General features: G+C 68.7%; 52 protein-coding genes and 2 tRNA genes (2 of these 54 only partly in view). 21 read left to right on the forward strand and 33 right to left on the reverse strand.

The features are described 5' to 3' along the window. A protein-coding gene (gene pknB / locus ACIBK5_RS23545) for a Stk1 family PASTA domain-containing Ser/Thr kinase (RefSeq protein ID WP_399022101.1) crosses the window boundary here: on the forward strand, positions 1 to 553 show its 3' end. It extends 1460 nt beyond the left edge of the window; 553 of the gene's 2013 nt are visible here — the last part of the coding sequence; its start codon lies off the left edge, out of view; it ends in the stop codon at positions 551 to 553. A 71-nt stretch (positions 554 to 624) separates the two neighbouring features. Here pknB and ACIBK5_RS23550 read toward each other — a convergent pair whose 3' ends face one another. Continuing rightward, positions 625 to 1695, reverse strand: coding sequence for an FAD-dependent monooxygenase (locus tag ACIBK5_RS23550; RefSeq protein WP_399022102.1), 1071 nt, complete (start codon positions 1693 to 1695; stop codon positions 625 to 627). Positions 1696 to 1781: 86 nt separating this feature from the next. On the opposite strand from ACIBK5_RS23550, the gene ACIBK5_RS23555 reads away from it, so the two are divergent. Both ACIBK5_RS23555 and ACIBK5_RS23560 read left to right on the forward strand, forming a co-directional pair. Continuing rightward, positions 1782 to 2339 carry a TetR/AcrR family transcriptional regulator gene (locus tag ACIBK5_RS23555; protein ID WP_399022104.1) on the forward strand — a complete coding sequence of 186 codons (558 nt, stop codon included), beginning with the start codon at positions 1782 to 1784 and terminating at the stop codon, positions 2337 to 2339. 126 nt (positions 2340 to 2465) lie between these two features. Next, positions 2466 to 3497 (forward strand): restriction endonuclease, encoded by a 1032-nt coding sequence (locus ACIBK5_RS23560; RefSeq protein WP_399022106.1) that lies wholly within the window; start codon positions 2466 to 2468, stop codon positions 3495 to 3497. Positions 3498 to 3597: 100 nt separating this feature from the next. Here ACIBK5_RS23560 and ACIBK5_RS23565 read toward each other — a convergent pair whose 3' ends face one another. The 6 genes from ACIBK5_RS23565 to ACIBK5_RS23590 are packed head-to-tail and all read right to left on the reverse strand — an operon-like array spanning position 3598 to position 7884. Continuing rightward, entirely contained in the window at positions 3598 to 4350 is a 753-nt protein-coding gene (locus ACIBK5_RS23565) for a class E sortase (RefSeq protein ID WP_399022108.1), read from the reverse strand. 13 nt (positions 4351 to 4363) lie between these two features. Further along, positions 4364 to 5560 (reverse strand): class E sortase, encoded by a 1197-nt coding sequence (locus tag ACIBK5_RS23570; protein ID WP_399022109.1) that lies wholly within the window; start codon positions 5558 to 5560, stop codon positions 4364 to 4366. Beyond that, positions 5557 to 6195, reverse strand: coding sequence for an aminodeoxychorismate/anthranilate synthase component II (locus ACIBK5_RS23575; RefSeq protein WP_399022111.1), 639 nt, complete (start codon positions 6193 to 6195; stop codon positions 5557 to 5559). Before ACIBK5_RS23575 ends, ACIBK5_RS23570 begins: the two co-directional genes overlap by 4 nt. Then, on the reverse strand, positions 6192 to 6389 hold the full coding sequence (locus tag ACIBK5_RS23580; protein WP_189727378.1) for a hypothetical protein: 198 nt from the start codon (positions 6387 to 6389) through the stop codon (positions 6192 to 6194). The genes ACIBK5_RS23575 and ACIBK5_RS23580 overlap by 4 nt, the downstream gene beginning before the upstream one ends. 17 nt (positions 6390 to 6406) lie before the next feature. Continuing rightward, on the reverse strand, positions 6407 to 7081 hold the full coding sequence (locus tag ACIBK5_RS23585) for a class E sortase (RefSeq protein ID WP_399022113.1): 675 nt from the start codon (positions 7079 to 7081) through the stop codon (positions 6407 to 6409). A gap of 20 nt (positions 7082 to 7101) precedes the next feature. Then, a complete protein-coding gene (locus ACIBK5_RS23590; RefSeq protein WP_399022115.1) occupies positions 7102 to 7884 on the reverse strand; it encodes a DUF881 domain-containing protein in 783 nt (260 codons plus the stop codon). A 139-nt stretch (positions 7885 to 8023) separates the two neighbouring features. On the opposite strand from ACIBK5_RS23590, the gene crgA reads away from it, so the two are divergent. Beyond that, a complete protein-coding gene (crgA, locus tag ACIBK5_RS23595) occupies positions 8024 to 8278 on the forward strand; it encodes a cell division protein CrgA (RefSeq protein WP_399022117.1) in 255 nt (84 codons plus the stop codon). 267 nt (positions 8279 to 8545) lie between these two features. On the opposite strand, the gene ACIBK5_RS23600 is transcribed toward crgA, so the two are convergent. Both ACIBK5_RS23600 and ACIBK5_RS23605 read right to left on the reverse strand, forming a co-directional pair. After that, the gene (locus ACIBK5_RS23600; RefSeq protein ID WP_399022119.1) at positions 8546 to 9436 is read right to left on the reverse strand and encodes a rhomboid family intramembrane serine protease; all 891 of its coding nucleotides are present in this window, start codon (positions 9434 to 9436) and stop codon (positions 8546 to 8548) included. A 163-nt stretch (positions 9437 to 9599) separates the two neighbouring features. After that, a complete protein-coding gene (locus ACIBK5_RS23605) occupies positions 9600 to 10127 on the reverse strand; it encodes a peptidylprolyl isomerase (protein WP_215120285.1) in 528 nt (175 codons plus the stop codon). Between the two features lie 352 nt (positions 10128 to 10479). On the opposite strand from ACIBK5_RS23605, the gene ACIBK5_RS23610 reads away from it, so the two are divergent. Continuing rightward, entirely contained in the window at positions 10480 to 11181 is a 702-nt protein-coding gene (locus tag ACIBK5_RS23610) for a DUF5324 family protein (protein WP_399022121.1), read from the forward strand. 112 nt (positions 11182 to 11293) lie between these two features. Here the strand turns inward: ACIBK5_RS23610 and ACIBK5_RS23615 are convergent, their stop codons facing one another. The 3 genes from ACIBK5_RS23615 to ACIBK5_RS23625 all read right to left on the reverse strand — a co-directional run bounded on the left by ACIBK5_RS23615 (position 11294) and on the right by ACIBK5_RS23625 (position 14489). Then, positions 11294 to 12040, reverse strand: a complete 747-nt coding sequence (locus tag ACIBK5_RS23615) for a class I SAM-dependent methyltransferase (protein WP_399022123.1) — start codon at positions 12038 to 12040, stop codon at positions 11294 to 11296. Between the two features lie 9 nt (positions 12041 to 12049). After that, complete coding sequence (locus ACIBK5_RS23620; protein ID WP_399022125.1) at positions 12050 to 13378, reverse strand: ABC transporter substrate-binding protein; 1329 nt, start codon at positions 13376 to 13378, stop codon at positions 12050 to 12052. Positions 13379 to 13487: 109 nt separating this feature from the next. Next, a complete protein-coding gene (locus ACIBK5_RS23625; protein ID WP_399022127.1) occupies positions 13488 to 14489 on the reverse strand; it encodes a HesA/MoeB/ThiF family protein in 1002 nt (333 codons plus the stop codon). A gap of 587 nt (positions 14490 to 15076) precedes the next feature. Between ACIBK5_RS23625 and ACIBK5_RS23630 the strand changes: the two genes are divergently transcribed. From ACIBK5_RS23630 to ACIBK5_RS23640, 3 genes are all read left to right on the forward strand, one after another. Further along, positions 15077 to 16696: an ABC-F family ATP-binding cassette domain-containing protein gene (locus ACIBK5_RS23630; protein ID WP_399022129.1), complete on the forward strand. Its 1620-nt coding sequence runs from the start codon at positions 15077 to 15079 to the stop codon at positions 16694 to 16696. 40 nt (positions 16697 to 16736) lie between these two features. After that, the gene (locus tag ACIBK5_RS23635) at positions 16737 to 17468 is read left to right on the forward strand and encodes a 2OG-Fe(II) oxygenase (protein ID WP_399022131.1); all 732 of its coding nucleotides are present in this window, start codon (positions 16737 to 16739) and stop codon (positions 17466 to 17468) included. Between the two features lie 148 nt (positions 17469 to 17616). Continuing rightward, positions 17617 to 18909 (forward strand): MFS transporter, encoded by a 1293-nt coding sequence (locus ACIBK5_RS23640; protein WP_399022133.1) that lies wholly within the window; start codon positions 17617 to 17619, stop codon positions 18907 to 18909. A gap of 71 nt (positions 18910 to 18980) precedes the next feature. Here ACIBK5_RS23640 and ACIBK5_RS23645 read toward each other — a convergent pair. Next, positions 18981 to 19053 (reverse strand) — tRNA-Ala (locus ACIBK5_RS23645). A gap of 181 nt (positions 19054 to 19234) precedes the next feature. Between ACIBK5_RS23645 and ACIBK5_RS23650 the strand changes: the two genes are divergently transcribed. After that, the gene (locus ACIBK5_RS23650) at positions 19235 to 19783 is read left to right on the forward strand and encodes a DNA-binding protein (protein ID WP_189727172.1); all 549 of its coding nucleotides are present in this window, start codon (positions 19235 to 19237) and stop codon (positions 19781 to 19783) included. A 352-nt stretch (positions 19784 to 20135) separates the two neighbouring features. Beyond that, complete coding sequence (locus ACIBK5_RS23655; RefSeq protein WP_399022135.1) at positions 20136 to 21770, forward strand: protein kinase; 1635 nt, start codon at positions 20136 to 20138, stop codon at positions 21768 to 21770. Positions 21771 to 21813: 43 nt separating this feature from the next. Here the strand turns inward: ACIBK5_RS23655 and ACIBK5_RS23660 are convergent, their stop codons facing one another. Both ACIBK5_RS23660 and ACIBK5_RS23665 read right to left on the reverse strand, forming a co-directional pair. Further along, entirely contained in the window at positions 21814 to 23109 is a 1296-nt protein-coding gene (locus ACIBK5_RS23660) for a hypothetical protein (RefSeq protein WP_399022137.1), read from the reverse strand. A gap of 183 nt (positions 23110 to 23292) precedes the next feature. Continuing rightward, positions 23293 to 23421 (reverse strand): DLW-39 family protein, encoded by a 129-nt coding sequence (locus tag ACIBK5_RS23665; RefSeq protein WP_003999697.1) that lies wholly within the window; start codon positions 23419 to 23421, stop codon positions 23293 to 23295. Between the two features lie 337 nt (positions 23422 to 23758). On the opposite strand from ACIBK5_RS23665, the gene ACIBK5_RS23670 reads away from it, so the two are divergent. Next, positions 23759 to 24085 (forward strand): DUF6344 domain-containing protein, encoded by a 327-nt coding sequence (locus ACIBK5_RS23670; RefSeq protein WP_399022139.1) that lies wholly within the window; start codon positions 23759 to 23761, stop codon positions 24083 to 24085. A gap of 159 nt (positions 24086 to 24244) precedes the next feature. Here the strand turns inward: ACIBK5_RS23670 and ACIBK5_RS23675 are convergent. The 9 genes from ACIBK5_RS23675 to dnaA all read right to left on the reverse strand — a co-directional run bounded on the left by ACIBK5_RS23675 (position 24245) and on the right by dnaA (position 37248). Continuing rightward, positions 24245 to 24321, reverse strand: a tRNA-Ile gene (locus ACIBK5_RS23675). A gap of 124 nt (positions 24322 to 24445) precedes the next feature. After that, entirely contained in the window at positions 24446 to 25279 is an 834-nt protein-coding gene (locus ACIBK5_RS23680; RefSeq protein WP_399022141.1) for a DUF3566 domain-containing protein, read from the reverse strand. An 18-nt stretch (positions 25280 to 25297) separates the two neighbouring features. Further along, positions 25298 to 27892 carry a DNA gyrase subunit A gene (gyrA, locus tag ACIBK5_RS23685; RefSeq protein WP_399022143.1) on the reverse strand — a complete coding sequence of 865 codons (2595 nt, stop codon included), beginning with the start codon at positions 27890 to 27892 and terminating at the stop codon, positions 25298 to 25300. A 42-nt stretch (positions 27893 to 27934) separates the two neighbouring features. Beyond that, complete coding sequence (gene gyrB, locus ACIBK5_RS23690; RefSeq protein ID WP_399022145.1) at positions 27935 to 29995, reverse strand: DNA topoisomerase (ATP-hydrolyzing) subunit B; 2061 nt, start codon at positions 29993 to 29995, stop codon at positions 27935 to 27937. Positions 29996 to 30394: 399 nt separating this feature from the next. Continuing rightward, positions 30395 to 30922 (reverse strand): DUF721 domain-containing protein, encoded by a 528-nt coding sequence (locus tag ACIBK5_RS23695; RefSeq protein ID WP_399022147.1) that lies wholly within the window; start codon positions 30920 to 30922, stop codon positions 30395 to 30397. Further along, positions 30919 to 32040: a DNA replication/repair protein RecF gene (gene recF / locus ACIBK5_RS23700; protein WP_399022149.1), complete on the reverse strand. Its 1122-nt coding sequence runs from the start codon at positions 32038 to 32040 to the stop codon at positions 30919 to 30921. The genes ACIBK5_RS23695 and recF overlap by 4 nt, the downstream gene beginning before the upstream one ends. 54 nt (positions 32041 to 32094) lie before the next feature. Further along, positions 32095 to 32970, reverse strand: a complete 876-nt coding sequence (gene gnd / locus ACIBK5_RS23705) for a phosphogluconate dehydrogenase (NAD(+)-dependent, decarboxylating) (RefSeq protein WP_399022151.1) — start codon at positions 32968 to 32970, stop codon at positions 32095 to 32097. A gap of 176 nt (positions 32971 to 33146) precedes the next feature. Continuing rightward, positions 33147 to 34277: a DNA polymerase III subunit beta gene (dnaN, locus tag ACIBK5_RS23710; protein ID WP_382492188.1), complete on the reverse strand. Its 1131-nt coding sequence runs from the start codon at positions 34275 to 34277 to the stop codon at positions 33147 to 33149. Between the two features lie 883 nt (positions 34278 to 35160). Then, the gene (dnaA, locus tag ACIBK5_RS23715) at positions 35161 to 37248 is read right to left on the reverse strand and encodes a chromosomal replication initiator protein DnaA (protein WP_399022153.1); all 2088 of its coding nucleotides are present in this window, start codon (positions 37246 to 37248) and stop codon (positions 35161 to 35163) included. Between the two features lie 397 nt (positions 37249 to 37645). Here dnaA and rpmH point away from each other — a divergent pair, with 397 nt between their 5' ends. From rpmH to ACIBK5_RS23760, 9 genes are all read left to right on the forward strand, one after another. Next, positions 37646 to 37783, forward strand: coding sequence for a 50S ribosomal protein L34 (rpmH, locus tag ACIBK5_RS23720; protein WP_005482975.1), 138 nt, complete (start codon positions 37646 to 37648; stop codon positions 37781 to 37783). A 21-nt stretch (positions 37784 to 37804) separates the two neighbouring features. Beyond that, positions 37805 to 38176 (forward strand): ribonuclease P protein component, encoded by a 372-nt coding sequence (gene rnpA, locus ACIBK5_RS23725; RefSeq protein ID WP_376645736.1) that lies wholly within the window; start codon positions 37805 to 37807, stop codon positions 38174 to 38176. Further along, positions 38173 to 38547: a membrane protein insertion efficiency factor YidD gene (yidD, locus tag ACIBK5_RS23730; RefSeq protein WP_399022155.1), complete on the forward strand. Its 375-nt coding sequence runs from the start codon at positions 38173 to 38175 to the stop codon at positions 38545 to 38547. Before rnpA ends, yidD begins: the two co-directional genes overlap by 4 nt. 3 nt (positions 38548 to 38550) lie before the next feature. Then, a complete protein-coding gene (gene yidC, locus ACIBK5_RS23735; RefSeq protein WP_399022157.1) occupies positions 38551 to 39825 on the forward strand; it encodes a membrane protein insertase YidC in 1275 nt (424 codons plus the stop codon). Between the two features lie 15 nt (positions 39826 to 39840). Continuing rightward, on the forward strand, positions 39841 to 40350 hold the full coding sequence (locus tag ACIBK5_RS23740; protein ID WP_399022159.1) for a protein jag: 510 nt from the start codon (positions 39841 to 39843) through the stop codon (positions 40348 to 40350). A 125-nt stretch (positions 40351 to 40475) separates the two neighbouring features. Then, positions 40476 to 41192 carry a 16S rRNA (guanine(527)-N(7))-methyltransferase RsmG gene (gene rsmG / locus ACIBK5_RS23745; RefSeq protein ID WP_184593881.1) on the forward strand — a complete coding sequence of 239 codons (717 nt, stop codon included), beginning with the start codon at positions 40476 to 40478 and terminating at the stop codon, positions 41190 to 41192. Positions 41193 to 41482: 290 nt separating this feature from the next. Then, complete coding sequence (locus tag ACIBK5_RS23750; protein ID WP_399022456.1) at positions 41483 to 42559, forward strand: ParA family protein; 1077 nt, start codon at positions 41483 to 41485, stop codon at positions 42557 to 42559. After that, the gene (locus ACIBK5_RS23755) at positions 42556 to 43656 is read left to right on the forward strand and encodes a ParB/RepB/Spo0J family partition protein (protein ID WP_399022162.1); all 1101 of its coding nucleotides are present in this window, start codon (positions 42556 to 42558) and stop codon (positions 43654 to 43656) included. The genes ACIBK5_RS23750 and ACIBK5_RS23755 overlap by 4 nt, the downstream gene beginning before the upstream one ends. A gap of 320 nt (positions 43657 to 43976) precedes the next feature. Further along, a complete protein-coding gene (locus ACIBK5_RS23760) occupies positions 43977 to 44594 on the forward strand; it encodes a GNAT family N-acetyltransferase (RefSeq protein WP_399022164.1) in 618 nt (205 codons plus the stop codon). Positions 44595 to 44691: 97 nt separating this feature from the next. Here ACIBK5_RS23760 and trxA read toward each other — a convergent pair whose 3' ends face one another. The 7 genes from trxA to ACIBK5_RS23795 form a co-directional block, all read right to left on the reverse strand. Continuing rightward, complete coding sequence (gene trxA, locus ACIBK5_RS23765) at positions 44692 to 45024, reverse strand: thioredoxin (RefSeq protein WP_399022166.1); 333 nt, start codon at positions 45022 to 45024, stop codon at positions 44692 to 44694. 44 nt (positions 45025 to 45068) lie between these two features. Continuing rightward, entirely contained in the window at positions 45069 to 46037 is a 969-nt protein-coding gene (trxB, locus tag ACIBK5_RS23770; RefSeq protein WP_399022168.1) for a thioredoxin-disulfide reductase, read from the reverse strand. 167 nt (positions 46038 to 46204) lie between these two features. Further along, a complete protein-coding gene (locus ACIBK5_RS23775) occupies positions 46205 to 47131 on the reverse strand; it encodes an anti-sigma factor family protein (RefSeq protein WP_399022170.1) in 927 nt (308 codons plus the stop codon). Continuing rightward, positions 47128 to 47853 carry an RNA polymerase sigma factor SigM gene (gene sigM / locus ACIBK5_RS23780; protein WP_399022172.1) on the reverse strand — a complete coding sequence of 242 codons (726 nt, stop codon included), beginning with the start codon at positions 47851 to 47853 and terminating at the stop codon, positions 47128 to 47130. The genes ACIBK5_RS23775 and sigM overlap by 4 nt, the downstream gene beginning before the upstream one ends. A 27-nt stretch (positions 47854 to 47880) precedes the next feature. After that, positions 47881 to 49575 carry a protein kinase family protein gene (locus tag ACIBK5_RS23785; RefSeq protein ID WP_399022174.1) on the reverse strand — a complete coding sequence of 565 codons (1695 nt, stop codon included), beginning with the start codon at positions 49573 to 49575 and terminating at the stop codon, positions 47881 to 47883. A 141-nt stretch (positions 49576 to 49716) separates the two neighbouring features. Continuing rightward, on the reverse strand, positions 49717 to 52026 hold the full coding sequence (murJ, locus tag ACIBK5_RS23790) for a murein biosynthesis integral membrane protein MurJ (protein WP_399022176.1): 2310 nt from the start codon (positions 52024 to 52026) through the stop codon (positions 49717 to 49719). A 42-nt stretch (positions 52027 to 52068) separates the two neighbouring features. Beyond that, entirely contained in the window at positions 52069 to 54474 is a 2406-nt protein-coding gene (locus ACIBK5_RS23795; protein ID WP_399022178.1) for a DUF6049 family protein, read from the reverse strand. 258 nt (positions 54475 to 54732) lie between these two features. Here ACIBK5_RS23795 and ACIBK5_RS23800 point away from each other — a divergent pair, with 258 nt between their 5' ends. Continuing rightward, on the forward strand, positions 54733 to 56178 hold the full coding sequence (locus ACIBK5_RS23800; protein ID WP_399022181.1) for a CCA tRNA nucleotidyltransferase: 1446 nt from the start codon (positions 54733 to 54735) through the stop codon (positions 56176 to 56178). Between the two features lie 100 nt (positions 56179 to 56278). Here ACIBK5_RS23800 and ACIBK5_RS23805 read toward each other — a convergent pair whose 3' ends face one another. Then, complete coding sequence (locus tag ACIBK5_RS23805; RefSeq protein WP_399022183.1) at positions 56279 to 56785, reverse strand: hypothetical protein; 507 nt, start codon at positions 56783 to 56785, stop codon at positions 56279 to 56281. A 123-nt stretch (positions 56786 to 56908) separates the two neighbouring features. Further along, a protein-coding gene (locus tag ACIBK5_RS23810) for an MFS transporter (RefSeq protein ID WP_399022185.1) crosses the window boundary here: on the reverse strand, positions 56909 to 57671 show its 3' portion. It continues 500 nt past the right edge of the window; only the last 763 of its 1263 coding nucleotides appear in the window; its start codon lies beyond the right edge, outside the window — the gene reads right to left on this strand; its stop codon occupies positions 56909 to 56911.

Consider the following 57671-nt stretch of genomic DNA (forward strand, 5'->3'; position numbering starts at 1 on the left):
GCAGGACCCGGAACTGGGCCAGGAGGTGGAGAAGGGATCCAAGATCACCCTCACCATCGCCAAGGCCGAGGCGAAGTCCACCGTCCCGGATGTCCTCGGCCAGAGCTGTGACCAGGCCAAGGCGCAGATGACGGCCAACAACCTGGTCGGCAACTGCACCGAGGTGGACACCCAGGACGACAACCAGGTCGGCAAGGTCATCCAGACCACGCCACAGGCCGGCTCCTCGGTCGACAAGAACTCGTCGGTCAACATCCAGATCGGCAAGAAGGCACAGCAGAAGGCGCGCGTGCCGCAGGTCGTCGGCCAGACGGTCGGCCAGGCCAAGCAGACGCTCGCCCAGGCCGGTTTCACGAACATCCAGTTCGCGAACGGCAGCGACCAGAGCGACACCGCCCTCGTCGCCGGCCAGGACCCCCAGGGCAACCAGGAGGTCGACGACCCGGCGGCCACGACGATCACCCTCCAGACCGTCGGCGTCGGAGGCGGCAACAACGGCGGCAACGGCAACGGCGGCATCTTCGGCGGCCTCAACGGCCGCGAGGAGGACTGACCTCCGGGACGTACGCACATACGTCAGGGCCCCGGCCCCCTCTTCGAGGGGCACCGGGGCCCTGTCGCATATCAGGCCGGTGGCCGGCCCACCGTGAGGAAGACCCGCATCGCGGCGTTCCGCACGGCTCCGACCGGAAGGTGGGTGTGGACCGCGCGGTTCATCAGCCGGGCGGCGCGGGCCAGCCGCTGGGTGGGGCGGCGGCGGGCCGCGTCGTAAGCGGCGAGGGCGTCCTCTACGCGGTCCCGGGCCGTGAGTTCACGGGCCACGGTGACACCGTCGAGCAGCGCCTCGCAGGCGCCGCGGCCGAGGTCGGGCGTCATCGCGTGGGCCGCGTCGCCGATCAGCGCGATGCGCCCGCTGACGTAACCGGGGAGCGGCTCGGCCAGGTCGTACAGGTCGTTCCGGGAGATGTCCCCGTCCCTCAGACGGTCCAGGACCCGTCGCACACCGGGGTGCCAGGACCCGAAGTGCGTTCGCAGGGCCGCGAGGTCACCGCCCGGCACGGGGACGCGCTCCGGCACGGGGGCGCAGGCGAACCAGTTGGTGTGGCCGCCCGCGCGCGGGGTGACGCCGAAGCGGGCGCGTGGGCCCCATGTCTCGCTGATGCCCTCGGTGTCGAGGTCCACGGTGCCGTGCCACGCGGTGACTCCCGAGTAGCGGGGTCCGTACGCTGCGCCGAAGAGGGTCGTGCGGGCCCTGCTGCGCAGACCGTCCGCCGCGATGACGACGTCGCAGCAGCCGGTGAGGGCACGCACATCGGTCACCTCCTCCCCGTAGCCCACGACGCCGTCGTCGAGCGCGGCGGTGAGGGTCGTGAAAAGCGCCGGCCGTGCGATCACGTGCACGGTGTCGCCGGTGCGACGGCGCAGGCCGGCGAAGTCCACGTTCCCGATGAGGCGGCCGTCGGCCCGCAGGAAGGTGCCCCGGGACGCCGGCCGGGCCTGCCGACGGGCGGCCTGCCCGACTCCCAGCTCGTCGAGCGCCCCCAACGCGGCGGGCCACAGGCCGACGGAGGTGCCGGTGTCCGGCGGCCCGGGAGCACGCTCGCGCACCTCGACGTCCCAGCCGCTTGCCTGGAGGTGAACGGCGGCGGCGAGACCGCCTATGCCGCCGCCGACGATGATCGCTTTCTTGGGCATGACGCCACGCTACTATGTTTGTAGTGGTAGCACTATATTCATAGTGATAGACCACGGGAGAGATCGTGAGAGAGGGAGACGGACGCATGCCGGGCAGGCGGGACGAAGTACTGGACGCGGCCATCGCGGTGCTGGCCGAAGGCGGCCTGCGGCGCCTCACCTACCAGGCGGTCGACACCGCCGCAGGCGTGCCGGCGGGCACGACGTCCAACCACTTCCGCAGCCGGGACAGCCTGGTCAGCGGCGTCGTCACCCACCTCGAGTCACTGGACCGCCAGGACTGGGAACGCACCGCGGGCGAACCGGCCGCAGAGGACCCCGAGGCCTTCGTCGAGGCCCTGACCCACATGGTCCGCCACACCCTCGGCCCGGGCCGCCACCGCACCGCCGCGCGTTACGCACTCATCCTCGAGGGCCTCGCCCGCCCCGACGTCCGCGAGCCACTGAGCCGCGCACAGGATTCCTTGATCAACTGGGTGTCCCAGTGGCTCGCGGCCCTGGGCTCCCCCGCCCCGCGAGAACACTGCCGCGTCCTGTTCGACTACCTCGACGGCATGATCTTCCATCAGGTGGCCCTGCCCCAGGACCACTTCGATCCGGAGCCGGGCATCCGCCTGGTACTGAGCGCGCTGCTTCACCGCTAGGACTCCACCAAGGCGCACTCGCAAGGCCGTGCGCCCATCGATCGTGTCTTCATATGTCCCGACTCGTTCAAGCTGCGGGGGAGAGGCTCAGGACTCTGCCCAGCCATACGAGACAAAGGGCAGAACATGATCAACGAAACGGCTCTGCTGGAATCGCAGACCCTGCGCGGCAGCGTGCTGGACCACACGGACGTACTCGACCGGGTCAGGGCACTGTCGCTACTGCCGGACGGGATGCATGTGACGACGGCGATGGTGGCGGCGTACTTCGACGTCGGCCTCGAAGCCATCAAGTCACTCGTCAAGGACCATCGAGCCGAGCTGGAAGCCAACGGCTACCGCCTGCTGACCGGCGAAGAACTGAGGTCCTTCAAGAACCTCAGTGGAATCCAGTCCCGCACCCGCTCCCTCGCCCTCTTCTCCCGCCGAGCCGTCCTCAACATCGCCATGCTGCTCCGGGACAGCGAAGTCGCACGTCAGGTGCGTGTGTATCTCCTCGACACGGAGTACCTGGCACGTACACAGCCTGTGGAAAACTCTGCCCCGGCCGACACCGCCTCCCTCGACGACCGCATCGACCAGCGCATCACCCACATCCTGGGCACAACCGTCGTCCCCATGTTCAACGCCCTCATCGAAACCTCAGGCGAACACCGGCGAGAGCTCATCGCCCTCCGGGCAGGCGTACAGCGCATCGAGAAGCGGCTCCGACAGCACAACGCCCGGCTGCAGCGGCTGGAAGGCCCACGAGAAGACCGCCCCCTCGCCGGAGTCATGGCCGCAATGGACGCCATGAACGGGCGCGAGTTCGAGGAACACGTCGCCGGGCTGCTACGCCGCGACGGCTGCACCAACGTTGTGGTTCAAGGCGGCGGAAGGGACCGGGGCATCGACATCACCGCGCTCACGGCCGACGGGCGGCGCATCGTCGTCCAGTGCAAGAGGTTCGCGCCCCACCTCTCCATCACCAGCCCCGACGTCCAGAAGTTCATCGGAGCTGCCAAGGTCCTGCACGACTCCGATGTGGCCCTGTTCGTGGCGACCTGCCCCTTCACCCGCGACGCCCTCAACATCGCGGCCGAGAGCGGTATCACCGCCGTACATCGCGGGCTGCTGGAGGAGTGGAGCGCCGGGGCGACACCAAGCGTCCTGGAGTAGTCACCGGACGGCGGACAGGAGGCCCGAAGCCGCAAAACAAGGTTGCGGCTTCGGGCCTCCGTCATGCCAACGACCGACCGCCCACAAAGGGACCGGTCAGTCAGCCCAGTTCCTTCGGCGGAGTCCGGTCCGCGTCCACCTTCTCGACCCGTTCCAGCTCACCCCACACGACGAAGCGGTACGTGCTCGTGTACACCGGCGTGCAGGTCGTCAGGGTGATGTAGTGGCCCGGCTTGGTCTTCCCCGATTCCTTCGGGACCTTGGACAGGACCTTGACGTTGTACTTCGAGGTCTCGGGAAGGATGTCGTAGACCTTGTAGACGTACCACTTGTCCTTCGTCTCGAAGACGATCGGGTCACCCTTCCTGATCTTGTCGATGTTGTGGAACCGGGCGCCGTGGCCGTCGCGATGGGCCGCGAGGGAGAAGTTGCCGTTCTTGCCCGACATCGGCAGGGCCGACTTGACGGGGTCGGTGTAGTAGCCGGCGACACCGTCGTTGAGGATCTTGTTCGACGTGCCCTTCTCGACCAGGACCTCGCCGTTCTTCATCGCGGGCACGTGCAGGAAGCCGATGCCGTTCTTGGTGTCCAGCACGCCCGGGCCGCCCCGGCCGTGGGCCCAGTCGTCACGGACCTTGTCGGCCTGCTTGCCGGCCGCGCGGTCGGCGACGACGTTCGTCCACCACAACGAGTAGGCGACGAAAAGACCGAGGACCAGGCCCGCGGTGATGAGGAGTTCCCCGAAGACACTGACCGCTATGGCGATCGGGCCGGGCCGGCGGCGTGCCGCTGCCGGCCGTGACGCGGGCGCGCCGATGTGCTCTTCGTGGTCCGTGTCGGTGGTCGCTGCCACTGGTCATCTGCCCTTAACTGACGAGCGCATCCGGCTTGCCCTTGCTGCGCGGCCGTTCCTCGACCATCTTGCCCCAGACGATCATCCGGTACTTGCTGGTGAACTCCGGCGTGCACGTGGTCAGCGTGATGTAACGGCCGGGCCCGGTGAAGCCCGACCCGGTGGGGACGGGCTTCAGGACGCTCGTGTTGCTCGGCGGGGTCACCGGCAGGATCGACGCCATCTTGTAGACGAAGTACTCGTCCTGCGTCTCCACGACGATCGGATCACCCGGCGTGAGCTTGTTGATGTACCGGAACGGTTCTCCATGGGTGTTGCGGTGACCCGCGAGCCCGAAGTTGCCGCTCTTGTCGCCCGGCATCGCGGTCTTCAGCGCACCGTCCGCGTAGTGCCCGACCATGCCCCGGTCCAGGACGCCCTTGTTGCTGGTGCCCTCGGCGATCGGCACGACCACGTCCAGTTTCGGGATGTGCAGGATGGCGAAGCCCTGCCCCGGCTCGAAGGCCCCCGGCTTGCGCTTGCCGCTCGCCCAGTCGTCCTGGAGGCTGCTGGCCTCGCTGCCGGCCTGCGCATGCGCCCGCACGTTCGTCCACCACAGCTGATAGGTGACGAACAGCAGCATCAGCACGCCGGTCGTGATGAACACCTCACCGATCGCCCGGCTGGCGACGACCGCCGCACCCGGCTTGCGCGCCTTCGCCTGCCGCCGCGCCTCGACCCGTGACAGCGGCGCCCGCCGCCCCTCGCGAGCCGGGCCCTCCTGAGCCTGGTCCTCCTGAGCCGAGCGGGTGTCCGGAGCGCCGCCATGGCGCCCGTGACGGCGCTTGGCGGCCTTTCTGCGGGCCGCCCGGCCGCCGTGGGCCGGTCCGGCCTGCCGCGGGGCGGAGGAGCCCGGAGAGCCCGCTGTGGAGCCACCGGCCGCCGCCGGCGGCGGATCCGGTATCCGCAGCGCCACCGTCTCCTCGTCGACCGGAGGCAGATACGGCTCCTCGGGGAGCGGCTCGTACGCCGCCGCGTACGGATCCGGCTCGGGCTCCGGCACATACGGCTCTGACATGTACGGCTGTGGCTGCGGGTTCTGCTGCGGCTCCGGCTGCGGGGAGGCGCCGTACGCCCCCGAGCCCGACCAGTCCTCGAACGCGCCCTGCGCCCCGTACGACTGCTGCCCGTACGAGGTGTCGGACTCGCGCTCGGGGCGCAGCGCCGTCACGCCGTGGCCCTGCCCACCACCGGGGCGAGCCCGGCCGACCTCGCCACCGCGCCCTGGTCGCCGCACTCCACCAGCCAGTTGGCCAGCATCCGGTGCCCGTGCTCGGTCAGCACCGACTCGGGGTGGAACTGCACGCCCTCAACCGGCAGTTCGCGGTGCCTCAGGCCCATGACTATGCCGTCGTGGGTCCGGGCCGTGACCTCCAGCTCGGCGGGGACCGTGGCGGGCTCGGCGGCCAGCGAGTGGTAGCGCGTCGCCGTGAAGGGCGAGGGCAGACCCGCGAAGACGCCCTTGCCCGCGTGCTCCACCGGCGAGGTCTTGCCGTGCAGCAGCTCGGGCGCGCGGTCCACGACACCGCCGTACGCCACCTGCATCGACTGCATGCCAAGGCAGACCCCGAAGACCGGGACGCCCGTGGCGGCGCAGTGCCGGACCATGTCGACGCAGACGCCCGCATGCTCCGGAGTGCCGGGGCCCGGGGAGAGCAGGACACCGTCGAAGCCGTCCTGGGCGTGGGCCGTCGACACCTCGTCGTTGCGCAGGACCTCACACTCGGCGCCCAGCTGGTACAGGTACTGGACCAGGTTGAAGACGAAGCTGTCGTAGTTGTCGACTACGAGGATGCGCGCGCTCACTGGTTGTCCACCGTCACATCGTTGAAGGGCAGCAGCGGTTCCGCCCACGGGAAGACGAACTGGAAGAGGACGTAGACCACGGCCACGACCAGGGCGAGTGAGATCAGCGCCTTCACCCACGTGTTCCCCGGCAGATGCCGCCAGACCCAGCCGTACATGCCGTCCCTTCCGTCGTACCACGGCACCAGACCCACGCCGTACAGCCACCAGACTAACGGCGCAACGCCTCGGGTTTCCCGGCCTCCACAGGCTGGGTGGAGTCCAGGTGCGCCCAGACGATCAGACGATGACTGTGCCCCCATTCCGGTTCGCACGTCGTCAGCGTCAGATACCGGCCCGGACGCGTGTACCCGGAAGTACGTGGAACAGGGTCGATCACCTCGATGTCCGAGGGCACTGTTTTGTACGGGCCTTTGTCGATCCGATACGTGAACCATGTCGTGCCGTCGGTCAGCACCACCGCATCGCCGCGCCGCAGCCTGGGAAAGTCCTTGAAGGGATCACCGTAGGTGCGGCGATGGCCGGCGACCGCGAAGTTCCCCTTCTGCCCCAGCTGGGCGGTGTCCGCGTAGTGCCCGAGCCCCTTCTTCAGGGTGCCGGTCGCGGTGCCCTCGAGCACCGGCTTGTTCCACGTGAAACCAAGACGCGGGATGTGCATGATCGCGAAGGGCTTGCCCGCGGCGTAGGGGCCGGGCCTGGAAGGCCCTGTGGCGGAGCCGGTCGCCGGACGGGGATTCGACCACTCCTTCTGGAGCAGGTCGATCTGGTCGTCCATGACATGGTCGGCCTTCACGCCGGTCCAGAACAGCACATAGACGACGAACAGCACGATCACGGTGCCGACGGTGACGCACAGTTCGCTGACGGTCCTGACGATCACGCGCACCGGCAGCTCCCCCGGCCTGGCTACTCCTCCACGGGCTTCGCGTAGTGCAGATCCACTGTGCCCGAGTAGCCGGGAAGAGTCACCGGCCCGCTCTCCTCGACTTTCCAGCCGAGCCCGTAGACATTGACGTAGACCATGTAGTTCTGGATCGCCGGGGACGCCGCGAGCGCCCTCTGCAGCTTGCCCGGGTCGCCCACCGCGGTGATCTTGTACGGCGGTGAGTAGACGCGGCCCTGGAGGATCAGGGTGTTGCCCACACAGCGCACCGCGCTGGTGGAGATCAGCCGCTGGTCCATGACCTTGATGCCCTTGGCCCCGCCCTGCCACAGCGCGTTCACCACGGCCTGGAGGTCCTGCTGGTGGATGACCAGGAAGTCGGGCTGCGGCTCGGGATAGCCGGGGAGCTTGGCGGTGGCGTCCGGCGGGGCGTCATTGAGGGTGACCGTCAGCGAGTCGCCCTTGAGCCTCTGGGTGCCCGCGCGCTGCTCCAGAGCGGAGAGCTTGAGGTCCTCCGCCCTGGAACTGCCGTCGTCCCGCTCGGCGAGCGCCTCTATGTCGTTGCGCAGGGCCCCGTTGGTCTCGTCCAGCTCGCCGTTCTCACGGCTGCGTTCATGGATGAGGTCGGACAGCTTCAGCAGGGAGCTGTCCGTACGGATGTTGGTGCCCTTGGCGGTGTTGAAGCTGGTGAAGAAGATGAGCCCCGCGAGCGCGAAGACGGCCGCCGTGAGAATACGCACGGGCCGGAAGCGGCGCGCGCGCTCAGGGGTGGATCCCGTCCCGGGGGAGTCGGCAGAATTGCTCAACGTACCCTTATCTCCTTCGGCGCCACGGAAGCACTACGCTAACGGACGACCGGGGGAGCACTCAGAGTCCCCTTACGCTGCCCCGAGCCAGACCCAGATCCCTGCGCGGCCACGCAGCGCATCGACAGGAGAGACCCTCGTGCCGAAGTCACGTATCCGCAAGAAGGCCGACTACACGCCGCCGCCGGCGAAGCAGGCAACGGCCATCAAGCTGACCAACCGTTCCTGGGTCGCGCCCGTCATGCTGGCCATGTTCCTCGTGGGCCTGGCCTGGATCGTCGTCTTCTACGTCACCGACGGCTCGCTGCCCATCGACTCGCTGGGCAACTGGAACATCGTGGTGGGCTTCGGCTTCATCGCCGCCGGATTCGGTGTCTCCACGCAGTGGAAGTAGCGGTCACCTGACGGTGAACGCAGCTCTGCCCAGGGCTGTTCGCTGAGTTATCCACAGCGGTTATCCACAGGTGGAAAAGAAAGACGATCTGTGGATAACTCGTTGAGTGTTGACGCCGGTACGACGGAAGTACCGCAGCTCGAAAACTTGTTCGCCCCCTGCCTGACCTGCGGAAACGCAGGTCGGTGACAGGGGGCACATGTGTTCCCGCACCGTGTGCACAAGACTCGACACCCGCTGTGGACAACATCACGTCCAGCATCACGCTCAACTGAGCTGGGCCGTCCTCAGGAGGGTCAGCAGGACTACCACACCGAGGACCAGCGCACAGGTGCCGTACTGGACCAGCGCGCGGTGCGCACGGGGGGCGTGGACCATGGCGTATCCGACGACGACACCGGCGACGAGGCCGCCGATATGGGCCTGCCAGGAGATGTTGAAGCCCGGGCTGAAGGTGAAGATCAGGTTGATCACCAGCAGCGCGATGATCGGCCGCATGTCGTAGTTGAGCCGGCGCATCAGCACGGCCGTGGCGCCGAAGAGGCCGAAGATCGCGCCGGAGGCGCCCAGCGTGGCCGTGTTCGGAGAAGCCAGCAGATAGGCCAGGGCACTGCCCGCGAGGCCCGAGACAAGGTAGAGCGCGAGGTAGCGGACCCGGCCGAGGGCCGCTTCGAGCGGGCCGCCGAGCCACCACAGGCTGAGCATGTTGAACGCGATGTGCCAGATCTCCTGGTGCGTGAACATCGAGGTCACCATGCGGTACCACTCGCCTCCCGCCACGCCCTGGGTGGGCGTGAAGGGCGCCGGCGGCCAGGCGCCGAGCAGGACGATGTCGGTGAGGATCGACTCGCGCACCTGGACGGCGATGAACACCGCCAGGTTGATACCGATGAGGATCTTGGTCAGCAGGCGGGGGTCTGAGGTGATCGCACCGCCCGCGATCGTCCGGGGCATGGCGGCCGTGGGCGCGTGACCTGTGCCGGAGCCGGTGCGGACGCACTCGGGGCACTGGAATCCGACGGAGGCGTTGACCATGCACTCGGGGCAGATCGGACGCTCGCAGCGGGTGCAGCGGATGCCGGTCTCGCGGCCCGGGTGGCGGTAGCACATGGGGACGCTGTGGGCGTCCTGCGGGCTGCCCGCAGCCTGGTCGTCCATGAGATCCCCTATGTCGTGGAAGCCGTGGGTCTGTGGTGGAAGCCGTGACTCGTGAGAGCCGTGGTGGAAAAGCCGTGCTGGGAAGCCGTGCTGGGAAAAGCCCCGCCCCGCCCATCCTTACGGACGAGCGGGGCGATTGGTTCCCCTGTGGGGGCCTTCGTGCTCAGCGCGTCTCGATGACGACCGACTCGATGACCACGTCGTTGAGCGGGCGGTCGGTGCGCGGGTTCGTCTGGATCGTGGCGATGGTGTCCACGACCTTCTGGCTCGCCGCGTCGGTGACCTCGCCGAAGATGGTGTGCTTGCGGTTCAGCCACGCCGTCGGGGAGACGGTGACGAAGAACTGCGAGCCGTTGGTGCCCGGGCCGGCGTTGGCCATCGCCAGCAGGTAGGGCTTGTCGAAGCGCAGGTCCGGGTGGAACTCGTCCTCGAACTGGTAGCCGGGACCGCCGGTGCCGTTGCCCAGCGGGTCACCGCCCTGGATCATGAAGCCACTGATCACCCGGTGGAAGACCGTACCGTCGTAGAGCCTGTCCGTGGACTTCTTCCCGGTCTCGGGGTGAGTCCACTCCCGCTCGCCCTGGGCGAGCTCGACGAAGTTCTTGACCGTCTTGGGGGCGTGGTTCGGCAGAAGCCGGACTTCGATGTCGCCGTGGTTGGTCTTCAGGGTGGCGTAGAGCTGCTCAGCCACGATCCTGCCTTCCGTTGTCTTTCCGTGACCCCCTGATCCTCGCACGGACGACGCTCCGCGTCGCCTGACCTCCGTTCGCCCGGGGGAACGGGGGCCGATCGGTTGCGGAAATCCAGTCGAGTAGTCCCGGGGCGGGCGCGCGCGGCGGCGATCCGTGGCATTGTCGACGACAAGCTCCCGTTGCCCCCGATTCATCCGCTATTGCACGTGATCGGCTCTCGACCTGAGAGGGCCGGCGCCGTTTCCCGTGACCCGGATGCCCGCCCGCGCATGCCTGGCGGCGCACCCGGAGGCATGATCCGTAAAAGGGTGGAAAGTCGAAATACCGTACGCCACCGAGGAGGAGGAACCCGTGACCCGCATCGACAGCGTGCGCGCCGCGACCGGTTCGGCGAAGGACAGCGTGCTGCACGCCGCGGAAGTGGTGGCGCCCTACGCCGACACGGCCAAGGACAGGGCTACGCACTACGCACACGAGGCACGCGTACGGCTGGCGCCCAAGGTGACCCAGGCAGCCGGACAGGCACGCGTTCAGTACGGCGCCCATGTGCAGCCGTATCTGGAGCAGGCCCGTACGCATGTGCCGCCGAAGGTCGACCAGGCCGCCCAGGAAGCCGCCGTCCGCACCCGCAAGGCCGCACGGCAGGCGGCGGACTACTCCCGGCCGAGGCTTGAGCAGGCGATGGCCGCGGCCGGTCCCGTCACGACCGAGGCCGCCGCCCGGAGTGTGGCCGCGCTGGCCGCGCTGCGCGGTCAGGTCTCGTCGAAGGAGATCCAGAAGCTGGTCCGCAAGCAGGAACGGCGGGCGAGGGCCGGCCGTGCCGTGAAGACGCTGGCGATTCTGGGCGCCCTCGCCGGTGGTGCCTTCGCCGCCTGGAAGTGGTGGGACAAGCAGGCCAACCCGGACTGGCTGGTGGAGCCGCCCGCCGCGACCGAGGTTCCCGAGTCGGGCCGGCTGTCCTCCGTGGACGGCACCGGCCAGTCGGTCCTGGACCCGGAGGTCGAGGCCAAGCAGGCAGAGGAAGAGGCCGCTCAGCGCGACGACCGTTCCTGACGGCCGCCGGGGCAACAGCACGGCGGGGCGGGAGACTCGAGGTCCGGCTTTGAGAGCCGGCCGTGAGGGTCTCCCGCCCCGCCGTGCTGTTTCACGTGAAACAAGCTCGAGCTCAGCTCTTGCGCACCTTCCACACCACTTCCGCCGGCCACTTCTCCGCCCAGTTCCGGTCCAGGGCTTCCTTGAAGTAGGTGGCGCCGCCGGCCGGGGCGAGGGGTTCCACCAGTCGTTCGATGGAGAATCCGCAGTCCCGGAACATGTCGATCCACTGGGCGTAGGTGGAGTGGAAGACCACCACATCGCCGCCGTACTTCATCCGGGCGTCGCCGTAGCGGTTCGAGAGCCGCTCGCCGACCGTGCCGCTCTGGTTGTCGAAGCACATCTGCAGGAGCGGGGAGTAGGTGCACAGGCCGAGGATGCCGCCGGGGCGGAGCACACGGTGGGCTTCCTGGAGCAGGCGCTGCGGCGGGGAGAAGTCGAACGCGCCGTGGTCGCAGAAGGCCGCGTCGAAGACCCCTGAACGGAACGGCAGGCGCTCCGCGGCGGCTTGGACGAAGCCTGCGGCTCCTTCGCCGAGGGCGCGCGAGAGCTGGCCGGAGGAGAGTTCGACTCCGTAGGCCTCGTATCCGGCGCGGGCGAACCCGGTGGTGTCGTGTCCGATGCCGCAGCCGAGGTCGATGATCCGGGAGCCGGCCGGGAGGTCATCGGTGAAGATCTTGAGGTCGCTCTCCGGAAGGTGCCAGATCCCCCAGGAGGGGTGTCTGCCGGCGTCGAAGTGCTCGGGGTGGGCATCGTGGTAGAGCTCGCTGTTGGAGTCCCAGTACTGCTCGTTGACCTTGAGGTAGTTGATCTTCGCCATCGCTTGTCCTCAGTCTTGCGGGGGTTCGCACACCGACAGGTCGGCCCAGCCGGACGGCGGGCTGACGTAGTTCTTCACGCGCAGCCGGGCGGCCGACCTGAGCCGTCCGACCAGGCAGACTTCGCCGGTCGCGCTCAGCAGCTGTTCGGCCTGGGCGCAGTGGCCGAGCCGGTCCTGGAGGTCGTCCGCCGCGAGAGCCCGGTGCACGATGTCCTTGAACGCGGATTCGGGCCCTCCGGGAAGCTGGGCCGCTGGGCGGCGGGTGAAGGGGAGAAGGAGGGCGACCGGGTCGGGCCAGGGGGAGGCCATCAGCACGAGGCGGAAGTCTTCGCGGTGCGTGGTGTGGAGCTCGGTGAGATAGGCCCGGTAGTCGATGGCCTCGGGCCGGAGGGTGAGTCCGGTGTGCTCGCCGATCTGGTCGGCGAGGAGGTGCGCCGCCTCACGGTTCGGTGAGAAGTCCGGGAAGACCAGACGGGCGGGGGTGCGCCCGGCTGCCGGGAACAGTTCGTGTGCCGCACGGGCCGGTTCGGTGGGTGGTCGGTGGGGGCCCCACAGTCCGGTCAACGAATCCAGTGGGCTGAGGGCGCCGTGCAGCCCCCGGGACAGATCCCGGCGGTCGACGGCGGCGGCGACGGCCTGCTTCTGTTCGGCGGCCATGCCGCTCGGCGGCAGGAGGGCGACGGCGATGTCGAGGTCGTCGACCTGGAGGTCCGGGTAGTCGGCGCGATGGGCCCACCGGGCCACGGGGAACGTCGTCGGGCAGGTGATGTCGACGGCTCTTCGGTCGTAGAGGCCCTGCCCGTGCTCGGCGCCGGAGGACAGGACGTAGGTGACGTCGGGCCAGGCGCCGGTTGCCCGCAGGCGGATTTCACCGGAGGGGCCGTCGGCCAGGGTGTAGGCGCCGCTGGTGACGGCCGGGTCGCTGTGCCGGGGGCCGAAGACGGGGTTGGCCAGGAGCCCGGGCAGATTGCCGACGGGGTGGCGGGTGGTCAGCAGCAGCCGGTCGGGGTCGAGGGGCTGGATCCGCTCGATGAGCGACACGAGCCAGGCGAAGGGGCCGGCCTGCCTGGCGACCGCCGCGATGTGCCGGGCGATGTCGCGAGCGTGGATCGGCCGGCCGTCGGACCATCGCGCACCGGGCCGCACGGCGAAGTCCCAGCGTTTCTCGTCCAGGCGCAGCGCGTTGTGCAGCAGGCCCGGCCTCAGGGTGCGGTCGGGGCCTTCCAGGAACAGCGGGCGGGCGAGTTGACGGGTGATCGTCAGGCCGGTCCAGTCGTCGGCCGCGCCGTAGAGGCCCGACGGAATCAGGTCCGTTTCCACACGGATCGGCTTGGACATGCCGCTTCCCCTTTGGCGCGATACTGCTGCGTTTTTGGCGCGAACCGTATCGCTAGGGCGAGGTACAGCCGCTCAAAGCCTTCACCACAGCATGCCGAGCGCCCGCTTATTATGCCTGGGCGATGATATGACCGGTTTCGAAGTCGATGATTTTTCGTACGTCGTATTCGACGAGTTCGGTGATGCCCGCGAGGTGATGAATGATCGCAGCGGCCATCCAGGCGCCGATGATGGTGTTGTTGGGCCCGAAGGAATAGCGTGTGCTCCGGAGATTTCCGGCATCATTGTCCGGCATGATGCCGGCGCGCACCGGAAAAGAGAGCCGCTCGGGAGTCACGGTGGATATCCCCGGGGCGAAGAGCGGCCCGTAGAAGCCCTTCTGCATGCCCACACCGCCGAATATGGACGGCATGTTCCGATCCCAGGCCGATTCGGCCACCGCATCGGAGATACTGCCGATCGGCTGGTCGATGCAGACAGCGATGACATCGACGTCCGCATGCGCTTCCAGGACTTCGCCGACTTCCGCCGGCGATCCGACGAACCGGTCGACGAGCCAGATGTCGGCGTCCGGCACTCGGTCACGGATATAGGTGCGGGCCGCTTCCAGTTTGTGTTCGCCCACGGCTGCCCTGGGGAAGGTGAACTGGCGGTTCAGGTTGTTCAGCTGCACCTTGTCGGCATCGACCAGGACGAAGCGCCTGACGCCGGCTCCGATGAGGTGCTGGAGGATCACGCTGCCGGTGCCGCCGACGCCCATGACCATGACCTTGGCACCGCAGATGCGGCGTTGTGCCTCGTCAGGGCGGTGTGTGTGCAGGGCCAGATGCCCCCACTGCCGGGCATGGACGCTGTCGTCGCCCGCGGGCCCCGAGGGCGACTCGATGAGAAGACCGCGCTTCCGCAAGGCCCTGACGAGGCCCGCGCATTCGGGGTCACTGCGCGTCAGCGCTTCGAGGGCTGCGTTTTCACAGCCGCCTTCGAGAGACTCCAGCAGCCGGCTGACGGTGCCCTTGCCATCATCGAGGACGTATTTCTTCTTCTCGCCCTGGAACGTCACCGTGCCCTCGGCCGATTCCAGTTGCCAGGCCGGGTTCAGCCATACACGCATAGCGCGCGAACACATCCTCGAGGCCGGAAGCGGATATCACTCAGGGATGCACTGAGCGGAAGTGCGACCCCGTTTTACCGGGGCCGCACTCCCGCTCACACTGTCAACAGCGGTGGACCATCACCTGAGCGGCGTCGGCCACGTCCATCTCCTCGATGAAGAAGATGTCATCCTGCTCCTGCGAGGCAACCTGAATTGCGGACTCAGCAACGTTCTCGTTCACTGTCGCTCCTCATGTGCAGCGGAACCGAATTGCTCTGACGTCAGGAAGCTTCACCATTCGGACAGGTGGTTGTCAACCGTCTCTCATCAGGATTTATTTTTCAACGCAAAGCATGCTCAATGCCTGCAACACGGACATTTCTCGCCCTTGTGTTCGCGGATCCGGCCAGGCAGGATCCGTGAAACGCGTGAACGCCTTTGACGCCGCGCTACAGGGGGATTGATGCGGGGGATTGATGCGGGGGGATTGAAGTGCCACCGAGCAGGGGTAGTGGACCCTTTGGGCCGACCACCTAAAACCGGAGCGTTAAATTCCGCGCCGCACTCAGCGCATCTTCCAAAGCGAGAGAACGAAGCTCAGAATCATGGGATTCCTTGAATTCAACAGTGTCCGCTGCAATCTCGCCGACGGGCGGACACTGTTCGAAGACGTCAGCTTCTCCGTGGGGGCCGGGGAGGTCGCGGCGCTGATCGGCCACAACGGCGCGGGGAAGAGCACCCTGGTCAACGTCGCGGGGAAGCGGCTCAAGCCTCGCGCGGGCACCGTCCACGTCCAGGGCGGCCTGGCGATGATGCCGCAGTTCATCGGTTCGGTGCGTGACGACTCGACCGTGCGCGATCTGCTGCTGGCCGCCGCCCCCGAGCGGATCGCCGAGGCCGCGGCGGACATCGACGCCCTCGAACTCGAGCTGATGGAACGCGACGACGAGGCCACGCAGATGCGGTACGCCGAGGCGCTGAGCACCTGGGGCGAGGCCGGCGGCTACGAGATCGAAGTGCTGTGGGACGTGGTGACCACCGCGGCGCTCGGCATGCCCTTCGACCGAGCCCGCTTCCGCGACGTCAACACCCTCTCCGGCGGCGAGCAGAAACGCCTCGTACTGGAGGCACTGCTGCGCGGGCGCGAGCAGGTGCTCATCCTCGACGAGCCGGACAACTACCTGGACGTCCCGGGCAAGCGGTGGCTGGAAGAGCAGCTGCGTACCACCGACAAGGCCGTGCTGCTGGTCAGCCACGACCGGGCCCTGCTGGGCAACGTCGCCACCAAGGTCGTCGCTCTCGAAGGCCGCGGCACCTGGGTGCACGGCGGTTCCTTCACCGGCTGGAAGGAAGCCCGCCAGGCCCGGCGCGACCGGCTGGCCGAGCTGCACCGCCGGTGGGACGAGGAGCACGAACGGCTCAAGGACCTGGTGCACACCCTCGGCGAGCAGGCGAAGATCAGCGCCGCCATGGCGCCCCGCTACCGCGCCGCCCAGACCCGGCTGCGCAAGTACGAGGAGGCAGGCCGGCCGCCCGAGCTGCCCCGGGAGCAGCGCGTGGTCCCCCGGCTGACGGGAGGCCGTACCGGAACCCGCGTCATCACCTGTGAGCAGCTGGAACTGACCGGGCTCATGAAACCGTTCGACCTGGAGATCTACCTGGGAGACCGGGTCGCGGTGCTGGGGTCGAACGGCTCCGGCAAGAGCCATCTGCTGAAGCTGCTGGCCGGCCTCGACGTGGACCACTCCGGCTCCTGGCGGCTGGGCGCCCGGGTCGTGCCCGGCTTCTTCACCCAGACCCACCAGCACCCGGAATGGGTGGGCAGGACGCTCGTGGAGATCATGGGCCGCGGTGAGGGCATCCGCGAGGGCCTGGACCGCGGGGCCGCCGCGGGCATGCTCTCCCGGTACGAGCTGGCGGCCGCGGCGGACCAGCGCTTCGAGACGCTGTCCGGAGGACAGCAGGCCCGGTTCCAGATCCTGCTCCTGGAACTCGGCGGCGCGACGCTGCTCCTGCTCGACGAACCCACGGACAACCTCGACCTGGTCTCGGCCGAGGCGCTGCAACAGGCCATCGAGGAGTTCAACGGCACGGTCGTGGTGGTCACCCACGACCGCTGGCTCGCGAGCTCCTTCAACCGCTACCTCCTCTTCCGCTCCGACGGCGAGGTGGTGCAGACGCAGGAACCGGTGTGGGACGAGAACCGGGTGACCAGGGTCCGCTGATCCCTTGGCGTGGCCCCCTACCGACCGAAGGAGAGGCAAGATGCAGGACTCGGCGCAGACCGCTTCCGTCATGGACCACATGAGCAGGGACGCCGCGATCGCCTTCCACGGCAAGACGATCGGCATGCTGACCGCGGCCCCCGTGGCGGAAGCACTCGGCCGGCTGCGGCCGGGCAGCGACGCTCCGGCCACCAGCCTGCCCCTGATGCCTGCGGACATGACAGACCCCCTCGTCTCCGAGCTGGCCGCCTTGCCGACCTGGGCCACGGAGCACTGGCTGCTCACCCCGGATGACAACGTGAAGCCGTGCGGCGAGGAGGAGTTCACCGAGGCTCCTCCGGAGCGCCGCTTCTCGCGCAGCGGCTGTCTGCGCGACATCCCCCGGGACGCCCTGGGCATCCGCGCCTTCATCTCCGCGCTCAAGAGCACCGACGTGGCCGACGCGTTCTCCGAGGCCTTCGGCGAGCGGGTGTCCTTCCGCTCGGCCGACATCGCCAAGTACGAGGCCGGCCACTATCTGCGCCGCCACTCCGACACCTTCGACGACCGGCGCTTCGGCCTCGTCTTCTTCCTCTCCCCCGGGTGGGCCGCGGGCGACGGCGGTGAACTCGTGGTGGAGGCTCCCAGCGGCGCCGCCCTGGCCACGCAGCCCGAGCAGGGGCGCGTGGCCCTTCTGCGGATCAACCCCGGATACCACCACAGCGTGTGCGCGATCCGCTCGCGGTCCTGGGTGCGCTACTCCATCGCCGTACACTTCGGCACGGCCAAGTAGCGGCCGCTCACGGACGACGGCCCGCCCAACGAGCCTCCGGCGGCCGGTTGTTGATCCCCGCACGGCTCTGTCCGCCACAGGCGGTGCCGTGCGGCGAAGTCCGCCACCGTTCTCATCAGATCTACCGGCGTGCCGCCAGGAGTCCTACGTGCTCAAAGACCGCGGTTTCAGAAACCTGTGGACTGCCCAGACCGTGTCCCTGTTCGGTACCCAGGCCAGCGTGGTCATCATCCCGCTGCTCGCCCTGGGAACCCTCGACGCCTCCGCGTTCGAGATGGGCCTGCTCGGCAGTGCCGAGTCGCTGGCCGTACTGCTCCTCGGGCTGTGGGTGGGCATGACCGCCGACCGCTATCCGCGCAGGTCGGTCATGGTGACGGCGAACATCCTGCGCCTGCTGCTGATCGGGATGATCCCGGTGGCCTACGCGCTGGACCTGCTGAGCATCCCCCTGCTCTTCACGACCGTCTTCCTGGTCGGCGCCCTCACCCTCCTGTACGACTCCGCGCTCTCCTCGCACATGGTGCTGACCTTCGACCGCCGCCAACTCCCCAAGATCAACTCGTATATGGAGGGCAGCACCGCGGTCAGCGAGGTCGCGGGACCCGGCCTGGGAGGCCTCCTGGTCCAGGCCCTGGGCGCGCCCCTGGCCCTGGTCGCCGATGTCTGCAGCTATGTCGCGAGCACGGTGCTGCTGCTCGGGTCCGGGGGCGGCAGCAAGAAGAGCGAGGAGTCCAAAGGGCTCGAGGACGCGGAGCAGGAGAACCCGGAGCAGGAGCAGGAGTCTGAGCAGGAGTCCGTCAAGGGCGCCCTGACCGGCTTCACCTGGGCCTTCTCCCACCCCGTACTGCGACCGGTGATCGTCTCCGCGGCCCACTTCAACTTCTTCACCGCGATGTTCTTCGCCGTCTACACCTTCTATGTCGTCAAGGAGTTGGGCTTCAGCCCCCTCCTCGTCGGCCTCGCGAGCGCGGCCGGAGGGCTCGGCGGCGTACTGTCCGCGACCGCCGCCTCCTCGTTCATGAGCAAGGTGCGGACCCGGCTGCTCTACGTCCTGTCCCTGGTCGTGCCCACCGTGGGCGCCTTCCTCGTCCCCGGCTCCGAACTGCTGGACTCCTCCCTCCTGCGGTTCCTCGCCGTGGCCGCCGGGATGTTCCTGTGGAGCTTCGCCATCGTCGTGAACCTGGTCATGAGCGAGACGATCAAGCAGATGGTGACGCCGACGCACATGATCGGCCAGGTCACCTCCGCGATGCGGTTCACGACGCTGGGCTTCGAACCCGTCGGCGCGATCGTGGGCGGCACCGTCTCCCAGTTCCTCAGCCCCACCACGGCCCTGGTCATCGCGTCCTGCGGCCTCGCGACCTCCATCGCCTGGGTCGTCCTCAACCGCCACCTCGGCACCTACGACGTGAACGAGGCCGAACCCGTGAGCACCGTCTGACGCGCTGCGCCGAGCGGAACGAGAAAGACCCCTCTGACCGCGTTTCCGCAGATCAGAGAGGTCCGATCACGTGGAGCCTAGGGGAGTCGAACCCCTGACATCTGCCATGCAAAGACAGCGCTCTACCAACTGAGCTAAGGCCCCGGAAGGGGACATCCGCCCGGACGAAGCATGTCCCGGCGGGCGTCGGAGACCAGAGTACCGGGTCACCCCCGTGATTCCGCAAAAGGATTGGGGGTCCCCGTCGCCGACCACTCTCCGTAAGATGCTCGGCGTGGTTCGCTACCGCGAACCGCCGTACATGGGGAAGCGATGGGGAGACGCAATGGACGCCGCACAGCAGGAAGCCACCGCAAGAGCGCGGGAACTGCAGCGGAACTGGTACGGGGAGCCGTTGGGGGCGCTCTTCCGTAGGCTCATCGACGATCTTGGTCTCAACCAGGCTCGTCTCGCGGGGGTTCTGGGACTGTCCGCACCGATGCTGTCGCAGCTGATGAGCGGGCAGCGGGCGAAGATCGGCAACCCGGCCGTCGTGCAGCGCGTGCAGCTGCTGCAGGACCTGGCGGGGCAGGTCGCGGACGGCAGCGTGAGCGCGGCCGAGGCCACTGAGCGCATGGAGGAGATCAAGAAGTCACAGGGGGGCTCGGTGCTGAGCAACACCACACAGACGACGACCAGTTCGGGAGCGCCCACGGTCAAGCGCGTGGTCCGGGAGATCCAGTCGCTGCTGCGCTCGGTCGCGGCGGCGGGCGACATCATCGAGGCCGCGGAGACCCTCGCCCCGACCCACCCGGAACTGGCAGAGTTCCTCCGGGTGTACGGGGCCGGCCGCACCTCGGACGCGGTCGCGCACTACCAGTCCCACCAGAGCTGATCACACCGCCCGGCAGCCGAAGGGGGTTCGGCGGCCGGACGGAGTGATCTGACGGTGGACGGACGCTGACCGGCGTCACGGGGGACGGACGCTGACCGGCGTCACGGGGGACGGACGCTGACCGGCGTCACGGGGGACGGACGCTGACCGGCGTCACGGGGGACAGCGCACGGCACGGGCGGACACACGGGGGCGTGTCACGCACGGGGGACCAGCCGGCGAGAGCGGGTTCTCCCGCTCAACGGGGGATTCGTAGCGCAACGGGGGAGTCGCATCACCCATCGAGGAGTCGCAGCGCTCGTCGAGGGGGAAGCAAGGGGGGAAGCCGCAGGGGGAGGAGCGACGTACAGCCATGGGTGAGGTCTTCGCCGGCCGGTACGAACTGGTCGACCCGATCGGGCGCGGAGGGGTCGGTGCCGTCTGGCGCGCCTGGGACCACCGCCGCCGTCGCTACGTGGCCGCCAAGGTCCTGCTCCAGAGCGACGCGCACTCACTGCTGCGCTTCGTACGCGAACAGGCCCTGCGGATCGACCACCCCCATGTGCTCGCCCCCTCCAGCTGGGCAGCCGACGACGACAAGGTCCTGTTCACCATGGACCTGGTGGCCGGCGGTTCCCTGGTCCATCTCGTCGGGGACTACGGTCCCCTCCCGCCGGCCTTCGTCTGCACCCTGCTCGACCAGCTGCTGGCGGGGCTGGCCGCGGTGCACGCGGAGGACGTCGTACACCGTGACGTCAAACCCGCCAACGTACTGCTGGAGGCCACCGGCACCGGCCGGCCGCGACTGCGGCTGTCCGACTTCGGCATCGCGATGCGGCTGGGCGAGCCACGCCTGACGGAGACCAATCTCGTCGTGGGAACGCCCGGCTATCTCGCGCCCGAGCAGCTGATGGGCGCCGAACCCGACTTCCCCGCCGACCTGTTCGCCGCAGGACTGGTCGCGCTGTATCTGCTGGAGGGGGCCAAGCCGGACAGCAAGGCGCTCATCCAGTACTTCGCCGAGCACGGGACGCCCGGTGCGCCCAAGGGCATTCCGGAACCGCTGTGGCAGGTGGTGGCGACGCTGCTTCAGCCGGACCCGCAGGCACGGTTCCGTACGGCCACCGGGGCGCGCAAGGCGCTGGCCGCCGCCGCGGAGCTCCTCCCGGAGCCCGGCCCGGACGACGAGCTGATCGAGATCTTCGACCAACTCGGCCCGCTTCCTCCGGGGTTCGCCCCCGAGGGCCCGCTGGAGAGAGCGCGGGGGCTGGGCCGGAGGGAAGAGCGGCCCGGCCCGGGGACGGACGAGGCACCGTCACAGCGGGCCGCCCACGCTCCGACAGGAACGGACTCCTGGCAGCGCGCCGAAGCCGCGGGCCACAGCGACGGCGACGACTACGGTGACGACTACGGCGATCCCTGGCCCCCGGGCCCCGAGGCCGTACGGCCCGGCCCGCCCGGCCCCCGCCACGACACCGACCCGTCAGCCGCCCCGGCCACCCCCGCTCAGCCTCGGCCGAACTCCATGTCGGACACCGGCAGCTTCCATCTGCCGCCCCCGCAGAGCACCGGCACCTCCTCCCCCACGCCCGGCGGCCGGCCCCACGACGCACAGGCGCAGTCCGCGCACCAGCCGGAGCCCCCCGAGCCATCCGTCTCCCCCTACGACCCCACGCACCGGCTGCACGCCTCGCACACCCCTCATGCCTCGCACGCCTCGCAGCCGCTCCCACCGGCGTACTCCAGCCACCCGGGCCACCTCGGTCAGCCCCTGCCCCCCGCGGCGCACCACCGCACCGACACCTCCACGGCCTCGTACACCGCCCAGACCCCGCACGAGACCCCGCACCAGGCCCCGCAGGCCCCACCGCCCGCCCGGGCGGCCTCACGGCATCGCGCGGAACGGCCACGCCGCCGCCCCGGCCCTCCGGCGAAGGTGGCGGTCCCGCTCCTGCTTCTCGCCCTGGCCTGCTACGCCGTCGGCTTCTGGGCCCTGGCCCGCATCTGAACCGCGCGGGCATCAGTCCCGCCGCCGCCGGGCCCGGCCGGAGCTACGCGGCGCTCCTCCGCCGAGCCACCACGGTCCACACCCCGAGCCCCACCAGCAGCGCGCTCCCGGTGCCGATCCCGCCCACGGCGACCGCCCGCATCGCGGTGTCGTCGCCCCCGGCCACGCCCTCCGCCGCCGCCTCACGCTCCTGGTCCGAGACCTCGAAGACGCCCGCGGGCTCGGACTCCCCCGCGTACTCGGGCCCGCTCTTCGCCGCTCCGCCCACCCGGACGCGCAGGGTCATCGCGAACGGCCCGTCGCCGAAGCTGTCGGCGACACTCTCCGCGAGGTGTGCGACGAGGTAGTAGGAGCCGGCGAAGCGCATGGCGCTGACCTGGGCCGTGGCGGCGTTGCGGTTGGCGTGGTCGACCGGCGGCAGCGGAGGCAGGCTGCCGGACTTCTGGTCGCCGTCATAGCCGACACTCACATCGGCGACATGACCGCGGGCGGGGTTGTAGAGGGCCAGGTCCAGGGCGCCGGGCGTGTATCCGGTGCCGCCGGAGTCCGTGCTGCCCAGCTCGGCGGTGACGTGGAGCTGCCGGCCCCAGTCGACCGGCACCTCGTAGAAGACCGTCTGGCCGGGCCGCATGTCGTCCCGCCAGACACCCTGGTCGAGGGGGGTCGCCACGGCGAATCCCGCGCCGCCACGGCGGCGCTCGGCCGCCCCCTGGAGCGGCTGGGGCGTGGCGGAGTTCCACACCTCGGGCGCGCCGGTCGGCCCGGCCTTCGCCGTCCGCGGCTCCGTCATGGCGAGGAGCTCCAGGTCCCAGGCGTCCGGCGAGGAGCCCTCGCCCTGCGGGTCGACCCGCTCGACGGACACGTAATAGGTGCCGGCCTTGCTGCACAGGGCCTTGGTGGGCGAGATCTCGCGCATGCCCCAGGCCGCGATCGGGTGCGGACTACGGGCGGCGCCGAAGTTCGCGGTGTCGACGAAGCAGGAATTGCCCTCGGCGTCCTGCATGGACACCCTCAGCCCGTCGATGACGGAGACGGTGCTGTCGGGGGAGGGGGCGGCAGTGACGGACACATACGCGTTCGACGCGGCGTCGAGTTCGACGCTGTAGCTGACCTTGCCGCTGCTCGGGAGCGAGCTCTTGTAGGCCGTGCCGGGCTTCAGGATCTGGGCGTCCGCGGTGCTCCTCGCTCCCTCGATGCTCCGGGCACCGTCGGCGAAGGCGTACGGGCTCGGCGTCACGGCCGCCCCGGAGGCCCCGGCGGCGGCCAGGGCGGCCGGGCCCGGCGCCAAGGCAGCCGTAGCCCCCAGCACCACACCCACGACCCCCAGGCGCACGGCCACCGACGGACTACCGCGCCACGCGCCCGCGCGCCCCCACGCCGTACGACACCGTCCCCTCACGCGCCACCCCTCACCCATGAAATCCGCGAGCCGTGGCCCATCCTGCCCGTACGGCCGGCCCCAGGACACACAAAACCCCGACCGCGAGGCGGCCGGGGTGTGCTCGGTTTGGGATGTCGTGACTCACGAACCCGTGGGCACGGAGTCAGTCGCCTCCGTCCACAGATCCTGCTCGGCGCGATCCGCCTGGATCTGGCGGTACACGAGGAGCCCGCCGATGGCGGCCAGTGCGACCAGGAGAAGCTTCTTCACCGCGCGACCTCGTCTTTCGTTGACGTAGGGGACCTCTGGCGCCCGACTATACACACCGACCGATACCGATCGGTGACCTGAGCCGGACCTCAACTCCCTTCCCGGGAACCGGGATAGAAGCGGAGTGCGCCGCTCCGATCGGAGGGTGATCACACCCCGACGGACGGTTACTTCGGGCCCTTTTCTCCTCTCTCCTCACATTTTCACCCCTCTTGCATCCATCCGAGTGGTGTTCATCGGAACATCGCCGCGCCACGGGCGTCGGTCCACCACTTCGCGCCCCTCATACACATCATGAGGAAAGTACGCAAATCGCCCGACCCGAAAGTGAGGGGCCATGGCCCGGAACAAGGTCATGAAGCTGTGGACCGCCATCGTCACCGCCTTCCTGGCGCTGTGCACGACGCTCGGATTCGTCACCAGGACCGCCACCCCGGCGGTAGCGCAGACCGAGCCGGAGCGCAACAGCGAGCGCATCCCGCGACAGCGGACGGCATCGGCGACGACTCCCGCGTCCCTGGCGAAAGCCCTGCCCCCCACGATGAAACAGCGCATCCGGGCCGAGGCCCACGGCAAGACCCCCCGCTGCCGCCACCGCCCGCTCGCGGACGCCGACGCGGAGTCGGACCCCATGGCGGACTATCTCGCTCCCCTGCAGCGCTGAACCCCCTGGACCATCCCATCCGAACGGCGATCCTGCGTACAGGCCCGGCAGCTCGACAGAGCCGCCGGGCTTCCTCATGTCCTGCCCGCCCCCTGCTGCCGCAGAAATCCTGAAGACGCAGAAAACCCCCAACCGCTACCGGTTGGGGGTTCTTCATGCTGGTGGGGCTAACAGGATTTGAACCTGTGGCCTCATCCTTATCAGGGATGCGCTCTAACCAACTGAGCTATAGCCCCGCCGCGCTGTGCGGGGTGTGTCCCGCGCGCTGACTCCTGAAGATTAGCGCACGACATGGGCAGTCCCAAAATCGGTTGTCGGGACTACGTCAATCCATGTCAGAGAGTCGTGTCAGGCGTCATGTCACTCGTCCTCGGCGAGCGTCAGCTCCACACCACCGACGAAGCCCGCGGACAGGTTGTAGATGAACGCGCCGAGGGTCGCGAGGGCCGTCGCCAGGACGACGTCGATGACCGCGATGACCGACGTGAACATCAGGACGTTGGGCAGCGACAGGAAGGCCTGCAGGTCGAAGCCGTTCGACTCGTTCGAGCCGGTCGCCTCCGAGATCGTGCCGCCGACCGTCGAGAAGACGCCCATCGCGTCCATGACCATCCACAGCACGGCGGCCGCGACGATCGTGCAGATGCCCAGCGCGATGGAGAGCAGGAAGCTGACCTTCATCACCGACCAGGGGTCGGCCTTCGACACCCGCAGCCGCGCCTTGCGGACGCGCGGCACGGTGCGTGCCCCCGTGCGGGGTCGCCGTACGGCCCCGGCCGAGGCCCCGGCGCCGGCCGGGTCCTGCTGCGCCGGATAGGCCTGCGGCGGGTGGTACGGCCCGGCCTGCTGCTGTGCCTGCCGTTCCCCCGGCAGCGGGGAGGCCGTCTGCGCGGCGGTGCCCTGCTCCGGCGCGGCCCCCTTGGGCCGCGGCTGCGGTTGTGGCTGGGCGCCGGATGCGGCCGGGCCCGCTCCAGCGCTGTGCTGCTGGGTCTGCGGACCTCGGGTGTCCGTCACAGTTCCCCCCTGGGATCCATGCCTGTCAGGCGAGGGCGAGTCGTCCTCGGCGGTCGGCTTGACCGCCTTCAGGTTGGTCGTGTGCGGGTCCGCCGCACGCGCGGCGGAGCCACGGCCGCCGTCGTCCGTGTCCGTACCCGTCGAGGTACCGCTCGGTCCGGCGCCCGTGGCTCCGCTCACGCTGACTCACTCCTCGTGCTACTCGGACGAGGGCGCCTCACCCTCGTCCGTGCCGGTGGTCGCGGCACCTTCGGCGGTCTCGTCGACGACGATGTCGCCGTCGACCTCTTCCGCCTCGCGTCCCGCCTCGGCGTTGCGAGCGATGCCGACCACGGCATCGCGCTTGCCCAGATTGATCAGTTGGACGCCCATGGTGTCACGGCCGGTTTCCCTGATCTCGTTGACTCGCGTACGAATCACACCGCCCGACAGCGTGATGGCGAGGATCTCGTCGGTCTCCTCGACCACCAGCGCGCCGACGAGGGAGCCACGGTCCTCGACGATCTTGGCGGCCTTGATGCCGAGGCCGCCGCGACCCTGGACGCGGTACTCGTCGACGTTGGTCCGCTTCGCGTACCCGCCGTCTGTGGCAGTGAACACGAACGTACCGGGTCGAACAACATTCATCGAGAGCAGCTCGTCGCTCTCGCGGAAGCTCATGCCCTTGACACCCGAGGTGGCACGGCCCATGGGCCGCAGGGTTTCGTCCGACGCGGTGAACCTGATCGATTGGGCCTTCTTGCTGATCAGAAGCAGATCGTCGTCCGACGAGACCAGCTCGGCTCCGATCAGTTCGTCGTCCGAACCGTCCTCCTGCTCACGAAGGTTGATGGCGATCACACCGCCGGAACGGGGCGAATCGTAATCCTTCAGAGGCGTCTTCTTCACCAGTCCGGCCTTGGTGGCGAGAACGAGGTAGGGAACCGCCTCGTAGTTGCGGATCGCCAGGATCTCGGCGATCGCCTCGTCCGGCTGGAAGGCGAGCAGGTTCGCGACGTGCTGGCCGCGCGCGTCCCGGCCGGCGTCGGGCAGCTCGTAGCCCTTGACGCGGTAGACGCGGCCCTTGTTGGTGAAGAACAGCAGCCAGTGGTGCGTGGTGGACACGAAGAAGTGGTCGACGATGTCGTCTTCCTTGAGCTTCGTGCCGCGCACGCCCTTGCCGCCGCGCTTCTGGGCCCGGTAGTCGTCGGTCTTGGTGCGCTTGATGTAGCCGCCCCGGGTGACCGTGACGACGATGTCCTCCTCGGCGATCAGGTCCTCGATGGACATGTCGCCCTCGTAGGGGATCAGCTTCGTCTGACGGTCGTCGCCGAACTTCTCGACGATCGCGGCCAGCTCCTCGCTGACGATCCCGCGCTGGCGGACCGGGCTGGCGAGGATCTCGTTGTACTCGTTGATCTTCGCCTGGAGCTCGTCGTGCTCCTGGACGATCTTCTGGCGCTCCAGGGCGGCGAGCCGGCGCAGCTGCATCTCGAGGATGGCGTTGGCCTGGATCTCGTCGATCTCCAGGAGGTCCATCAGGCCGTGGCGCGCGATCTCGACGGTGTCACTGCGCCGGATCAGCGCGATGACCTCGTCGATGGCGTCCAGGGCCTTCAGCAGACCGCGCAGGATGTGCGCCCGCTCCTCGGCCTTGCGCAGCCGGAAGCGCGTACGGCGGACGATGACCTCGATCTGGTGCGTCACCCAGTGGCGGATGAACGCGTCGAGCGAGAGCGTGCGCGGCACGCCGTCCACCAGCGCCAGCATGTTGGCGCCGAAGTTCGTCTGCAGGTCGGTGTGCTTGTACAGGTTGTTCAGGACGACCTTGGCGACCGCGTCCCGCTTCAGCACGATGACCAGGCGCTGACCCGTGCGCGAGGACGTCTCGTCACGGACGTCCGCGATGCCGCCGATCTTGCCGTCCTTCACCAGGTCGGCGATCTTCTGCGCGAGGTTGTCCGGGTTGACCTGGTACGGCAGCTCCGTCACCACCAGGCACTGGCGGTTCTGGATCTCCTCGACCTCGATGACCGCGCGCATGGTGATGGAGCCGCGGCCGGTGCGGTACGCCTCCTCGATGCCCTTGCGGCCGACGACGAGCGCGCCGGTCGGGAAGTCGGGGCCCTTGATGCGCTCCAGGAGCGCGTCCAGGAGTTCCTCGTGGGAGGCCTCGGGGTTCTCCAGGTACCACTGGGCGCCTGCCGCGACCTCGCGCAGGTTGTGCGGCGGGATGTTGGTCGCCATGCCGACCGCGATACCGGCCGAGCCGTTGATCAGCAGGTTCGGGAAGCGGGCCGGCAGGACGGTCGGCTCCTGGGAGCGGCCGTCGTAGTTGTCCGTGAAGTCGACGGTCTCCTCGTCGATGTCACGGACCATCTCCATCGACAGCGGCGCCATCTTGCACTCGGTGTAGCGCATGGCCGCCGCCGGGTCGTTGCCCGGAGAGCCGAAGTTGCCGTTGGAGTCGACGAGCGGCATGCGCATCGACCAGGACTGGGCGAGGCGCACGAGCGCGTCGTAGATCGAGGAGTCGCCGTGCGGGTGGTAGTTGCCCATGACGTCGCCGACGACGCGGGCGCACTTGTAGAAGCCGCGCTCGGGGCGGTAGCCGCCGTCGTACATGGCGTACAGCACGCGGCGGTGGACGGGCTTGAGGCCGTCGCGGACGTCCGGCAGCGCACGCGAGACGATGACGGACATCGCGTAGTCGAGGTACGAACGCTGCATCTCCGTCTCGAGCCCGACGGGCTCGACGCGCATGGCCAGGGCGTCACCCTCGGGCGTCGTCACGGGAGTGTTCTCGTCGGTCATTGCTGGTGAAGGTCCTTCCTGGTGCGGTCAGCTGAGACCGACTCAGATGTCGAGGAAGCGGACGTCCTTGGCGTTGCGCTGGATGAACGCGCGGCGGGCCTCGACGTCCTCGCCCATGAGGACCGAGAACAGGTCGTCGGCCTGGGCGGCGTCGTCGAGGGTGACCTGGCCGAGGACGCGGTGCTCCTGGTCCATGGTCGTGATGCGCAGCTCCTCGGCGTTCATCTCGCCGAGACCCTTGAAGCGCTGCACCGAGTCGTCCTTGATGCGCTTGCCGGCGTTGCGGCCCATCTCGATGAGGGCGTCGCGCTCCCGGTCGGAGTACGCGTACTCGAAGTCGTCCTTGCCCCACTTGATCTTGTAGAGCGGCGGACGGGAGAGGTACACGTGCCCGGCCTCGACCAGCGGCCGCATGAAGCGGAACAGGAAGGTCAGCAGCAGGGTGTTGATGTGCTGGCCGTCGACGTCGGCGTCCGCCATCAGGATGATCTTGTGATAGCGCAGCTTCTCGATATCGAAGTCCTCGTGGACCCCGGTGCCGAAGGCGGAGATCAGCGCCTGGATCTCCTGGTTCTGCAGGATCTTGTCGATCCGCGCCTTCTCCACGTTGAGGATCTTGCCTCGGATCGGGAGGATCGCCTGGTACTCGGGGTTACGGCCGGACTTGGCCGAGCCGCCGGCGGAGTCACCCTCGACGATGAAGATCTCGCACTTGGTGGGGTCGTTCGACTGGCAGTCGCTCAGCTTGCCCGGGAGGGAGGCCGTCTCCAGCAGGCCCTTGCGGCGCGTCAGGTCACGCGCCTTGCGGGCCGCCACGCGCGCGGTGGCCGCCTGGATGCCCTTGCGGATGATGTCCGCGGCCTCGTTGGGGTTGCGGTCCAGCCAGTCGGCCAGGTGCTCGTAGACGACGCGCTGGACGAAGGTCTTGACCTCGGTGTTGCCCAGCTTGGTCTTCGTCTGGCCCTCGAACTGGGGCTCGCTCAGCTTGACCGAGATGATCGCGGTCAGACCCTCGCGGATGTCGTCACCGGTGAGGTTGTCGTCCTTCTCGCGCAGCAGCCGCTTGTCGCGCGCGTACTTGTTGATCAGCGAGGTCAGCGCGGACCGGAAGCCCTCTTCGTGCGTACCGCCCTCGTGCGTGTGGATGATGTTGGCGAAGGAGTACACACCCTCGGTGTAGCCGCCGTTCCACTGCATGGCGACCTCGAGGGACAGGTGCTTGTCCTTGTCCTCGGCCTCCAGGTCGATCACGGTGGGGTGCACCACGTCTCCCTTGCGGGAGTTGAGGTACGTCACGAAGTCGACGATGCCGCCCTCGTAGTGGTACGAGACGGCCTTGACCTCGTGCTTCTCGTCCTCACCGGCCTCGTCCGCGCCGGCCGTGGCCTTCGCCGACTCGCGCTCGTCGGCGAGGTTGATCCGCAGACCCTTGTTGAGGAACGCCATCTCCTGGAAACGCCGCGACAGCGTCTCGAAGGAGTAGTTCGTGGTCTCGAAGATGTCCGGGTCGGCCCAGAAGGTGACCGTGGTGCCGTGCTCGTCCGTGGCCTCGTGCTGGGCGAGCGGGGCCGTCGGGACGCCCAACTTGTAGTCCTGCGTCCAGCGGTAGCCGTCGGTCTTGACCTCGACGGCGACCTTCGTCGACAGGGCGTTCACCACGGACACGCCGACGCCGTGCAGACCACCGGAGACCGCGTAGCCGCCGCCGCCGAACTTGCCGCCCGCGTGCAGCACGGTCAGCACGACCTCGACGGCCGGCTTGCCCTCGGTCGGCACGATGCCCACGGGGATGCCACGGCCGTTGTCCACGACCCGCACACCGCCGTCGGCGAGGATCGTCACGTCGATCGTGTCCGCGTGCCCGGCCAGCGCCTCGTCGACGGAGTTGTCGACGACCTCCTGCACCAGATGGTGCAGGCCGCGCTCACCGGTCGAGCCGATGTACATGCCGGGCCGCTTGCGGACCGCGTCCAGACCCTCGAGGACGGTGATGGCACTTGCGTCGTACGAGGCGGTGACCTCGCCGTTTGAGGTGATCGCCTCGCTGCTCACGCCTTCGTCGGTGGACGGGATGTTCTCGTTGGGGTTGCCGGAATCGGCCACGAAGCGCCCTTTCTGGCACAGCACGAGCCAGGCTCGTCGGCGGGTTGCCGGAGCGGCTGCGGCATGTTGCGTTGGTAAGCCTTGATCAGCGTTGCTCAGCTTTTCCCGGACGGTCCCCAGCGAGTGGGGCGGGATTGCCTCCAGTCTACCGGTAGCACTGACACTGATGGGGGTTTGCCGGTACCTGAGTCCGCATGTGCCGCCCTCGACGGGTCTTCCCCGACTCCCGATATGCGGATGGGGGCTCCAAGAGGCTCACGGAGGCACTCAGCGCTTCCGGCCGTCAACCCTTGGCTACTTCGGAGTCAGGTCGCTGTTCGCAACCGTGTGCGGTGGCGGAAAAGGGCGCTCGGAACGGCTGTGACAGGCCCTTCCCGGCCCTGCCAGACGTGACGTAAGTCACCTGTAGGTATCACCAGGTCCACTGCTGCCGGGGGCGCGCAGGGGGCCGTAGCGGCGGGTGGGAGCACTGGGGCCCAGGACCTTGATCTGCCGCACGGTGCCGTGGCCCAGGTCCTCGTTGAGGCGGGCGACCAGGGTCGGGGCGAGCAGCCTCAGATTCGTCGCCCAAGCCGTCGAGTCGCAGCGCACGACCAGGACGTGCTCGTCCTCGTCGTACCTCTCCGGGACACAGTGGTTGGCCACGTCCTCGCCGACGATCTGCGGCCAGCGGCCCATCACACCGCCCACCGCCGCCGGGGCCTCCCAGCCGCGCTCGGTGATCAGCCGGTTGATCGCGGACCCGAGCGCCATGGGATCACGGCCGTCGGCGCGCGCGCCGGAGCGCAGCCCGCCGCGGCGTGCCTGCCTCTTCTGCTGCGCCGCGTCCCCACGCGCGCGTGCGGCCTCCTTGGCGGCGCGGAGCGCCACGCGCGCGAGGTCGACGCCGGAGGGCTCGGGGGTGTTCTTCGGCTCCTGTGCGCTCATACGCGCTCCACCGCCCCCTCGGACACGGCGAACCGCGTCCCGGACAGCACATGCGGTACGTCGTCGTCGACCGCGGCCGTCACCAGGACCTGCTCGCCGGGCGCGACCAGCTCGGCGAGGCGCTCACGGCGACGGGTGTCCAGCTCGGCGAAGACGTCGTCGAGCACCAGTACCGGCTCATTGCCCTCGGCACGCAGCAGGTCGTACGAGGCCAGCCGCAGGGCCAGCGCGTAGGACCAGGACTCGCCGTGCGAGGCGTAGCCCTTGGCGGGCAACTGGCCGAGCTTGAGCTGGAGGTCGTCCCGGTGCGGTCCGACCAGCGTGACGCCCCGCTCGATCTCCTGCTTGCGGGCCTCGGCCAGCGCGGCCGTCAGCTGTTCGAAGAGGTCCTCGCGGGTGTGCGCCTCGCCCGGCGCGGACGGCTTGTACTCCAGGGCGACGGGGCCGCCGCCGGGGGCGAGCTGCTCGTACGCCTTGTCGGCGAGCGGCTGGACGGCCGCGATCAGATCGAGGCGCTGGGCGAGCAGCTCGGCGCCGGCGCGCGCGAGGTGCTGGTCCCAGATGTCGAGTGTGGACATGTCCATGCTGCGGCCGCCGTGACGACGGGCCAGCGCGGCCGACTTCAGCAGGGTGTTGCGCTGCTTGAGGACCCGGTCGTAGTCGGAGCGCACCCCGGCCATGCGCGGGGAGCGGGCGGTGATCAGCTCGTCGAGGAAGCGGCGCCGCTCGCCGGGGTCGCCCTTGACCAGGGCGAGATCCTCGGGCGCGAACAGGACCGTCCGTATGATCCCCAGCACGTCACGCGGCTTGACCTGCGAGGACCGGTTGATGCGGGCGCGGTTGGCGCGCCCCGGGTTCAGCTCCAGCTCGACCAGCTGCTGCCGCTCGCCCTGCCGGACCTGGGCCCGGATGATCGCGCGCTCGGCGCCCATGCGGACCAGGGGAGCGTCGGAGGAGACCCGGTGGCTGCCGAGGGTGGCGAGATAGCCGACGGCCTCGACGAGGTTGGTCTTGCCCTGCCCGTTCGGCCCGACGAAGGCCGTCACCCCCGGATCGAGCGGGACCTCGACCCGGGGATACGAGCGGAAGTCGGCCAGCGACAGATGCGTGACGTGCATGGTCGTTTCGCCGACCTCCCAGGCCCTCGGGTGCTGCTTGCTTCCGGCTGTTGCTTACTTCTTCTCGACCGCGTGGCCGCCGAACTGGTTCCGCAGCGCCGCGATCATCTTCATCTGAGGCGAGTCCTCCTGGCGGGAGGCGAACCGCGCGAACAGCGACGCGGTGATCGCCGGCAGCGGCACCGCGTGGTCGATCGCGGCCTCCACAGTCCAGCGTCCCTCGCCGGAGTCCTGTGCATAACCCCGGAGCCCGTCCAGGTGCTCGTCCTCGTCGAGCGCGTTGACCGCGAGGTCCAGCAGCCAGGAGCGGATGACCGTGCCCTCCTGCCAGGAGCGGAAGACGTCCCGGACGTCGGTCACGGAGTCGACCTTCTCCAGGAGTTCCCAGCCCTCGGCGTAGGCCTGCATCATCGCGTACTCGATGCCGTTGTGGACCATCTTCGCGAAGTGGCCGGCGCCGACCTTGCCCGCGTGCACCGCGCCGAAGTCGCCCTCCGGCTTGAGGGCGTCGAAGACCGGCTGCACCTTGGCGACGTTCTCCTTGTCGCCGCCGTACATCAGCGCGTAGCCGTTCTCCAGGCCCCAGACGCCGCCGGAGACACCGCAGTCGACGAAGCCGACGCCCTTGGCCGCCAGCTCCTCGGCGTGCTTCTCGTCGTCGGTCCAGCGGGAGTTGCCGCCGTCCACGACGACGTCACCGGGCTCCAGCAGATCGGCGAGCTCGTCGATCGTGGACTGCGTGGCCTCGCCTGCCGGGACCATCACCCAGATCACGCGCGGGCCGCTGAGCTTGCCCACAAGCTCCTGCAGGCTGTGGACATCGGCGAGATCCGGATTGCGGTCGTATCCGAGGACGGTGTGGCCCGCGCGGCGAATCCGCTCGCGCATGTTGCCGCCCATCTTGCCGAGGCCGACGAGACCGAGATCCATCAGTTGTTTTCCTTAGGTGTACAGGTGTCCGACGTGGCGTTGCGGCACTCGCGTGCCGCGTCCGAGCCTAAACCCGGACGCTCGCGCACATCTGTGGGCATACGCGCTCAGTCGTAGGCCCTCACCTGCGGCTTTGCCCCCAGCCTGTGGACAACCACTGGAGGCTTTCGAGGGGCTCAGCCGCTGAGCCGCACCGGCATGATCAGGTACTTGTAGGCGTCGTCCGCCTCGGCGTCCAGCGCCGGCTTGCCGCTGAGCAGCGCGGGCTTCGTGGAGGTCGTGAAGGACAGCTGGGCGACCGGGGAGTCGATCGCGCTCAGGCCGTCCAGCAGGAACGTCGGGTTGAAGGCGATCGACACGTCGTCGCCCTCCAGCTGAGCGTCGACCCGCTCCACAGCCTGTGCGTCGTCGCTGGAACCGGCCTCCAGGATCAGCACGCCCTGCTCGAAGCTGAGCCGCACCGGGGTGTTGCGCTCGGCGACCAGGGCCACGCGCTTGACGGCCTCCACGAAGGGGGCGGTCTCGATGACGGCGACGCTGTTGAACTCCGTCGGGAACAGCGAACGGTACTTCGGGAGGTCGCCCTCCAGCAGACGGGTCGTCGTACGCCGCCCCGCGCCCTCGAAGCCGATCAGGCCCTCGCCCGAGCCCGAGCCGGACAGCGCCAGGATCACCTGGTCGCCGCTGGTCAGGGCCTTGGCGGTGTCCAGGAGCGTCTTGGCGGGCACCAGGGCGACCGCGGAGGCCTCCGGGTTCTCCGGCTTCCACAGGAACTCGCGGACCGCGAAGCGGTAGCGGTCGGTGGACGCCAGCGTGACCGTGTCGCCCTCGATCTCGATGCGCACACCCGTGAGGACGGGCAGCGTGTCGTCTCGGCCGGCCGCGATGGCCACCTGGGCGGCCGCGGAGGCGAAGACCTCGCCGGGGACCGTGCCCGTCGCGTTCGGCATCTGCGGCAGGGCCGGGTACTCCTCCACAGGCAGGGTGTGGAGTGTGAACCGGGAGGAGCCGCAGACCACGGTCGCCCGTACACCGTCTGTGGAGATCTCCACCGGCCGGTTGGGGAGCGCCCGGCAGATGTCCGCGAGCAGGCGGCCGGAGACCAGGACCGTGCCCTCCTCGTCGACCTCCGTCTCCACCGACACCCTCGCGGAGACCTCGTAGTCGAAGCTGGAGAGGCTCAGCTGGCCTTCCTCGGCCTTGAGCAGGAGGCCGGCGAGGACAGGCGCCGGCGGACGGGCCGGGAGGCTGCGCGCTGCCCAGGCCACTGCCTCCGCGAGTACGTCGCGTTCCACCCGGATCTTCACTGTTGCCGCCTCCTGCTGTTGCCGGCGCTTCTCGCTCTGCCTGGCCCTCGTCGTCTGTCTCGGTGTCGACGGTCCCCAGGACGGGGAGGACACCGGGGACCAGTCTGACGCACCGCACTGACAGTAGGTGCCTCTCGGGGTCAAGTCGTGACGAGGGGCGGTCGGGCACCGAGGAGCGAGTTGTGCACAGGACCCGCTTCGAAACGAATTCCCAGCTCTCTCTAGTTGGGAGTAGTAGTAGGGCCTGTGGATACCGTGGATAACCGCGTTTGCCCAGCTCAGAGCGGAAATTTTGTCCACCGGTCCTGTGGGTGACGGCAGTGGACAACCGGGTGTTTCTGTGGAGAACGGAAAGTTCTGCACACACCGTGCACAGGGAAGGGCGAGTTCTCCCCAGCGCCGTCCCCAGCTTTACCCACCTTTCCCACAGCCCAACCCGGCAGCTTTGTGTGACGCCTTTCACTCGACCCGGTGAGGAGGCGCGTCGTGTTGCCGAACAGTGGACAGCGATGTGGAGAAGCCGGGGATCACTGGGGACAACTGACCCCAGCCTGTGGGTTGTCGGTGGAAAACTCGATGCACAGCCTGTGGATCTCCCGGCTGTCCACAGTCTGTGGAGATCGTTCGTCCACGAATCCACATGCGGGTGACCTGCCCTGATGGCCCCTCAGCAGGAGCCTCTGTGGACACAGTCTGGACAACTTCGCAGTCCCCAGGATGTGGACGGGAGAAAGTCACCGAATCTGTGGAGAGTGGCCGTAACCCCGCAGGTATTCGAACAGCCGGGGACCGTGACATGACGAAGCCGGGGACCGTGACATGACGAAGGGCGCCCCCGGAAACCTCCTCCGGGAGCGCCCTGGGCGGTCTGCCGCTCGGTACGTCAGCCGTTCTTGATGCGGTTGGTCAGCTCGGTGACCTGGTTGTAGATGGAGCGGCGCTCGGCCATCAGATTGCGGATCTTGCGGTCCGCGTGCATGACCGTGGTGTGGTCGCGGCCGCCGAACAGCGCACCGATCTTCGGCAGCGACAGGTCCGTCAGCTCACGGCACAGGTACATGGCGATCTGCCGGGCGGTGACGAGCGCGCGGCCCCGGGACGTGCCGCAGAGGTCCTCGACGGTCAGCCCGAAGTAGTCCGCCGTCGCGCTCATGATGGCCGTCGACGTGATCTCGGGGGCCGAGTCCTCGCCGCCGGGGATGAGGTCCTTGAGGACGATCTCCGTCAGCCCCAGATCCACCGGCTGCCGGTTGAGCGAGGCGAACGCCGTGACCCGGATCAGCGCGCCCTCCAGCTCGCGGATATTGCGCGAGATCCGGGACGCGATGAACTCCAGCACCTCCGGCGGCGCGTTCAGCTGCTCCTGCACCGCCTTCTTGCGGAGGATCGCGATACGCGTCTCCAGCTCGGGCGGCTGGACGTCGGTGATCAGGCCCCACTCGAAACGGTTCCGCAGCCGGTCCTCCAGCGTGACCAGCTGCTTCGGCGGCCGGTCGCTGGAGAGCACGATCTGCTTGTTCGCGTTGTGGAGCGTGTTGAAGGTGTGGAAGAACTCCTCCTGCGTCGACTCCTTGTCCGCCAGGAACTGGATGTCGTCGACGAGCAGGATGTCCATCTCGCGGTACCGCTTGCGGAAGCTGTCGCCCTTGCCGTCGCGGATGGAGTTGATGAACTCGTTGGTGAACTCCTCCGAGCTCACGTACCGCACCCGCGTGCCCGGGTAGAGGCTGCGGGCGTAGTGCCCGATCGCGTGCAGCAGGTGCGTCTTGCCGAGACCGGACTCCCCGTAGATGAACAACGGGTTGTACGCCTTCGCCGGCGCCTCGGCTACCGCGACCGCGGCGGCGTGCGCGAAGCGGTTGGAGGCGCCGATGACGAACGTGTCGAAGAGGTACTTGGGGTTCAGCCGCGCGGTGGGCTCACCGGGGCCGGTCGCCGGCGCGGGCTGGGCGGCCAGCGGGCCGGGCGCACCGGTGGTCGGCAGGTTCGGCCCGACGGGGCCGCCGCGGTGCACATGGCCCGAGCCGGCCGGCGGCTCGGGCAGTTCCCGGCGGACCGCGTCGCGCTGGTCGTACTCGGGGCGTGAGGTGTCGTAGTCGGAGCGCGGCGGCTCGTAGGAAGGGCGCTCCATGGGCTGAGGGCGGTAGTCCTGGGGGGACGAGCCGTACGAGTCCTGTGACTGGTGGGAGCCACGGGATCCGTGAGAGCCGTAGGAGTCCTGCGAGCTGTGGGAGCTGTGGGAGCCGTACGAGTCCTGGGGCCCGTGGGATTTGTAGGAGTCCTGGGACCCGTAGGAGTCCTGCGCGCTGTACGAGTCCTGCGCGCCGCCGTACTGGTCCTGACCGCTGTACTGGTCCTGCGAGCCGTAGGAGTCCTGCGCCGGTGACGCGTACGGGTCACGCTCGGGGAAGCCGAGGCGCTGCTGCTGCCAGCCGTACTCGTCCTGCGTGGGCCGCGGCCAGGCACCGGGCTCGGGGCGCTGGTATTCGGAGGGATACGCGGGGCGCGGGGTGGGCAGTTGATCTCCGCGCGTAGGCGGAAGCTGATCGCCGGCCGCTCCCGGCATCTGGTCGGCGCGGTGGCGGCCGTATCCCTCGTATCCGTCGCGGTCCTGGCGCGCGGCGGGGAGCTCGGGCTCCTCGTAGCGGTGCTGCTGGGGGCGGGCCGGGGGCGCCGGTGCTGCCGGGGGCTCGCCGGCGGAGTCGTCGACGGTGATCGCGATCCGGATCGGGCGGCCGCACTCGCGGCTCAGCGTCTCGCTGACGATGGGCGCCAGACGGCCCTCGAGTACGCCCTTCGCGAATTCGTTCGGTACGGCGAGCAGAGCGGTGTCCGCGACCAGCGCGAGCGGCTGGCAGCGCCGGATCCAGTGCTCGTCCTTGGTCTCGACTCCCTGGCCGCGACCCTCCCCGAGGAGCTGCTCCAATACGCGTGGCCACACTGCGGCAAGATCGGCAGGTACGTCAGCCACAGGGCACGCTCTCTCACAGGTCCCACGAACGTGTGGTTCTGGGACGGGTTGGGATGTAATCCGGGTGGGTGGGCGGGAGCAAGCCCGCTGGGGCAGGGACAAGGGAACGAATCGGAGTTCCGTCACGGTAGTCAGGGCGGCCGGTACGGTTCAAGTTGTTGTCCCCAGCCTGTGGACAAGTGTCTCCCGGCGACTCCTGGTTTGACCGGATGGCGTAGCCGCGCGTACCGTAACCAGGTCGAGTTGTCGATGGCTGCTGCCGCCTGCCTCCGATGGGCACAGATCATTTGGATGATCGGTCAGCGGTGCACTCGGGCGTCACTGCGAGCTACTCGTGGGCGCACGGTGACAGCCAGGACGGCACCCCGCAACTACCGATTTCTTCTGGAGCCCCCGAGTGAGCAAGCGCACCTTCCAGCCGAACAACCGTCGCCGCGCGAAGACCCACGGCTTCCGCCTGCGGATGCGCACCCGTGCCGGCCGCGCGATTCTCGCGAACCGCCGCAGCAAGGGCCGCGCCAGCCTGTCCGCCTGATCCCGATCAGGTCATGACGTCGTGCTGCCTACCGAGCATCGGCTGAGGCGGCGCGAAGACTTCGCGACCGCGGTACGGCGAGGACGCCGGGCAGGACGCCCGCACCTCGTCGTCCACCTACGAAGCGGTGCCACGGACCCGCATGCGCCTGGGGAGAGCGCTCCCCCGACGCGTGCGGGTTTCGTCGTGAGCAAAGCTGTGGGTGGTGCGGTCGTGCGCAACAAGGTGAAGCGCCGGCTTCGCCATCTGATGCGCGAGCGAGTCGCCCAGCTGCCCCCCGGTAGCCTGGTAGTCGTACGAGCGCTGCCCGGATCGGGCGACGCCGACCATGCACAGCTGGCCCGAGACCTGGATGCCGCTCTCCAGCGGTTGCTGGGAGGGGGCGCGCGATGAAGTACCCGCTGCTGGCTCTGATCAAGCTCTACCAGTGGACGATCAGTCCGCTGCTCGGGCCGGTCTGCAAGTACTACCCGTCGTGCTCCCACTACGGCTACACGGCCATCGACCGGCACGGTGCCATCAAGGGAACGGCACTCACGGCCTGGCGCATCCTGCGGTGCAATCCGTGGTCGCTGGGTGGTGTGGACCATGTCCCGCCGCGCAAGCGCCCGCGGTGGCACGAAATGCTGCGTACCGCGTGGCGTGCACGCAAGGGCGGGCCCTCCGCCGCCGACCCGGCCGTCGAGGGACAGACTTCTCCCACAAGTCGGTCCAGTCCCTCGAGCCCGGCCGCAGAGACACCGTCCCATGCCCAAGGAGCATGATTAGTGGACACGATTGCCAGCCTCTTCAGCTTCATCACCACACCCGTCTCCTGGGTCATCGTCCAGTTCCATTCGGTGTACGGCGCCCTCTTCGGGCCTGACACCGGCTGGGCCTGGGGCCTGTCGATCGTGTCCCTGGTGATCCTGATCCGTATCTGCCTCATCCCGCTCTTCGTGAAGCAGATCAAGTCGACCCGGGCCATGCAGACGCTGCAGCCCGAGATGAAGAAGATCCAGGAGCGCTACAAGAACGACAAGCAGCGCCAGTCCGAAGAGATGATGAAGCTGTACAAGGAGACGGGCACCAACCCGCTCTCCTCGTGCCTTCCCATCCTGGCGCAGTCACCGTTCTTCTTCGCCCTGTACCACGTGCTCAACAGCATCGCGACGGGCGACACCATCGGTGTGATCAACCAGAGCCTGCTGCAGAGCGCGCAGAAGGCTCACATCGTCGGTGCGCCGCTGGCGGCGAAGTTCACCGACAGCTCGTCGAAGGTGGAAGCACTCGGTGCCTCCCTGACCGACGTCCGCGTGGTCACCGCCATCATGATCGTCCTGATGTCGGCGTCGCAGTTCTTCACCCAGCGTCAGCTGATGACGAAGAACATCGACACCACGGTGAAGACACCGTTCATGCAGCAGCAGAAGATGCTGATGTACGTCTTCCCCGTCATGTTCGCCGTCTTCGGTATCAACTTCCCCGTCGGTGTCCTCGTCTACTGGCTGACCACCAACGTGTGGACCATGGGCCAGCAGATGTACGTCATCCGCAACAACCCGACCCCGGGTTCCAAGGCTCAGGCCTCGTACCTGGAGCGCCTGCAGAAGCACGTCGCGCAGCACAGCAAGGTCGGCCGACGCCGCGACCGTGTCATCGTCAAGGCGATCGTCGCCAAGGGACGCGACCGCAACGAGTACGAGCGCAAGTTCATCAACGGCCTCAGCAAGGCCGGACTCGTCGCCCAGGCCGACGGCACCGTGATCAAGGGCGACACCTCGGCCGCTGTGGAGACCGAGGACGGTACGTCGACCACCGCCGCCCCGAAGCGTCAGCAGCCCAAGCGTCAGAGCAAGGCTCAGCGACAGCATGGTGGTGCGAAGCCGGCCGGCGAGGGCGAGTCCAAGACGTCGCTGAGCAAGTCGGACGAGCCCGAGGACGCCAAGCCCGCCTCTGCTGCCCAGAAGGGCGGCGCCAAGCCCGCCGGCGGTACCCGCAGCAAGGCCCAGTCCGGACAGCGCAAGGGCCCGCAGCGGCCCAAGTCCCCGTCCAAGAAGTAAGAAGGAGTCCATCCCGTGACGGAAGGCACCACCTCCGCCGCTGCCGAGGGTGCAGACACCCTGTCCCGCCTGGAGCAGGAAGGCGAGATCGCTGCGGACTACCTGGAGGGTCTGCTCGACATCGCCGACCTCGACGGCGACATCGACATGGACGTCGAGGCCGACCGTGCCTCCGTATCGATCATCAGCGACTCGGGCCGCGACCTGCAGAAGCTGGTCGGCCGCGAGGGCGAGGTGCTGGAGGCGCTCCAGGAACTCACTCGTCTGGCGGTGCACCGGGAGACCGGCGACCGCAGCCGTCTGATGCTCGACATCGCGGGATACCGCGCTCAGAAGCGCTCCGAGCTGTCCGAGCTGGGTGCCAAGGCCGCCGCCGAGGCCAAGAGCAGCGGTGAGGCCGTGAAGATGAAGCCGATGACGCCGTTCGAGCGCAAGGTCGTGCACGACGCGGTCAAGGCCGCGGGCCTGCGCAGCGAGTCCGAGGGCGAGGAGCCGCAGCGCTTCGTCGTCGTGCTGCCCGCCTGACCGGCCTCTAGGTTCCCCGGCCCCGTCTGTTGCGCAGGCGGGGCCGAACTTTGTCAGCCTGATAGTTCTGGTGGTTCTGGCGTCGGCGCTGGGCGCGCTGACGCGGTACGGAAGGACGGTCCCCCGTGACGGAGGCAGCGGAGCTTCCCCCCGCGCCCGAGCAGGCGCGCGAGGTGTTCGGTGATCGCTTCGCGGATGCGGTGCGGTACGCCGAGCTGCTCGCTCAGGCGGGCGTGCAGCGGGGTCTCATCGGCCCGCGTGAAGTGCCCCGCCTGTGGGAGCGGCACCTGCTGAACTGCGCGGTGCTCTCGGAGGTCGTGCCCGAGGGCGTGACCGTGTGCGATGTCGGCTCGGGCGCAGGCCTGCCCGGCATTCCCCTGGCACTGGTCCGGGAGGACCTGAAGATCACGCTGCTGGAGCCGCTGTTGCGGCGTACCAACTTCCTCACCGAGGTCGTGGAGCTCCTCGGCCTCGATCACGTGACGGTCGTACGCGGCCGGGCCGAAGAGGTCATGGGGAAGATCCAGCCTGTCCACGTCGTGACCGCCCGAGCCGTCGCGCCGCTCGACCGTCTCGCCACCTGGGGCGTCCCGCTGCTGCGGCCCTACGGGGAGATGCTCGCACTCAAGGGCGATGCCGCCGAGGAGGAGCTGAAGAGCGCGTCGGCGGCACTGAGCAAGCTGGGTGCTGTGGAGACGTCCATCCTGCATGTGGGTGAAGGCGTGGTGGACCCGATGTCCACGGTGGTTCGGGTCGAGGTCGGGGAGAGCCCCGGCGGTGTGCGCTTCGCCGCGAAGCGTGCCAAGGCGGCTCGCACGGGTCGGGCACGCCGGCGCCGCTGAGTGGTTCCCGTCCCGGCGACGCTGATCCGTCCTGAGGACGAGACGTACTCCACACAAGCTGCCAAACCGATGCATGCCGGAGTGTCGCGGCAGTTCGGCCCCGGCTGCTGTGCATCGTGTTTCACGTGAAACGTCGCTCACTGCTGCACGGCATCATCAGTCGTGGCCGCGCTGCGGCCGAACCCCGCGACCGCAAGCCTCTCGGTTCACTCGATGAGGGATCCGAGTTGTCCACAGAGGTGGATTTCTCCACAGAACGCCAGGCCTCACTGGTTCACGACCCCGAAGGCATGGGAGGCTCTGTTCATAGCGAGCCTGAAGTCGAGGAGAGTGAATCCTTGCGGTCCGACGCCAACATCGCGGGACCGATGACCGATCCGGTCCCCGGTCCCCGTACCGAGTCGATGGGGGCGGATGTTTCACGTGAAACACCGCCTCCGATGGACGACACTCCCATCGGTCGTGCGGCCCAACTGGCGGTGGAGGCACTGGGCCGCGCCGGCGAGGGCCTGCCACGGCCCGAGCAGACCCGAATCATGGTGGTCGCCAACCAGAAGGGCGGTGTGGGCAAGACGACGACGACCGTCAACCTTGCCGCGTCCCTGGCCCTGCACGGCGGCCGCGTCTTGGTGGTCGACCTCGACCCACAGGGCAATGCGTCCACGGCACTGGGTATCGACCATCACGCGGAAGTCCCTTCCATCTACGACGTGTTGGTGGAGAGCAAGCCGCTCTCCGAGGTCGTCCAGCCGGTCCCCGATGTCGAGGGTCTCTTCTGCGCACCCGCCACGATCGATCTCGCCGGTGCGGAGATCGAGCTGGTGTCCCTGGTGGCCCGGGAGAGCAGGCTGCAGCGTGCCATCCAGGCGTACGAGCAGCCGCTGGACTACATCCTCATCGACTGCCCGCCCTCACTCGGCCTCCTGACGGTCAATGCGTTGGTGGCGGGCCAGGAGGTCCTGATCCCCATCCAGTGCGAGTACTACGCGCTGGAGGGCCTGGGCCAGCTGTTGCGGAACGTCGACCTCGTGCGCGGGCACCTCAACCCTTCCCTGCATGTGTCGACCATCCTGCTCACCATGTATGACGGCCGGACGCGGCTCGCGTCCCAGGTCGCGGACGAGGTGCGCACCCACTTCGGCGACGAGGTACTACGGACGAGCATTCCCCGTTCCGTCCGTATCTCCGAGGCGCCGAGCTATGGGCAGACGGTACTGACATACGATCCAGGATCGAGTGGTGCCCTCTCTTACCTTGAGGCGGCACGAGAGATCGCGCTGAAGGGCGTCGGCATCAGCTATGAAGCCACGCACGCCCATATCGGCGTACAGCAGAACGACCCGAGCATGGTGGAGGGCATCCAGTGAGCGAGCGACGGAGGGGACTGGGCCGTGGACTGGGCGCACTGATCCCTGCTGCCCCCACGGAGAAGTCGGTGGCCCAGGCGGCGGCAGGGGGAGCTGCTTCCACATCCCCCACGGCAGTGCCCGCGCTGCCGAACGACCGAGGGGTGGCGGCAGCGAAGGTAGCGACCCTGCCGACTGTTTCACGTGAAACAGAGGAGCCGGTTCAGCCCAGTGCTCCCGCCGCGCCTGCGGCACCCATCGGTGCGCACTTCGCCGAGATCCCCCTCGACGACATCACGCCGAACCCGCGGCAGCCGCGTGAGGTCTTCGACGATGACGCGCTGGCCGAGCTCATCACCTCCATCAAGGAGGTCGGTCTCCTCCAGCCGGTCGTCGTGCGGCAGGTGGGTCCCGCCCGTTACGAGCTCATCATGGGCGAGCGCCGCTGGCGTGCCTGCCGTGAGGCGGGGCTGGAGGCGATCCCGGCGATCGTGCGGGCCACGGAGGACGAGAAGCTCCTCCTGGACGCTCTGCTGGAGAACCTGCACCGCGCCCAGTTGAACCCGCTGGAAGAGGCAGCCGCCTACGACCAGTTGCTGAGGGACTTCAACTGCACGCACGACCAGCTGGCGGATCGCATCGGCCGATCCCGCCCGCAGGTCTCCAACACCCTGCGCCTGCTGAAGCTCTCTCCGGCCGTCCAGCGACGCGTTGCTGCCGGGGTGCTCTCCGCCGGCCACGCACGGGCGCTGCTGTCCGTCGAGGACTCGGAGGAGCAGGACAGGCTGGCCCACCGCATCGTGGCCGAGGGACTCTCGGTGCGGGCTGTCGAGGAGATCGTGACCCTGATGGGCTCACGGCCTCAGAAGGCGCAGCGGCCCAAGGGCCCGCGTGCCGGTGCCCGGGTCTCTCCCGCGCTGTCCGACCTCGCCACGCGGCTGTCGGACCGTTTCGAGACGCGGGTGAAGGTCGATCTGGGTCAGAAGAAGGGCAAGATCACCGTCGAGTTCGCCTCCATGGAGGACCTCGAGAGGATCCTCGGTTCCCTTGCCCCGGGAGAGGGGCCGGTCTTGCAGACGAGCCTTCTGGAGAGCGACTCCGAGGAGAGCGAGTCCTGAGCCTCCGGCAGGAGCCTCCGCTGTGCATCCGACAGAGCGGGCCGTGTCCGGTGTGTACCGGAACATGGCCCGCTCTTTCCTTTCTGGCGGTATCGATGGAATCGCATCGTGGATACGATGCGTTGGGGTACGGCGCGACCACCCGGCAGCACTTCTGAAAGGAAGGCAGGGGCCATGGGAACGATGAGCCGCACCGGACTGGTGAGCGCCGGTTTGGGGCTGGGGGCGGTCGGTGGGTTCATCGGCAGTCTCCTCAGGGAACGGAGCGCTCTGACAGCCGCCCGCGACGCGGCGGGCGAAGGAAGCGAGGAACAGCCTTCATGGGGCGTCGGCTCGTACCGCTCACGCTGGACAACCTTCAGGACCTTCCCAAGCGCTGTCGCTCGTGTGTCTTCTGGGAGCTCGACCCAGTCAGCGGTGAGGCCGCAGTAAAGGCGGGCACACCGGCTTTGGAGAAGGAGTCCTGGATCTCGGCTGTTCTGCTGGACTGGGGATCCTGCGGTCGGGTTGTGTACGTCGACGATGTGCCGGTGGGCTTTGTGCTCTACGCCCCTCCCGCCTACGTCCCCCGCTCCACGGCGTTTCCCACGAGTCCCATCTCTCCCGACGCGGTTCAGTTGATGACCGCGTTCATCATGCCGGGGTACCAGGGGCAGGGACTGGGCCGGGTGATGGTCCAGACGGTCGCCAAGGATCTGCTGCGGCGCGACTTCAAGGCGATCGAGGCGTTCGGAGATGTGCGCTGGAAGGAGCCGGCCTGTGTGCTGCCGGCTGACCATCTCCTGGCGGTGGGCTTCAAGACGGTCAGGCAGCACCCCACCAGTCCCAGGCTGAGACTGGAGCTGAGATCGACGCTCTCCTGGAAGGAAGACGTCGAGATGGCGCTGGACAGGCTCCTGGGCGCCGTACAGAAGGAGCCGGCGCTGCGACCGCTGTAGAGGGGCAAGCAGTCAAACGAACGGGCCAACCCATTCCGGGTTGGCCCATTCGTGTTTCACGTGAAACATGCACCGCCGCTGCGACGGCTCAGCCGATTCACTCGGCGATGAACTCCTCGAGGTCGCGAACGATCGCGGCCTTCGGCTTCGCGCCCACGATGGTCTTGGCGACCTCGCCACCCTGGTAGACGTTCAGGGTCGGGATGGACATGACGCCGTACTTGGCGGCCGTACCCGGGTTCTCGTCGATGTTCAGCTTGACGACCTCGATCTTCTCGCCGTACTCGGAGGCGATCGCCTCGAGGGACGGCGCGATCTGGCGGCACGGGCCGCACCACGCGGCCCAGAAGTCCACCAGGACAGGCTTGTCGTTCTTGAGGACGTCCTGCTCGAAGGAGTCGTCGGTCACATTCTTCAGGGTGCCGGCCACGGCGGGCTCCTTAACTGGTTGGTGCGCGGGGCGGGTAGGGAGGGTCAGACAGAGGTCTTCTCGGGCTCGGGCTGCTCCTCGTCCGCGAGGGCGGCGAGGAAACGCTCGGCGTCGAGCGCAGCGGAGCAGCCGGTCCCGGCCGCGGTGATCGCCTGGCGGTACGTGTGGTCGACCACATCGCCGGCACCGAAGACACCGGTCAGGTTCGTGCGCGTCGACGGCGCCTCCACCTTCAGGTAGCCCTCTTCGTCCAGCTCGAGCTGACCCTTGAAGAGCTCGGTGCGCGGGTCGTGGCCGATGGCGATGAACAGGCCGGTCACCGGCAGGTCGGAGAGCTCACCGGTCTTGAGGTTGCGCAGCTTCAGGCTCGAGAGCTTCGGGTCGCCCTGGATCTCGGCGACCTCGCTGTCCCACACGAACTTGATCTTCGGGTCGGCGAAGGCGCGCTCCTGCATGGCCTTGGAAGCGCGCAGGGTGTCGCGGCGGTGGACCACGGTCACGGACTTGGCGAACCGCGAGAGGAAGGTGGCCTCCTCCATGGCGGTGTCGCCACCACCGATCACGGCGATGTCCTGGTCCTTGAAGAAGAACCCGTCACAGGTGGCGCACCAGGACACTCCACGGCCGGAGAGGGCGTCCTCGTTCGGCAGACCGAGCTTGCGGTGCTGCGAGCCGGTGGAGACGATGACGGCCTTCGCACGGTGGACGGTGCCGGCGGTGTCCGTGACGGTCTTGATCTCGCCGGACAGGTCGACGGCCACGACATCGTCCGGGACGAGTTCGGCTCCAAAGCGCTCCGCCTGGGCACGCATGTTGTCCATGAGCTCGGGGCCCATGATGCCGTCCTGGAAGCCGGGGAAGTTCTCGACGTCGGTGGTGTTCATGAGGGCGCCGCCGGCGGTGACGGCGCCCTCGAACACCAGTGGCTTCAGCGACGCGCGCGCGGTGTAGAGCGCCGCCGTGTAGCCGGCGGGCCCGGAGCCGATGATGATCACGTTACGGACGTCGCTCACGGCTTGTTTCCTCGTCTCTCGTCTGCATCGTTCGACCGGTGGGAGCGTCTCTCGGAACTCTCACACCACCCAACGGATCCTAAGGGGCACGCATTCCCGCTGTGTCCGGGCACACGGAGATGCGGCACTGTGCTGGATGCCACGCAGGGCAAAGACGATGCACTCGCTCAGGAGGACGGGTAGGAGCGCTCCAGGAGGACCTTGCCCCCGGCAGTGGACGCTTGGTGATCCACACAGGTCGCGTCGACGACGTAGGCGGTGACCCGGGTGGCGTCGGTGGCGTCGGGAAGCAGCACGAGCATGGCCTTCTTCCCCTGATACCTGCCGTTCTCCACAGCCAGGGCCGCGTCTTTACGCCCGATGCCGTCACGGACGCAGCCGGGCACGGTGGGCTCCCTGAGGACCTTGGGGTGGTTGCTGCCTGGGGCGGTCGCTGCGCCGAGGGGGGTACGGGAACTGCCGCCTTCCTCGCTCTGGGTCTCGGCCAGGAGGTCGGTGACCTGTTTCTGCAGCTTTCCCTCGGAGAAGGTGTCCGCGGCGGTGGTCTGCCGGTCGCCCGCTGTGTCGTGAGGCGGCTTGTTGTCGCCCAGCGACGACAGCAGGACGGAGCCCAGCCCCAGGGCTGCGACTGTGAAGACGGTCCCCAGGACGGCGATCCTGCGCCGCCCGTTCCGCGTGCGGCCCTTGCGGCCCGGTCCGGTGGTGGAAGAGCGGGGGCGCCCGGCGGGCCGGTCCGCGGGCGTCGACGTTTCACGTGAAACATGCGCACCGCTGTCGTCCTCGGAACCGGATCGGGAAGCACTGACCGGCGTCGGCTCCTCAGCGGCCTCAGGCTCCGTGGCGTTCAGCAGAGCCTCGGCGGCGAGTGCGGCATCGATGCGGCCTGCGACATCGGCGGGCATGCGCGGCGGGCCGGGCAGCGTGCCGAGCAGGCCGCGGATCTCCTCAAGGGAGGCATAGACGTCCGCGCAGAGCTCGCATTCATCCAGATGGCGTCTTACGTCGGTGCTCCGGGACGGCGGGAGAATGCCTTCGGAGAGGTCGGAGATCTCCGCGACGTCCGGGTGCCCGGCCATGTCTGTCGTCGACGTCACGCTCGTCCACCTCCGCCCTTCACTGCAGCTGAGTCGCTCGGTCCTGTGTCCGGCGGTCCCGTTCGGCGTGGTCCCGCTGCGGGTGGGACGGTTGGCTCCTGCGTCCGGTTCCGTTCCTCGCCGGGGTTCTTCTCCTTGCCGCCGTTGTCCGGTCGCAGATGGGTGAGCAGCGGCAGGAGTCTGGCTCTGCCGCGTGCGCATCGGCTCTTCACCGTGCCGGTCGGCACATCGAGGATGCGCGCGGCCTCCGCGACCGGGTAGCCCTGCATGTCCACCAGGACGAGCGCCGCGCGCTGGTCCGCCGGCAGAGTGCCCAGGGCTTCGATGAGCTGCCGGTGGAGATCGTTGCGCTCGGCGGGCGCGGAAGCCGACTCATGAGGCTCCAGCAGCTGCTCGAGGCGCTCGGTGTCGTCAACGGGAGAGGTCTTCCGGGACGCGACCTTGCGGGCGCGGTCCAGGCAGGCGTTCACCGTGATCCTGTGCAGCCAGGTTGTGACGGCCGACTGGCCCCGGAAGGTGTGGGCGGCCCGGTAGGCGGAAACGAGGGCGTCCTGCACCGCGTCAGCGGCCTCCTCGCGGTCCCCCAGCGTCCGCAGGGCGACGGCCCAGAGGCGATCGCGATGCCGCCGCACGATCTCACCGAAGGCGTCGGGGTCGCCTTCGACATGGCGGGCGAGCAGATCCTGATCGCTTACTCCGTCGTACCCGGTGCCGTCTGCCATCGGCCTCCTTCCTCGAGGCAGATGCTGTCAGCTGGTCACCTTGATGTCTGCCACCCTGCCGCGCCACTTGCCGTCATCCGATTGCAAAGGCAGCTCGGTCAGCCACACCAAGAGGTAGCGGCTCTTGAGGGACTTGGGCTTGAGTTCCACTGTCGTCCCGGTGCCCTCGGCGACTTTGCTGTAGGCGTCGAAGGACGTCGGCTCCGAGCCCGCGTCCGCGCTCGCGCTGCGCAGCTCGACCGAGGTGTCCCCGACGAAGGTGACCTTCACCTTCCCGACCTGCTGGACCTTGCCGAGGTCGAGGATTATGCCGACACCCGACTTCAGACGACCGAAGTCCGAGCTCAGGTAGTAGTCCGTCTGCCAGTACGAGGCGGTGCTGCTGTCGTAGACCTTGCCTACGTCGGACGGCTTCTCGGTCTGATCGCCGAGGGGGTCGAAGTCGCGGGCACCGCTGATGGCGATGGGCTTGCCGCCCGCCGGCTTCTTCGGGCTCTTGTCGTTCTCGTCGTTCGTCTGCGTCTGGCCCGGCTCCTCGTTCTTGCCGCCCTGGTCCATGAGCGCGTCCGCCAGCTGCCAGCTGCCGAGGCCCAGTGCGGCGATCAGGAGCGCGGACACGGCCCACTTCAGGGCCTTGCCTGTGCGGCTCTGCAGTGGGGGCGGCGGGGCGGGGACCGGCTGGGTGGCACCGAGGCGCGGGGCCTGGCGGCCGTACGTGCCCTGCTGGTACGTCGTGCGCTGGTACTCGGGCGGGGCGGTGAACGCCGGCTCCGGCGGGCGGATGCGGGGCATCTCGCCGATCGCCTTCACCAGTTCCTCGGGTGTCGTGCATGGCGACTCGTGCCGGGACGCGGTGGCTCCGTCGTTGACGAGTGCGCGCATGGACAGCTCGGAGAGCCCGCGATGCACACCGGCACGCACCTGGTCGGGTGCGATCAGGCCGATGTCCTTCGGCAGGCCCGACAGGCCGTAGGCGTCGCTCTCGTACGGCCAGCGCTGGGTGAGCGCCGCATACAGCAGGGCGCCGATGGCCTCGGTGTCGGTGCGCTGCGGGGTGTCGGTCGTGATGCCGCGCAGGGCGGCGTTCACGGCGAGTCCGCGGATGCGCCACTGACCGGACGAGGTGCGCAGCACGGCGTTGGGGTTCAGCCGCAGATGCGCGAGACCCTCGCGGTGCGCGGCGGCCATGGCGGAGGAGATCTGACTGACCATCTGGTAGGCGTCGTACGGCTCCAGCGGCCCGGAGGCGAGGAGCGGGGTCAGCTCCGTCGCGTCGGGAAGCCATTCGTGGACGACGTAGACGAGGTCGTTCTCCTCCACCGCGTCCAGCACCTGGACGAAGCGGGGGTCGCCGAGGAGCGCGGAGGAGCGTGCGGCGGCCAGGACCGAGCGAGCCCGTGAGTGGTCGGCGGGCAGGATGTGCACGCCGACGGCGCGGCGGAGCTTCTCGTCCACGGCACGCCAGCTGCTGAAACCGTCCAGACGGGTGACGCACTCCTCGAGACGGTAGCGTCTTGCGAGTTTGTGCCCACTGTGCAGTTCAGGCGGCGAGGTCGTTCCGGGCCCGTCGGTCCGGGTGCTCTCCTGTACCTCGTCGCTGTCCGTGTCCCGCTCCCGGTTCTTGGCCACCCCGTCGGCCGTGGACTGGTCCGCCTGCGCGGTCAGCGACGTGTCGTCGCTGTTGTCTGCCACGTCGACGGCAGCCGTACTACGTTCCGCCACCGTCGTTCCTGCCTCCCCATCCATGTGCGCGCCGGCCGGCATCCGTTGCGCGCCGTCCGACGCCGAAACCAATTGTGCCCACAGTCCGCCGCTATGCACGACACGCAGCGGCTGACGATGGTTGTGCGCCTACCCCCCGACTCAGCGTCCCAGGCGTCCGCGGACCATGCCGACCAGCGAGTTGAGTTCCTCGATGCGCATGCGGCGGGCGGCGACGAAGAAGATCCCGAGGAGCACGGCACCGCCGGCCACCACCCCGGCGATCGAGCCCCCGACGCCCTGGCCGAGGGTCTGGCCGATGCCGTAGCAGGCCGCGCCGCTGAGCAGTGCGGCCGGGATCGAAGCGATGCACAGCCGGGCGTAAGTCCGCAGGACACGGGCGCCGTCGAGGTCCCCGCCCAGCCGCTTGCGCAGCCGGCTCCAGGCGACGCCGACACCGATCGCGTACGCCAGGCCGTAGGAGGCGGCCATGCCGACCACAGCCCAGCGGGACGGCATGACGAAGTAGCAGACCGCCGAGGCGCCCGCGTTCACCGCGGCCACGATGACCGTGTTGTAGAAGGGGGTTCGGGTGTCCTCGTAGGCGTAGAAGGCGCGCAGGACGACGTACTGCACGGAGTACGGGATCAGGCCGAGACCGAACGCCATCAGCATGAAGCCCATGTTGGTGGCCTCGCTGGTGCCCGAGGAGCCGAACATCAGCGTGCACATGGGGATGCCGAGCGAGAGGAAACCGAATGCGATCGGCACGATCGCGACCGCCGTGGTGCGCAGGCCCTGGGAGATGTCGTCGCGTACGGCGCCACCGTCGCCCTCGGCCGCAGAGCGCGACAGACGCGGCAGCAGAGCGGCCATGAGGGAGACCGTGATGATGGCCTGCGGCAGGCCCCAGATCAGCTGTGCGTTGGCGTAGGCGGAGAAGCCGGTGCCGTCGACGGGCGAGTCCTTGCCCGCCGAGGTGGACAACCAGATGACGATCATGGCGCCCGCCTGGTTGGCGAGGACGAACAGGACCGTCCACTTGGCGAGCGTGATGGCCTTGCCGAGGCCCTGGCCCTTCCAGTCGAAGCGCAGCCTCAGCCGGAAGCCGGTCTCGCGCAGGTAGGGGATCATCGCCAGCGCCTGGACCACGAGGCCGAGCAGGACACCGATGCCGAGGAGGCGCTGGCCCTCCGGCGGGATGGTCGTGACCTTCATCCCGGAGTCGGCCGCGGTGCCGTAGACGTAGATGAACATGCCCAGCGTCACGATGATGACGATGTTGTTCAGGACCGGGGTCCACATCATCGCCCCGAACTTCCCGCGGGCGTTCAGGATCTGGCCCATCACCACGTGGACGCCCATGAAGAAGATCGAGGGCAGGAAGTACTGGACGAAGGTGATGGCGACCTGGTTCGCCGCGGGGTCGCTGGCGATCGAGGGGGACATCGCGCGGATCAGGAGTGGCGCGCCGAAGATCGCGAGCGCGGTGAGTGCGCCGAGCGCCACCATGACGAGGGTCAGCAGGCGGTTGGCGTACGCCTCGCCGCCGTCCTCGTCGTCCTTCATGGCGCGCACGAGTTGCGGCACGAACACGGAGTTGAGACCGCCGCCGACCGTGAGGATGTAGATCATCGTCGGCAGCTGGTAGGCGACCTGGAAGGTGTCACCGAGGAAGCCGACGCCGATGGCCGACACGATCAGAGCGGAGCGGATGAAGCCGGTGAGGCGGGAGACCATCGTGCCCGCCGCCATCACGGCGCTCGACTTCATGAGCCCGGCGGCGCGGCCGCCCTTCTTGGGGGCCGGCGAGGCAGCTGGTTCCGGGGCGGGGGGCTCGTCGACGAGGGGCGGCGTCGGTGCCGTCTGGCCGGGCGCGCCGTACGGACCCTGAGCCCCGTACTGGCCCTGCCCCGCGTACTGTCCCTGTGCCATCTGACCCGGGGCCTGGGACGGGCCGGGGACCGACGGCTGCTCGTACGACGGGTGACCGCTGTTCTGCTGCTGGTCCCTGTAGAGGTGCGCGAAGGCGTCCGGCTCCTGGCGCGGCTCGCCCGCCTGGGAGACCAGATCGTCCACCCCCACGAACTGGGTGGTCCTGGGGTCGTCACCGTACGGCAGGTGCCGTGTCGGGCCCTCCGGCTCCGGCGCGGGCGTCTGGGCCCACACCCGCGGGTCGGGCGCGTACGGCGACTGCGGTGGCTGGGCGTACATCTGCTGCGGCTGGTACGTGCCCGGAGGGGGCGGCGGGTGCGCGGCGCGGTCGTAGAGCGCCTCGGCGACCGGGTCCTGGGCGGAGAGGTCCTGCGCCCGGTAGGGGTCCTGGTCGTAGGCGTCCTGGAGGTACATGTCCGCGGGGGGCTGCGGCGGTACCTGGCCGTGCTCGGCCGGCGAGCCCTCGGGCCCACCCGACTCGGGGTAGCCCGGGCTGCCCGCGGCACGGCCGCGGTCACCGTCGTACGGCGCGTTCATGGTTACCCCACCTCATCGTCCCCGGCCCACCGGCCACGACATCTAACGGTCCACTCTCTCACCCGTGCCGGACGGGTCGGCGCTTTCCGCTGCGGTGTCCGGGGCCGGGTCACTCGGCTGCTCCGGGCCCTCTTCCCTTGGTCCGGACCCGGTCTCCTGCTTGAGACGGTCGCCGGGGGCCTCGGGGTTCTGCGGGGCGTCGGCCGGGCTCTGCGGGCCGTCGCTGTCGTCGTCCGTCTCTGCGGTGCCTTCCTCGGCCGTCTCGCGGGCGGCGGCACGCTTGCGCTGGGTGTACATGCGGAAGCCGGCGAGGACCAGCAGCAGGACACCGCCGCCGATGACCAGCATCACGGTGGCCGTGACCTCGGTGACCTTCACGTCGAAGGTGACGGGGGCGCCGTACTTCTGGCCGTCCTCGGTGTACAGCTGGGCGACGACCTTCGCCCGGCCGTTGGCGTTGGCGGACGTGGTGAACTTCACCGACTGGCTGTGGCCGCCGTTCACCGTGACGCGCTGTTCCTCGTAGTCGTCGTCGCCGATCTTCAGACGCGTCGGGTTCTTCGACGTGAGCCGCAGCTCCAGGTGCTCGACGCCCTGGACCAGGTTGTTCTGGACCGTCACAGGGATCGTGGCGCTGCGGCCCGAGAGCTTGGTCTCCGACTTCTCGATCAGCTTGACCCCGTCGGTGAGCCCGTCGAGGTACGACTCGACGCCGTAGCGGTACCCCAACGCCGCGGCGCCCCTGCCACGCCATGACGTGGACATCTCGCGGTTCATGGCCCGCCCGAAGGGGGTCACGACCCGGGACTGGTCGGTGAGGATCACCTTGAAGCGGTCGAGCTTGCCCTGTGTCTTCGCGATCTGCTCGAAGCCGGCCCGCAGCAGCTCCTGGTTACGAAGCGAGGCGGGGTACGCGCGGGTCGAGGGCACCTTGGTGTTGGCCGCCGGGTCCGGCTTGGCCTTGGCGGCGTCCGCGAGGTCCTGCGACTCGGACCAGCTCCCGCTCTGGAGGGTCGCCAGCGCCTCGGCCATGGCCTGTGCCTGGCTCACGGAAGGCATGCGCTGCGGGGCGACGATGACACTGCGCTGCTTGCCGGACTGCAGGCCGAGCGTCAGGCTCTGGGCCAGGAAGCGCTGCACGGCGAGCGTGGACGCGGAGGCCTTCGTCAGGTTGCCCTGGAACGCGGTGGACATCCTGGCATCCGCGACGACCGCTGTGGTGCCGCCTCCGACGGGCCGGGCCGCGGAGGGCGTGTACGACAGATTGTCCTGAAGGCTGTCGCTGCGGGCGATCACCTTGTCGGCGCCCGCCGAGGTCGCGACCTTCACGATCGACGGATCGACGGCGCCGTCGACGGGCCAGGCGAAGTCGGTGGACGGTTTCACGTGGAGGATCGTCTCCACCGTGTCGTCGACGACGTCGGTGGCCTCCTTGAGGTGGCTCAGCGAGCCCGTGACGTTCGTGCCGTTGTGGGCGAGGGAGGCCAGGTCCGGGTCGCCGAAGGGCAGGGCGACGACCTCCTTGCCCGTGACGGCCTGCTGGAGCTCGGCGAGCCACCGCTTGGCGACCGCCTGGTTCCGGCCGGGGGCGGTGGTGCTGTCCTCGCCTCTGACCTCGTAGTTCCGCGTCATCGCGTCGACGGATGCCAGCAGGTCCGGGTCGATCACCCAGGTGATGTCGAGGCCCTTGCCCAGCGACACCATCTGGTCGAGACGGCCGCCCGGGGCGATCTCCTCGGCGAGGTCGTCGTTGCGGAAGACCGGTGTCTGCTGCTCGTTCGACCCCGTCTCGGCCGTCATATGGACGGTGGAGGTGAGCGGCCACATGAACGTGGTCTTCGTCTTGGTGCCGGCCTCCTCGGGCTGCCACGGGAGGAACGTGCGCTGGACGCCCAGGACCTGGTCCCAGGGCTGCGCGGAGGTCTCCCCGGAGAGTGCGACGGCCAGCTGGTAGACGCCGTCCGGGCCGAGGTCCAGCTCGTCGGCCGGCACGGAGATGTTGAAGGGCTCGGCCACGCCGGGGGTGAGCTTCGAGAACTTCTCGCTGTACTTGCCGCCGACCGCCTCGCCGGTGGGGCCCCGGACGTCGTCGCTCTTCTTGGCGAGGGCGTCGATGGAGGAGCGGGTGTCGAGCGAGGGGCCGACCCGTAGATCGACGTGCGCGTCGGTGACCGCCTGCTTGCCGTTGTTGGTGACCGTGCCCGACACGTTCACCGTGTCCCCCTCGGAGGGGGCGGTGGGGGTGAGCGAGTCGACGGCGACGGACACGGAGCCCGCGCCGGCGGCCGCCTGCGGGGCCTCCTGTCCGGCCGCGTCCGCCGGGGCCGCGGCGGGCAGCTGGAGCAGCCCGGCCAGCAGGGGCGCACCGGTGAGCAGTGCCCCGGTGCGCCGGAGCCACCGGCGGGCCGGTGAGGCACTGGTCCCCTGGAAGTCTGCCGCGTCGGCCACGCGCTTCGCCCGTCCCTCGTCGTCGTCAGTGGTCGTCGGAATGTGCGTCCACGCATGGTAACGATGCGCGCTGAGGGGAAGTGCCGCGGTCCGCTCCACAAGATCGCGGGCGGGCACCGTCCTGCCCGGTATGTGACCGTATAAAAGGGAGCGGTTCTTTACATCTCAAGGGCGGGTCTTGTGCGTCTATTCACGGACGAGTCCGCACGCGTAATAGGGGGAGCTCATGGGCGCCCGGGCCACGTACCCTCTTCTGTTGTGCCGAACGCCAACGAAGAAACGTCCAGTGCCCTCAGCCAGGTGCAGCACCGTGCGGTGAGTGAACTGCTGCGGGTCGCTCCTGTCGCCGACGTCCTCGCCCGCCGCTTCCAGGAGGCCGGGTTCTCACTCGCCCTGGTCGGCGGCTCGGTGCGGGACGCGCTGCTGGGCCGGCTCGGCAACGACCTCGACTTCACGACCGACGCCCGTCCTCAGGACGTACTCAAGATCGTGCGCCCGTGGGCCGACGCCGTCTGGGAGGTCGGTATCGCCTTCGGCACGGTCGGCGCCCAGAAGGACGGCTACCAGATCGAGGTGACCACCTACCGTTCGGAGGCCTACGACCGGACCTCGCGCAAGCCCGAGGTGTCGTACGGCGACTCCATCGAGGAGGACCTCGTCCGACGTGACTTCACCGTGAACGCGATGGCCGTCGCGCTGCCGGAGAAGGAGTTCATCGACCCGCACGGCGGGCTCGAGGACCTCGCGTCGCGGGTGCTGCGCACTCCTGGCACCCCGGAGGAGTCGTTCTCTGACGACCCGCTGCGGATGATGCGCGCCGCGCGCTTCGCGGCTCAGCTCGACTTCGAGGTCGCCCCCGAGGTCGTCACGGCGATGACGGAGATGGCCGGGCGCATCGAGATCGTCTCGGCCGAGCGGGTGCGGGACGAGCTGAACAAGCTGGTCCTGTCCCGGTACCCGCGCAAGGGTCTGACGCTGCTCGTCGAGACCGGCCTCGCCGACCGCGTGCTGCCCGAGCTGCCTGCCCTGCGTCTGGAGCGTGACGAGCACCACCGGCACAAGGACGTCTACGACCACACGCTGATCGTCCTGGAGCAGGCGATGGCGCTGGAGGACGACGGTCCCGACCTGACGCTCCGCCTGGCCGCCCTGCTCCACGACATCGGCAAGCCGCGCACCCGTCGCTTCGAGAAGGACGGCCGGGTCTCGTTCCACCACCACGAGGTGGTCGGGGCGAAGATGACCAAGAAGCGCATGACGGCACTCAAGTACTCCAACGAGCTAGTGAAGGACGTCTCACGTCTGGTCGAGCTCCATCTGCGTTTCCACGGCTATGGCACCGGCGAGTGGACGGACTCGGCGGTTCGCCGCTACGTCCGTGACGCCGGTCCGCTTCTCGACCGCCTCCACAAGCTGACCCGCTCGGACTGCACCACGCGCAACAAGCGCAAGGCAACGGCCCTGTCGCGTGCGTACGACGGCCTGGAGGATCGGATCGCCAGCCTTCAGGAGCAGGAGGAGCTGGACTCCATCCGCCCGGACCTCGACGGCAACCAGATCATGGAGATCCTCGGCGTCGGTCCCGGCCCGGTCATCGGCCGCGCTTACAAGCACATGCTGGAGCTGCGGCTGGAGAACGGGCCGATGGAGCACGATGCCGCGCTGGCCGCGCTCAAGGAATGGTGGGCCGGGCAGGACGGCTGAGGCTGTGAAACGGGGTCATGTTTCACGTGAAACATGACCCCGCAGGAGACGGCCGAGGGGCGGTGTTTCACGTGAAACACCGCCCCTCTCCGTGGCTGCCCTACTTCTTGTCCTTCAGGCAGAGCAGGAAGTCCTTGCCGTCACCGCTCTCGGTGTACGAGTACTGGAAGTCCTTGGCCTCGGCTTCGCACTTGCTCGACGCCAGCGTGTCCGTGAGGAACGAGCCCTCGATCTTGGCCAGCACCACGTACTGAGCCTTCGCGTCGCTGCACTTGACGACCTCGAGGTCCGGGTTGTTGTCGCTGGTGCTGCCGCGGTGCATGCAGTCGCCGACGGCCGCCGTGTTGGCGTCGTCCCGGCTGGTTATCCATCCGCCGATGGCAATGCCCGCCACCGCGATGACGATCACGATGTTCTTGATGGTCTTGAAGCTGAGCTTGCGGCCGGACGGCTGCGGCGGGACCGGCGCGTACGGACCGCCCTGGGGCGGGAAGCCGGGCTGTCCGGGCTGCTGGGGGTAGCCGCCCTGCGGCGGGTACGGAGCCTGGGGCTGACCGGCGGGCTGGTTCTGCGCGAACGGGTTGCCCTGGGGCGGCGGAGTGGTCATTCGGGGGTCCCCCTAGTACATGGTGAATGACGCGAACATGTCGCGAGATAAGACGCACGTAAGTTATCGGGCCCCACTGACAACTCAGTAGTCAGGAGTGGCTCTGTGTCATTGATGTGACACTTACCGGTGGCCAAACCGGGCCATAGTCGCCGCTACTGCCGCGTAGATAACGGCGATCGTGATCACCAGCGCCACGGATCGGCCGTCCGGAGGCAGTATCAGGGCCGCCACGGCGGCGGCGCCGACGAAGAACACGTTGAACAGGACGTCGTAGACCGAGAAGATCCGGCCACGGAAGCCGTCCTCCACGGACGACTGGACAATGGTGTCGGTGGCGATCTTCGCGCCCTGGGTGGTCAGCCCCAGTACGAAGGCCGCGACCAGCAGCGGGGTGGTGGCGAACGGCAGCCCGAGAGCGGGCTCCAGCAAAGCGGCGGCCCCCGCGCACACGACGATCCAGCGGCCCGGCCCCAGCCGCCCCGCGGCCCAGGGCGTCACCACGGCCGCCGCGAAGAATCCCGCTCCGGAGACGCCCAACGCCAGCCCCAGCAGGGCGAGTCCGTCGTCCGTGGTCGAGGTGAGCGCGTACCGGCAGAGCATCAGCAGCATGACCAGCAGGGCGCCGTAGCAGAACCGCATCAGCGCCATCGCCGCCAGCGCCCAGGCGGCCTCCCTGCGCTGCGGCGCGGCCAGGTGACGTACGCCGGCCACCAGGTCGCGGACGGTGCCCGTGAGAGCGTGCCCGAGTTGCTCGCGCACCAAGGTCCGGTCGGGGCCGAGGAGCTCCCGCGCCATGCTCAGCGATGCCACAGCCGCGCACAGGTACAGCCCGGCTGCCACGAGCACCACGGCGGCGTCGGAGTCCGCCACCACCAGGCGGACG

The sequence above is a fragment of the Streptomyces sp. NPDC050546 genome, assembly GCF_044457425.1.
GTDB lineage: Bacteria > Actinomycetota > Actinomycetes > Streptomycetales > Streptomycetaceae > Streptomyces.

What these genes read in the sequence shown, in the direction of transcription:
- ACIBK5_RS23550 (WP_399022102.1), bottom strand. Translation starts at nt 1,695, where the DNA reads ATGCCCAAGAAAGCGATCATCGTCGGCGGCGGCATAGGCGGTCTCGCC.
- ACIBK5_RS23555 (WP_399022104.1), top strand. Translation starts at nt 1,782, where the DNA reads ATGCCGGGCAGGCGGGACGAAGTACTGGACGCGGCCATCGCGGTGCTG.
- ACIBK5_RS23560 (WP_399022106.1), top strand. Translation starts at nt 2,466, where the DNA reads ATGATCAACGAAACGGCTCTGCTGGAATCGCAGACCCTGCGCGGCAGC.
- ACIBK5_RS23600 (WP_399022119.1), bottom strand. Translation starts at nt 9,436, where the DNA reads ATGGACGACCAGGCTGCGGGCAGCCCGCAGGACGCCCACAGCGTCCCC.
- ACIBK5_RS23615 (WP_399022123.1), bottom strand. Translation starts at nt 12,040, where the DNA reads ATGGCGAAGATCAACTACCTCAAGGTCAACGAGCAGTACTGGGACTCC.
- ACIBK5_RS23620 (WP_399022125.1), bottom strand. Translation starts at nt 13,378, where the DNA reads ATGTCCAAGCCGATCCGTGTGGAAACGGACCTGATTCCGTCGGGCCTC.
- ACIBK5_RS23625 (WP_399022127.1), bottom strand. Translation starts at nt 14,489, where the DNA reads ATGCGTGTATGGCTGAACCCGGCCTGGCAACTGGAATCGGCCGAGGGC.
- ACIBK5_RS23630 (WP_399022129.1), top strand. Translation starts at nt 15,077, where the DNA reads ATGGGATTCCTTGAATTCAACAGTGTCCGCTGCAATCTCGCCGACGGG.
- ACIBK5_RS23635 (WP_399022131.1), top strand. Translation starts at nt 16,737, where the DNA reads ATGCAGGACTCGGCGCAGACCGCTTCCGTCATGGACCACATGAGCAGG.
- ACIBK5_RS23650 (WP_189727172.1), top strand. Translation starts at nt 19,235, where the DNA reads ATGGACGCCGCACAGCAGGAAGCCACCGCAAGAGCGCGGGAACTGCAG.
- ACIBK5_RS23655 (WP_399022135.1), top strand. Translation starts at nt 20,136, where the DNA reads ATGGGTGAGGTCTTCGCCGGCCGGTACGAACTGGTCGACCCGATCGGG.
- ACIBK5_RS23670 (WP_399022139.1), top strand. Translation starts at nt 23,759, where the DNA reads ATGGCCCGGAACAAGGTCATGAAGCTGTGGACCGCCATCGTCACCGCC.
- gyrA (WP_399022143.1), bottom strand. Translation starts at nt 27,892, where the DNA reads ATGACCGACGAGAACACTCCCGTGACGACGCCCGAGGGTGACGCCCTG.
- ACIBK5_RS23695 (WP_399022147.1), bottom strand. Translation starts at nt 30,922, where the DNA reads ATGAGCGCACAGGAGCCGAAGAACACCCCCGAGCCCTCCGGCGTCGAC.
- recF (WP_399022149.1), bottom strand. Translation starts at nt 32,040, where the DNA reads ATGCACGTCACGCATCTGTCGCTGGCCGACTTCCGCTCGTATCCCCGG.
- gnd (WP_399022151.1), bottom strand. Translation starts at nt 32,970, where the DNA reads ATGGATCTCGGTCTCGTCGGCCTCGGCAAGATGGGCGGCAACATGCGC.
- yidD (WP_399022155.1), top strand. Translation starts at nt 38,173, where the DNA reads ATGAAGTACCCGCTGCTGGCTCTGATCAAGCTCTACCAGTGGACGATC.
- ACIBK5_RS23750 (WP_399022456.1), top strand. Translation starts at nt 41,483, where the DNA reads ATGGGAGGCTCTGTTCATAGCGAGCCTGAAGTCGAGGAGAGTGAATCC.
- ACIBK5_RS23760 (WP_399022164.1), top strand. Translation starts at nt 43,977, where the DNA reads ATGGGGCGTCGGCTCGTACCGCTCACGCTGGACAACCTTCAGGACCTT.
- sigM (WP_399022172.1), bottom strand. Translation starts at nt 47,853, where the DNA reads ATGGCAGACGGCACCGGGTACGACGGAGTAAGCGATCAGGATCTGCTC.
- murJ (WP_399022176.1), bottom strand. Translation starts at nt 52,026, where the DNA reads ATGAACGCGCCGTACGACGGTGACCGCGGCCGTGCCGCGGGCAGCCCG.
- ACIBK5_RS23805 (WP_399022183.1), bottom strand. Translation starts at nt 56,785, where the DNA reads ATGACCACTCCGCCGCCCCAGGGCAACCCGTTCGCGCAGAACCAGCCC.